Origin of the sequence: Proteus faecis (assembly GCF_003144395.1) — a bacterium.
Lineage (GTDB): Bacteria > Pseudomonadota > Gammaproteobacteria > Enterobacterales > Enterobacteriaceae > Proteus > Proteus faecis.
Genome location: NZ_PENZ01000011.1, coordinates 1 through 52,333, shown reverse-complemented (window position 1 = coordinate 52,333; position 52,333 = coordinate 1). Strand labels below are relative to the sequence as shown.

The 52,333-nt window shown below is 38.0% G+C and carries 47 protein-coding genes; 33 read left to right on the top strand and 14 right to left on the bottom strand.

From position 1 onward, the window contains the following. Positions 1-503 precede the first annotated feature (503 nt). Positions 504-2,153 (bottom strand): alpha-keto acid decarboxylase family protein, encoded by a 1,650-nt coding sequence (locus DK858_RS02935; protein ID WP_109396155.1) that lies wholly within the window; start codon positions 2,151-2,153, stop codon positions 504-506. Between the two features lie 148 nt (positions 2,154-2,301). On the opposite strand from DK858_RS02935, the gene DK858_RS02930 reads away from it, so the two are divergent. Beyond that, positions 2,302-3,189 carry a LysR family transcriptional regulator gene (locus tag DK858_RS02930; RefSeq protein WP_109396154.1) on the top strand — a complete coding sequence of 296 codons (888 nt, stop codon included), beginning with the start codon at positions 2,302-2,304 and terminating at the stop codon, positions 3,187-3,189. Between the two features lie 231 nt (positions 3,190-3,420). After that, a complete protein-coding gene (gene dld, locus DK858_RS02925; RefSeq protein WP_109396153.1) occupies positions 3,421-5,181 on the top strand; it encodes a D-lactate dehydrogenase in 1,761 nt (586 codons plus the stop codon). Positions 5,182-5,237: 56 nt separating this feature from the next. On the opposite strand, the gene sbcB is transcribed toward dld, so the two are convergent. Continuing rightward, complete coding sequence (sbcB, locus tag DK858_RS02920) at positions 5,238-6,668, bottom strand: exodeoxyribonuclease I (RefSeq protein ID WP_109396152.1); 1,431 nt, start codon at positions 6,666-6,668, stop codon at positions 5,238-5,240. 363 nt (positions 6,669-7,031) lie between these two features. On the opposite strand from sbcB, the gene DK858_RS02910 reads away from it, so the two are divergent. Both DK858_RS02910 and tmaR read left to right on the top strand, forming a co-directional pair. Beyond that, positions 7,032-8,294 (top strand): MFS transporter, encoded by a 1,263-nt coding sequence (locus tag DK858_RS02910; RefSeq protein WP_109396150.1) that lies wholly within the window; start codon positions 7,032-7,034, stop codon positions 8,292-8,294. Between the two features lie 255 nt (positions 8,295-8,549). Then, positions 8,550-8,888 carry a PTS system regulator TmaR gene (gene tmaR, locus DK858_RS02905; protein WP_006537261.1) on the top strand — a complete coding sequence of 113 codons (339 nt, stop codon included), beginning with the start codon at positions 8,550-8,552 and terminating at the stop codon, positions 8,886-8,888. A gap of 173 nt (positions 8,889-9,061) precedes the next feature. Here the strand turns inward: tmaR and rne are convergent, their stop codons facing one another. Continuing rightward, positions 9,062-12,502 carry a ribonuclease E gene (gene rne, locus DK858_RS02900; RefSeq protein WP_109396149.1) on the bottom strand — a complete coding sequence of 1,147 codons (3,441 nt, stop codon included), beginning with the start codon at positions 12,500-12,502 and terminating at the stop codon, positions 9,062-9,064. A 531-nt stretch (positions 12,503-13,033) separates the two neighbouring features. Here rne and rluC point away from each other — a divergent pair. Then, positions 13,034-13,987, top strand: coding sequence for a 23S rRNA pseudouridine(955/2504/2580) synthase RluC (rluC, locus tag DK858_RS02895; protein ID WP_109396148.1), 954 nt, complete (start codon positions 13,034-13,036; stop codon positions 13,985-13,987). Between the two features lie 103 nt (positions 13,988-14,090). Here rluC and DK858_RS02890 read toward each other — a convergent pair whose 3' ends face one another. Next, a complete protein-coding gene (locus tag DK858_RS02890) occupies positions 14,091-14,492 on the bottom strand; it encodes a hypothetical protein (protein WP_109396147.1) in 402 nt (133 codons plus the stop codon). A 46-nt stretch (positions 14,493-14,538) separates the two neighbouring features. Continuing rightward, positions 14,539-15,138: a Maf family protein gene (locus DK858_RS02885; RefSeq protein ID WP_109396146.1), complete on the bottom strand. Its 600-nt coding sequence runs from the start codon at positions 15,136-15,138 to the stop codon at positions 14,539-14,541. 141 nt (positions 15,139-15,279) lie between these two features. On the opposite strand from DK858_RS02885, the gene yceD reads away from it, so the two are divergent. From yceD to umoD, 21 genes are all read left to right on the top strand, one after another. Continuing rightward, positions 15,280-15,813, top strand: coding sequence for a 23S rRNA accumulation protein YceD (yceD, locus tag DK858_RS02880; RefSeq protein WP_006537253.1), 534 nt, complete (start codon positions 15,280-15,282; stop codon positions 15,811-15,813). A gap of 5 nt (positions 15,814-15,818) precedes the next feature. Next, the gene (gene rpmF / locus DK858_RS02875) at positions 15,819-15,989 is read left to right on the top strand and encodes a 50S ribosomal protein L32 (RefSeq protein ID WP_006537252.1); all 171 of its coding nucleotides are present in this window, start codon (positions 15,819-15,821) and stop codon (positions 15,987-15,989) included. 24 nt (positions 15,990-16,013) lie between these two features. Beyond that, complete coding sequence (gene plsX, locus DK858_RS02870) at positions 16,014-17,051, top strand: phosphate acyltransferase PlsX (RefSeq protein WP_109396145.1); 1,038 nt, start codon at positions 16,014-16,016, stop codon at positions 17,049-17,051. A gap of 4 nt (positions 17,052-17,055) precedes the next feature. Next, positions 17,056-18,009 (top strand): beta-ketoacyl-ACP synthase III, encoded by a 954-nt coding sequence (locus tag DK858_RS02865; protein ID WP_109396144.1) that lies wholly within the window; start codon positions 17,056-17,058, stop codon positions 18,007-18,009. 19 nt (positions 18,010-18,028) lie between these two features. Beyond that, the gene (gene fabD, locus DK858_RS02860; protein WP_109396143.1) at positions 18,029-18,961 is read left to right on the top strand and encodes an ACP S-malonyltransferase; all 933 of its coding nucleotides are present in this window, start codon (positions 18,029-18,031) and stop codon (positions 18,959-18,961) included. Between the two features lie 8 nt (positions 18,962-18,969). Beyond that, positions 18,970-19,704 carry a 3-oxoacyl-ACP reductase FabG gene (gene fabG / locus DK858_RS02855; protein WP_088493190.1) on the top strand — a complete coding sequence of 245 codons (735 nt, stop codon included), beginning with the start codon at positions 18,970-18,972 and terminating at the stop codon, positions 19,702-19,704. Positions 19,705-19,861: 157 nt separating this feature from the next. Next, on the top strand, positions 19,862-20,098 hold the full coding sequence (acpP, locus tag DK858_RS02850; RefSeq protein ID WP_004247087.1) for an acyl carrier protein: 237 nt from the start codon (positions 19,862-19,864) through the stop codon (positions 20,096-20,098). A 74-nt stretch (positions 20,099-20,172) separates the two neighbouring features. Beyond that, the gene (gene fabF, locus DK858_RS02845; protein ID WP_109396142.1) at positions 20,173-21,414 is read left to right on the top strand and encodes a beta-ketoacyl-ACP synthase II; all 1,242 of its coding nucleotides are present in this window, start codon (positions 20,173-20,175) and stop codon (positions 21,412-21,414) included. A 132-nt stretch (positions 21,415-21,546) separates the two neighbouring features. Further along, positions 21,547-22,374: an aminodeoxychorismate lyase gene (gene pabC / locus DK858_RS02840; RefSeq protein ID WP_109396141.1), complete on the top strand. Its 828-nt coding sequence runs from the start codon at positions 21,547-21,549 to the stop codon at positions 22,372-22,374. A 17-nt stretch (positions 22,375-22,391) separates the two neighbouring features. Next, positions 22,392-23,414 carry an endolytic transglycosylase MltG gene (gene mltG, locus DK858_RS02835; RefSeq protein ID WP_109396140.1) on the top strand — a complete coding sequence of 341 codons (1,023 nt, stop codon included), beginning with the start codon at positions 22,392-22,394 and terminating at the stop codon, positions 23,412-23,414. A gap of 2 nt (positions 23,415-23,416) precedes the next feature. Then, positions 23,417-24,064: a dTMP kinase gene (gene tmk, locus DK858_RS02830; protein WP_109396139.1), complete on the top strand. Its 648-nt coding sequence runs from the start codon at positions 23,417-23,419 to the stop codon at positions 24,062-24,064. Further along, the gene (holB, locus tag DK858_RS02825) at positions 24,061-25,044 is read left to right on the top strand and encodes a DNA polymerase III subunit delta' (protein ID WP_109396138.1); all 984 of its coding nucleotides are present in this window, start codon (positions 24,061-24,063) and stop codon (positions 25,042-25,044) included. The genes tmk and holB overlap by 4 nt, the downstream gene beginning before the upstream one ends. 201 nt (positions 25,045-25,245) lie before the next feature. Further along, positions 25,246-26,031 carry a metal-dependent hydrolase gene (locus DK858_RS02820; protein ID WP_109396137.1) on the top strand — a complete coding sequence of 262 codons (786 nt, stop codon included), beginning with the start codon at positions 25,246-25,248 and terminating at the stop codon, positions 26,029-26,031. A gap of 42 nt (positions 26,032-26,073) precedes the next feature. Continuing rightward, entirely contained in the window at positions 26,074-26,424 is a 351-nt protein-coding gene (gene hinT, locus DK858_RS02815; protein ID WP_109396136.1) for a purine nucleoside phosphoramidase, read from the top strand. Between the two features lie 39 nt (positions 26,425-26,463). Continuing rightward, the gene (locus DK858_RS02810; protein ID WP_109396135.1) at positions 26,464-26,865 is read left to right on the top strand and encodes a YcfL family protein; all 402 of its coding nucleotides are present in this window, start codon (positions 26,464-26,466) and stop codon (positions 26,863-26,865) included. A gap of 17 nt (positions 26,866-26,882) precedes the next feature. Then, positions 26,883-27,464, top strand: coding sequence for a penicillin-binding protein activator LpoB (locus DK858_RS02805; protein ID WP_109396134.1), 582 nt, complete (start codon positions 26,883-26,885; stop codon positions 27,462-27,464). Beyond that, the gene (locus DK858_RS02800) at positions 27,442-28,341 is read left to right on the top strand and encodes a phosphotransferase (RefSeq protein ID WP_109396133.1); all 900 of its coding nucleotides are present in this window, start codon (positions 27,442-27,444) and stop codon (positions 28,339-28,341) included. Before DK858_RS02805 ends, DK858_RS02800 begins: the two co-directional genes overlap by 23 nt. A gap of 38 nt (positions 28,342-28,379) precedes the next feature. Further along, positions 28,380-29,399: a beta-N-acetylhexosaminidase gene (nagZ, locus tag DK858_RS02795; RefSeq protein WP_109396132.1), complete on the top strand. Its 1,020-nt coding sequence runs from the start codon at positions 28,380-28,382 to the stop codon at positions 29,397-29,399. Next, positions 29,396-29,935 (top strand): alpha/beta hydrolase YcfP, encoded by a 540-nt coding sequence (gene ycfP, locus DK858_RS02790; protein WP_109396131.1) that lies wholly within the window; start codon positions 29,396-29,398, stop codon positions 29,933-29,935. The genes nagZ and ycfP overlap by 4 nt, the downstream gene beginning before the upstream one ends. A gap of 453 nt (positions 29,936-30,388) precedes the next feature. Then, the gene (locus DK858_RS02785) at positions 30,389-31,696 is read left to right on the top strand and encodes an NAD(P)/FAD-dependent oxidoreductase (RefSeq protein ID WP_109396130.1); all 1,308 of its coding nucleotides are present in this window, start codon (positions 30,389-30,391) and stop codon (positions 31,694-31,696) included. A gap of 852 nt (positions 31,697-32,548) precedes the next feature. Continuing rightward, positions 32,549-33,049, top strand: coding sequence for a flagellar biogenesis regulator UmoD (gene umoD / locus DK858_RS02780; protein WP_109396129.1), 501 nt, complete (start codon positions 32,549-32,551; stop codon positions 33,047-33,049). Between the two features lie 69 nt (positions 33,050-33,118). On the opposite strand, the gene mfd is transcribed toward umoD, so the two are convergent. Next, a complete protein-coding gene (gene mfd / locus DK858_RS02775; RefSeq protein ID WP_109396128.1) occupies positions 33,119-36,568 on the bottom strand; it encodes a transcription-repair coupling factor in 3,450 nt (1,149 codons plus the stop codon). Between the two features lie 194 nt (positions 36,569-36,762). Between mfd and lolC the strand changes: the two genes are divergently transcribed. From lolC to DK858_RS02745, 6 genes are all read left to right on the top strand, one after another. Next, entirely contained in the window at positions 36,763-37,965 is a 1,203-nt protein-coding gene (gene lolC, locus DK858_RS02770; RefSeq protein ID WP_109396127.1) for a lipoprotein-releasing ABC transporter permease subunit LolC, read from the top strand. 40 nt (positions 37,966-38,005) lie between these two features. Continuing rightward, the gene (lolD, locus tag DK858_RS02765; protein ID WP_410110858.1) at positions 38,006-38,716 is read left to right on the top strand and encodes a lipoprotein-releasing ABC transporter ATP-binding protein LolD; all 711 of its coding nucleotides are present in this window, start codon (positions 38,006-38,008) and stop codon (positions 38,714-38,716) included. Continuing rightward, positions 38,716-39,963, top strand: a complete 1,248-nt coding sequence (gene lolE, locus DK858_RS02760) for a lipoprotein-releasing ABC transporter permease subunit LolE (protein WP_109396126.1) — start codon at positions 38,716-38,718, stop codon at positions 39,961-39,963. The genes lolD and lolE overlap by 1 nt, the downstream gene beginning before the upstream one ends. Before the next feature lie 85 nt (positions 39,964-40,048). Then, positions 40,049-40,906: a Sir2 family NAD+-dependent deacetylase gene (cobB, locus tag DK858_RS02755; RefSeq protein ID WP_109396125.1), complete on the top strand. Its 858-nt coding sequence runs from the start codon at positions 40,049-40,051 to the stop codon at positions 40,904-40,906. 52 nt (positions 40,907-40,958) lie between these two features. Beyond that, positions 40,959-42,203: a peptidase T gene (gene pepT, locus DK858_RS02750; protein ID WP_109396124.1), complete on the top strand. Its 1,245-nt coding sequence runs from the start codon at positions 40,959-40,961 to the stop codon at positions 42,201-42,203. 482 nt (positions 42,204-42,685) lie between these two features. Next, positions 42,686-42,964, top strand: coding sequence for a hypothetical protein (locus tag DK858_RS02745; protein ID WP_109396123.1), 279 nt, complete (start codon positions 42,686-42,688; stop codon positions 42,962-42,964). Positions 42,965-43,058: 94 nt separating this feature from the next. On the opposite strand, the gene DK858_RS02740 is transcribed toward DK858_RS02745, so the two are convergent. The 8 genes from DK858_RS02740 to rluE all read right to left on the bottom strand — a co-directional run bounded on the left by DK858_RS02740 (position 43,059) and on the right by rluE (position 51,025). After that, positions 43,059-44,180 (bottom strand): ribosomal protein uL16 3-hydroxylase, encoded by a 1,122-nt coding sequence (locus DK858_RS02740; RefSeq protein ID WP_109396122.1) that lies wholly within the window; start codon positions 44,178-44,180, stop codon positions 43,059-43,061. A gap of 177 nt (positions 44,181-44,357) precedes the next feature. Further along, entirely contained in the window at positions 44,358-45,818 is a 1,461-nt protein-coding gene (gene phoQ / locus DK858_RS02735) for a two-component system sensor histidine kinase PhoQ (RefSeq protein ID WP_109396121.1), read from the bottom strand. Position 45,819: 1 nt separating this feature from the next. After that, a complete protein-coding gene (gene phoP / locus DK858_RS02730) occupies positions 45,820-46,494 on the bottom strand; it encodes a two-component system response regulator PhoP (RefSeq protein ID WP_109396120.1) in 675 nt (224 codons plus the stop codon). Positions 46,495-46,707: 213 nt separating this feature from the next. After that, positions 46,708-48,078: an adenylosuccinate lyase gene (purB, locus tag DK858_RS02725; protein ID WP_109396119.1), complete on the bottom strand. Its 1,371-nt coding sequence runs from the start codon at positions 48,076-48,078 to the stop codon at positions 46,708-46,710. Positions 48,079-48,109: 31 nt separating this feature from the next. After that, on the bottom strand, positions 48,110-48,739 hold the full coding sequence (gene hflD / locus DK858_RS02720; RefSeq protein ID WP_109396118.1) for a high frequency lysogenization protein HflD: 630 nt from the start codon (positions 48,737-48,739) through the stop codon (positions 48,110-48,112). Positions 48,740-48,741: 2 nt separating this feature from the next. Beyond that, positions 48,742-49,845: a tRNA 2-thiouridine(34) synthase MnmA gene (mnmA, locus tag DK858_RS02715; protein WP_109396117.1), complete on the bottom strand. Its 1,104-nt coding sequence runs from the start codon at positions 49,843-49,845 to the stop codon at positions 48,742-48,744. A 108-nt stretch (positions 49,846-49,953) separates the two neighbouring features. Further along, positions 49,954-50,403, bottom strand: a complete 450-nt coding sequence (locus DK858_RS02710; protein ID WP_109396116.1) for an NUDIX hydrolase — start codon at positions 50,401-50,403, stop codon at positions 49,954-49,956. Further along, a complete protein-coding gene (gene rluE / locus DK858_RS02705) occupies positions 50,396-51,025 on the bottom strand; it encodes a 23S rRNA pseudouridine(2457) synthase RluE (RefSeq protein WP_109396115.1) in 630 nt (209 codons plus the stop codon). The genes DK858_RS02710 and rluE overlap by 8 nt, the downstream gene beginning before the upstream one ends. A gap of 138 nt (positions 51,026-51,163) precedes the next feature. Here rluE and icd point away from each other — a divergent pair. Continuing rightward, the coding region (gene icd, locus DK858_RS02700; protein ID WP_109396114.1) for an NADP-dependent isocitrate dehydrogenase at positions 51,164-52,333 on the top strand (1,170 nt) is incomplete at its 3' end.

Genomic DNA, 52,333 nt, shown 5'->3' with positions numbered 1-52,333 from the left:
GGAGATTTTCTTTTTTCGATCGAGTTTTTAAAGAAAATTATTAAAGCAAGTCTATGGGCTGGGTTAGTCGTTGGAATAGGGACTTGGTTTGCAGAATATAAGTTACGTAGATGATATTAAGATCCGACCCTGTAAATAATTCTGTGTATTTAGCTTACAGTGTCACTGACAACCAGATAATCAACTATCCAGTTTAACCATGTTGGAAAACCGTATTCCCACATGGTTTTGTATTAAATTGTTATTTCATCAGGCTTATTTGCAGGTAATCAAGGTTTTGATCTGTTTAAGAATGTTTTTATTTTGCTTTAATAACAATGCGTAATCATTTAAATGCAATGTGAGCAATATAATGATAAAAAATGACATGGTCTGTATATTTAAAATAAAAATCAGACCATGCCCAATATTTAAGTCATGGCAAACTTAATAAATAAAAAAAGCTAAGATTTTATCTATTTTATTCTGCTTAAAGACTTTATTTATCACTTCATCCATTTATTTTAGAATGAATATAGCGAACTCTTCGATTCTTTTAATTTTTGTGCTAATTCAGATGCTTCATATCGTGCGGTTACTATTTCGATATAAGAGGCACTCTCTGTTGATCCGGCTACTTCAAGGGCTTTATTTAATTCATCTATGGTTGTGACTTTCTCACAATGCCAATCTGTTGCGCCAAAAGCTTTAGGTAATTGGTGATAATTCCATTGAGCAAGATCGTTATAATAAGCTTCGGGATAATCACATAATAATCGTTCAATTAAGTAACCATCATTATTTAAAATAAGGATGATCGGTTTTAATCCAAAGCGAACAAATTGGCTAATCTCTTGTACGGTTAATTGATGTGAACCTTCACCAGTAATTAAAATAACGCGTTTGTTAGGCGCTGCAAGTGCGGCACCAAATGATGCTGGTGTCGCCCAGCCAATAGAGCCCCATAATGTTTGGTTATGAAATTGTGCACCTTCTGGTAATAGGGCAAAACCTAATCCCATTGATGACGTACCAGTCTCTGCAATAATAATATCATTAGGTTTAAAAAACCGCTCTAATCGTGGATAGAGATATTGCGCTGTAATTTTACCATTATCTGATATAACAGGTTTACCTAATCCTCTGGCTTTTATCTGATGATAAGCTTTATTTGGTAGACGTTTTGTTAATTCAGAAAGAATATCTTCCATATAAACGGAAGGGTAGATAACAGAATCAATCTCAACATAGTCTGACATAATGTTGATAAATTGTTTTGGTTTAATATTTGCAGTGAAACTTCCTGTATTGAAGTCGGTCATCATTGCACCAATTCCTAATATGTACTCACTCTTTTCCACAAATTCTCTGACTTCAGGTGTCATTAATTTGCCATCATACATACCAACATATTGGGGATTAGATTCACTCAAAATACTTTTATCCATAAACATAGTGGCATAAGGCAAGCCAGTTTTATTAATAAGAGCTTGAACATTATCTGATAACCCTAAGCGTGTGGATAAAATACCAGGTAATACACAGACATTATTGCTGTGAGTTAGTCTCTCTATTATTGTTGATACTGCCTTTTCTAATGTTTTTTTATCACTTGTTGATTTTTTCGGTGTGGTAACAGGTAATGGCTCCGTCACTTGCATTACGGCATAATCAGCGGGTAAGCCAATATAAACAGGGCGGCGCTCTTTTAATGCAATGGCAATTAAACGTTCCATTTCAGAAATACAGTTTTCTGGTGTTAATATTGAATGAGCGCAAGCAAGACGTTGGCCTAATTGATAAAAAATATCAAAATCACCATTACCTAATGTGTGATGAACAAGGCGCTTACTTTTTTGTACACCGCTTGCAGGCATACCAACTAAATGGAAAATAGGTAGATTTTCTGCATAAGAGCCAGCAATAGCATTAATTGCACTTAATTCCCCAACACCAAATGTTGTTGATAATGCGGCCATACCTTTAATCCGGGCATAACCATCAGCAGCGTAAGCTGCATTGAGTTCGTTGCAACTCCCAATCCAACGCATGTGGTTACTATTACAAATGGTGTCTTCTATAGGAAATGCATAATCGCCAGCAACACCAAAGACATCACTTATTCCTAAGTCATATAAGCGGTTTAAAGTATATTCAACGACAGTTTTATTCATTGTATCTCCAAAAAAATAGAATAATAATCTGTAAAAGTATAGTAATACTTTTACATTATGCTTAATGTTTTATCTCGGATATTAACTAATATGAAATGGTTTATTATCATTGGGGGTATAACTAAAAGTAATAAGGTGAAAATAATTTATGGATATTCGTGTATTGCGCTATTTCGTTGAGGTTGTTCAATTAAATGGCTTTAGCCGAGCTGCGGATGTGTTATGTATTACTCAGCCTGCAATTAGTCGTAGCATTAAAAAATTAGAAGATGAATTAGGTGTTATTTTATTAGTAAGGGAAGTTAATGGTGTAAGGTTAACAGATGATGGTGCAATACTTTTTGAGTATGCAAAACAGATACTTGCACAATTTAATGATATGAATAAAGCATTACAGGACAAATCTGGACCATTAACAGGAACATTAAATGTGGGATTACCACCTGTAATAGCTTCGACGTATTTTGCTGACATTATTATGGCTTTTAGTTCTCGTCATCCTCAGGTTGAACTAAAAATATTTGAATTGGGCACTAAGCAAATGGCTGATGCTATGAGAGAAGGAATAGTTGAAACTGCAGCAGTTGTATTACCTTTTAATGAAGATACTGTTGAATTAACACCTTTTTCAGAAGATCACTTAATGCTATTAATGTCGCCATCCCATCCTTTAGCCATAAAAAAAGAAGTTCATTTTAATGAGTTGATTAATGAACCTTTTATCTTATTTTCTGAAAAATTTCGTATTAATGATTTAATTTATAGTGCTTGTGGTATTTACAATAAAGAGCCTATTATTGCAGGGCGTAGTAACCATTTAGATTTAATAATTGCAATGGTCAAAGCAGGGGTAGGAGTAACGCTTTTACCAAATAGTATGTGTAATAAAAATCCTATTGATGATTTGATTGTTCTTCCCGTTGTGGAGCCTACATTGTCATACCAAATAGCACTAGCCAATAATAAAGATGGCTATAAAAGCCGAAGTTGCCAAGCATGGGATCAGTTAGCAAGAGAAAAGCTAGTTATAGAATAAAATATTAAGCTAGTGATTATTTATATTTTATTTAAGAAATAAATATTGAAATTATCTTTAAATAATAAAAGTGATTAAAAATAAATATTATTTTTCAAGAAGTGCAGATAGAAGTATAAAAGTAGTTATATAAATGATAAGTTTATATTTTGCACATAGTCTTATGAGTAATAATAAAAATAGGTAAATAAAAGATTAATCTGAGAGTACAGGAATAGGATAGGGAAAATAATGAATGAGAGTAATAGTTCTGCAAATCAACATTTTATTCGCAAACTTGAAGGTATCGTAGGTAAAAAACAAGTATTAACTCAAGCACATAAAACAGAACGTTATCGAAAAGGTTTTCGTTCAGGGCAAGGCAAGGCACTAGCTGTTGTCTTTCCCGCTAATTTATTAGAACAATGGCGAGTTTTTAAAACCTGTGTTGAAGCTGATAAAATTATTATTATGCAAGCGGCGAATACGGGATTAACAGAGGGGTCGACACCTAATGGTGATGATTATGATAGAGATATCGTGATTATTAGTACATTACGTCAAGATAAAATACAGGTTCTCTCAGAACATAATCAAGTCATTGCTTTTCCCGGCAGTACGTTGTGGCACTTAGAAAAAGTATTAAAGCCCTTAGGGCGTGAACCACACTCTGTTATTGGCTCATCTTGTATTGGTGCTTCTGTTATTGGTGGAATTTGTAATAACTCTGGTGGTGCTTTAGTTCGCCGTGGACCTGCATATACTGAATTATCACTTTATGCTCGTGTTAATGAAAAAGGTGAGGCTGAATTAGTTAACCATTTAGGCATTGATTTAGGTGAAACGCCAGAAGAAATATTAACCAATTTAGATAATCGTCATTATCATGAGAAACAGATACAAACGACAGAAAAATTAGCCTCTGACCATGAATATCATGAGCGTATACGTGATGTTGATGCTAATACTCCTTCTCGTTTTAACAATGATGAACGACGTTTATATGAAGCTGCTGGGAGTGCAGGGAAATTATCTGTATTTGCTGTGAGATTAGATACTTTTCCCGCAGATCATCGTACTCAGGTTTTTTATATTGGTACTAATAATCCTGACGAGCTTGAAGAAATTCGTCGTCATATTTTAAGCCATTTTAAAAAGTTGCCTGTTGCTGGTGAATATATGCATAGAAGCTATTATAAAATGGCTGAAGTGTATGGAAAAGATACGTTTTTGGTGATTGATAAATTAGGCACAGATAAAATGCCAATATTATTTGCCGTAAAAGGGCGAGTAGATGCGGTATTAAATAAAGTGCCTTTTTTGCCTAAAAATATGGTGGATAGAACCATGCAGTTTATGAGCAAACTATGGCCAGCTCATTTACCAGCACGTATGACAGATTTTCGTGATAAATATGAACATCATCTCATGTTAAGAATGGCAGATGATGGAATTGAAGAAGCGGCAACTTATTTAAAAGAATACTTTAAGTTAGCATCAGGCGATTATTTCGAATGTACTGAAGAAGAGGGAAATAAAGCCTTTTTGCATCGTTTTGCCGCTGCAGGTGCAGCTGTGCGTTATCATGCCGTTCATGTTAATGACGTAGAAGATGTATTGCCATTAGATATTGCATTGCGCCGTAATGACAAAGATTGGTTTGAAAAATTACCACCTGAAATAGAGAGTAAATTACTTTATAAACTCTATTGTGGACATTTTATGTGTCATGTTATGCACCAAGATTATATTATTAAAAAAGGTGTTGATGCTAAGGCATTAAAAGCAGAAATGCTGGCATTATTAGATCAACGTGGTGCGGAATATCCCGCAGAGCATAATGTAGGTCATATGTATTATGCTAAGCCTCAATTAAAAGCATTTTATAAACATAACGATCCAACCAATAGTATGAACCCAGGTATTGGTAAAACCTCAAAACTAAAATATTGGGGAGAAGAGTGTGGTTGTGGACGTACACATAATGACACGAATACAGAGAATAAAGAATAACTGTTGTATATTGTGTGTATTAAAAGGCAGGATAAAACCTGCCTTTATTTTGTCAATTAACTCGCAATCTCTTGAGCATATAAATAAAGCGATTGTAGCTGTTTTAATTTTTCCTCGTTATCGGCATGTTCTTCAGCTAATAACTGAATGGTATTAATATATTCGGTTAGTTTTTCTGGCGATAATATCTCTTTTCTATGTGCCAACCAGCGTTGTTGTTCGTCATAGGTAAGTGTTGAAGGATAATTTCTTGCTCGATAACGGAAAAACAGCGGTTCCATTCTTGCATCTTCAAACGTTAAATCTAAAGCGGGTAAATTCTGTGGTTGTGTTGAGCGAATAATCTCCATCGCACTACGATCATTTTCACTAAAGAAACCATTATAAATTTGCGAATCAACATTATCAGAGACAATAAAAGGCGTTTGTTGTCCAAATATTTCCACGACTTTATTGCGTATTTCAGGATGAGAAAACAAGATTGCTTGGTTTTTTAAACAACTATCAACATCTAAACCAATTCTATCTGCATCTTGCTGTCTTAATGTATTTTGCGGTGCCACAATGGGACATTTATTAATATGCAGTAATTTAATTGGAACAGGTGGCTCATCAACGGATAATTCACTACGTGGTGTATATAAACGCTCACGCAATTGCTCTGAGTTAAGTGTTAATAAAGGAGAGATATCTGCGGCTAAGTCGCAGACAATCACTGCATTGCGATTATCAGGATGCCACGCTAATGGAGCAACAAGGCTTAAATTAGAACGCGCAGCACCAAACATACCTGAAACATGCACAATCGGTGTCATTGCCGGAATATCAATTAGTGCCTGAACTTTACGTTTATCGCGTAAATTAAAGAAATAATCAAACATACGCGGTTGAACTTGCTTTAATTTTTTTGCCATCGCAATGGTGGCATAAACATCAGACATTGCATCATGCGCGTTTTCATGAGAAATGCCATTTGCTTTAGTCAATAACTCTAAACGAAAGCTTGGAAAACCGTCTTCATTTTCAGGCCAAACAATACCTTCAGGGCGCAGTGCATAGCAGGCACGCAACACATCAAGTAAATCCCAACGTGAATTTCCTTTTTGCCAGCTATAAGCATAAGGATCATAAAAATTACGATAAAGGATATTACGAGTGACTTCATCATCAAATCGAAGGTTGTTATAGCCCATAATACAACTATTGGGTTGGCTGAAAGCGTGATGAATTTGACGAGTAAATTCCGCTTCAATCACCCCATTTTTTGCCGCAATTTGTGGTGTTATTCCTGTGATCATTACCGCTTCAGGGTGAGGTAGATAATCATCACTAGGCTTACAATAAATAACGAGAGGATCTTCAATAATATTGAAATCCATGTCAGTTCTTATGCCTGCAAATTGAGCAGGGCGATCTAAGGCTGGGTTTGTGCCAAAGGTTTCGTAGTCATGAACGTAAAATGTGGGCGTTTTTGCTGAATTAGACAAGGTTTTCTACCATAAATTTATTGATGATTTTTTCAATCATTACTCAATGAGTTGTATTGGATTTAATTAAGACCATGGTAAACCATAATGCAGTAAACGTGAAATATCCTATGCAAATGGTTTTATTTGAAAGTAATAGAATGTTATTTAAAATAAATGTAGGCCTTTTTCTAAAAGAGTACTTATTTGTATTTTTAGCACTAAGCCACTACGATAAAAGGAAAGTAGATCCAGAACACATAACTCAAATTGTTAACGTTAACTTGTGTGCTTTATATCACATTAAAGCAACATTATTGTTTGTGAATCTAAAAGTTAACGTTAACATTTAGAGGTGAAATGACTTTATAAGGCGCTCAACCAATGAACAAAGACTCAAAAAAATACTATGCGATTTTAAGTGCGCTACTATTTTTCTTCTTTTTTACCTGGTCTTCATCATTTTCATTAGTTTCTATTTGGTTAAATCAGTATGTAGGATTAAAAGCGACTGACACAGGATTAATATTCTCGGCAATTTCTTTGATTGCATTATGTGCCCAACCTTTATATGGCTTTATTCAAGATAAACTCGGGTTAAGAAAGAATTTATTATTAGTAATTGCAGTATTACTTATTCTTTCTGGCCCCTTTTTTCTAGGTTTCGCATCAATATTACGTTGGAATATTTTTGTAGGTTCCATTCTAGGGGGCTTATATGTTGGTATGACATTTAATGCGGGGATTGGCGTATTAGAATCATATACAGAGCGTGTTAGCCGTATTCGTGGTTTTGAATATGGTAGGGCAAGAATGTGGGGATCATTGGGTTGGGCTTCCGCAACATTTATTGCCGGACACAATATAAATATCGATCCTAATTACAATTTTGTGATGGCTTCTATTTCTGGTGTTGTGTTCTTAATTCTTTTAGCACTGTTAAAAACGGATAAATCAGACGCGTTTAATCAATTAGAGCATGGAAAAACATCAGCTATTACTATCAAAGATGCGTTGAATTTGCTTTCATTGCCTCGTTTTTGGGCACTTATTTTGTTTGTTATTGGCACTTGTGTTTATGGGGTTTATGACCAACAATTTCCCGTCTTTTTCTCATCGCAATTTGCGACCTTACAGCAGGGTAATGAGATGTACGGATATCTGAATTCATTGCAGGTATTCTTAGAAGCTGGTGGTATGTTTATTGCACCTTTCCTTGTAAATAAAATTGGTGCTAAAAACGGCTTATTACTGGCAAGTAGTGTTATGGCAGCTCGTATTATTGGTTCAGGATTAGTCGAAGGGCCTGTCTTGATCTCTTGTATGAAATTATTACATGCTGTTGAACTGCCTATTTTATTAATTTCAATTTTTAAATATAACAGTCAACACTTTGATAAACGTTTATCTTCAACGCTTTATTTGGTCGGTTTCCAATGTGTGAGTTCTATTGTCGCGACATTATTATCTCCATTGGCTGGTTATGGTTATGATCATTATGGTTTTGCACCAACTTATATGGTGATGGGATGTATTGTGATAGGAACGACACTTCTTTCAGCTGTGTTTTTACGTTCAGATGCGAAAGCATTACAGCCACTTGATGGCTTACAACATGAAGATAAAAATAAAGCACAACCTATTTAGTCGCTCATTAATTTATCCTTTGTAGTGTCGATTAGGCTACCAGTAAAAATGTGTAGCCATTTTTTATCATTAAATTAAGTGAACATTTACGAGTTAAAGAATGTTGACTATATTTATTAATATATATCATCCTAATTAATTGTTAATTAAGCAAAATCAATTAAATTTGTAAACTTTGCTTGTTTATTGACACGATTAAGCGATAATCTTAAACAGAACTATTTATCTTAAATATCAATTGTAAAGGTGTAGGAAATGGATAACGCAAACAAGCCGTCTTTCCAAAACGTACTGGAGTTTGTGCGTATGTATCGTCGTAAAAACAAAATCCGTCGTGAGATCACTGACAATGAGAAAAAGATCCGTGATAATCAAAAACGTGTTCTTTTGTTAGACAACTTAAGTGAATACATTAAACCAGGTATGTCGATTGAAGATGTACTGGGTATTATTGCTAATATGCGTAGTGACTATGACGATCGTGTTGATGATTACATTATTAAAAATGCCGATCTGTCTAAAGAGCGCCGTGAATTATCTAAGCAGTTAAAAGCGATGGGTGAAATTAAAAACATTCCTGATCTAAAAGACTGATTACTTTACTAAAAACAAGAAATTGAAGGCCTCTGAATCGAAAGTTCAGGGGCTTTTTTTATTTTATTAATTACTAAGTTAATTTGCTAATAGCTACCTAAAAAAAGAACCCACTAAAAAGTGGGTTCTCAGTTTAGTCGTATTATCAAGATATTCTTAATAATACCTTATTATCAGTTTTGACTTTCAGCTTTAGTCATTTTTGAAGAAGCGTGATTAGTAGAACAATGTCCACCTGCACCAGTTCGGCCTTTCTTATCAAAAGCTGGACGTGCTTCCCATGCTTTGATTTCAATTGCCACAGGCGCTTCATCAGAAGCAGGTGCTTTTGTCATTGGCGAGCTTGCATGCAGTTGGCGTGCAATTGCAACAGGCTCTTGACGAATAACGACTTCAGTTGGTTTGCTTTCAGTTACCGCTTCAATTTCCACAGCAGGGATTGCGTTTTCTTCTGCTTGACTTTCAACGATAGGATCAGCAACAGTTTCAACAGCAACTTCTTTGTGTGGTTCAATTGTTTCTTCAGTTGTTATTACAGCTTCAACAGGTTGAGGTTCAGGTGTTGATATTTTATTCTCTACTGTTGCAAGCGTATCTTGTACAACTTCTTCTGACTCAATGTTAGTTTCTGCTTGTTGTGAAGCTTCATGCATATAAGCTTCAGTGGTATTTAATACCGCTGAAATATTCTCTTTACGAGTAACGTGCTCTTCTGCATTTACTTCATTAATTACATCACTGATAACATTGTTTTCAATGCTGTTGTTTGTTTCAGCAGGCACAGCCTGAGGTTCTACCGCAATAATTTCAGCAACAGCCTCTGTGGTTGATTCAGTACTCACTGTGACAGAATAAGTTGATTCAGTAGATCCTGCCTGTGCTATATCAGTAGCAATGGCTTCTGAAACCGCTGGTGTGATAGCTACCATTTGTGGATCTTTATGAGTAATAATGTGGTTTCCAACAGAAACATCATTGTTGTTTTCAACATTATTTTCAATAAATGGCGCATCACTTACCGGTGTAATTGGGTAGTGAATGAAGACTTTACCTGAAGCAAGTTCAGGAGAAGCGACCGCCATTGCCAGAGGCATTGGTGATACTGTTAAAGTTCGTTCATCACGATAGCGACGACGACGTTGACCACTTACACGTAAATGACGAGGTGAGCGACGAGAACGGCGAGGCATAACATTATCTTGCCCGTTATTATCTTCGTTCTTATTGTCATCTTGTGATTTAGTTGCATCAGGTAATGCTTTTACAGCTTGAACTTCATTAGTTTCAACTTTTGCAACAGTGGCTGCTTTAGGTGCTGATTTTTCAGTTGGTGCAACTTTAGTTTGTGTTGTTGCAACTGGTGGTTCAGAAACTGCTTTTTCGGTCGCAGTTGGTACAACTGTTGATGCATTATCATTGTCAGTCACACGTACAGATTGTGTTAATTGACGACGATTACGGCGTTGCATAACAGGGCGACGAGGTTCTTCTTTCTTCTCATTAGCACTGTCTTTTGCAACGCTGTCATTTTCAGCAAGGGCAGCTTGAGCTTTAGCCGCTTCTTGTTGTTGACGTTTTTCTTCTTGACGGCGACGTTGTTCAGCACGCTGTTCACGACGTTGCTGACGACGAGCTTCGCGTTCTGCAATCTCTTGTTCACTGCTAACTTCAGTTGTTGGCGTTGTTTGTGGTTTTTGATTGCGATTTTTGCGATTGTCTTCGCTATTTGCGTTATCACGATTACGATCGTTATCACGGTCACGGCGATTATTGTTGTTACGTCGATTATTGTTATTACGACGTTCACGACGATTTTCGTTATTCTCTTTCTTATTTTCCTGCGGTTTCTCTTGTGTTACTACAGGCTCTGGTTCGCTACTAAATAAGTTAGAGAAGAATTTGGCAATAGAGCTAAAGAAACCTGTACCTTGAGCTTGTTCTGTTTTAACTGGTTTAGCTTGGGGCTGAGGTGCTTTTTTGCTTTTTGTTGCTTCAATCGTCTCTTCTTCTTGCAATCCAAAGGCTGAAATAGCGGGTTGTTCTGGGGTTTTACGCTCTGTAACAACATCGTCCTCAGCTTCATTTAGCTGACTTTCATGGAATTGCGCTAAGTTGTAGCTTAGAGAGGTAATTTCTTCACCCTTACGCACACGAATAACAGAGAAATGAGGCGTTTGCATTTGGTCATTAGGAACAATAACCACTTTGACATTAGATTGACGTAATTCAATATCAGTTACAGCTTTTCGTTTTTCGTTAAGCAAATAAGATGCGATTTGAACAGGCACAATCGCATGTACTTCATGTGTATTTTCTTTAAGTGCTTCTTCTTCGATAAGACGTAACACAGAAAGTGACAGTGATTCGTTATCACGAATAGTGCCGGTGCCTAAGCAACGTGGACAAACGTGATGGCTAGATTCACCTAATGAAGGGCTTAAACGTTGGCGAGACATCTCTAATAAGCCAAAGCGCGAGATACGTCCAATTTGAATGCGAGCACGATCTTGGCGAACCGCTTCACGCATTCTGTTTTCAACTTCACGTTGATGGCGTACAGGTGTCATGTCGATAAAGTCGATAACAATTAAACCACCCAAGTCGCGTAAACGTAATTGGCGTGCAATTTCGTCAGCTGCTTCTAAGTTAGTATTAAATGCAGTTTCTTCAATATCACCACCACGAGTTGAGCGTGAGGAGTTGATATCAATCGCCGTTAATGCTTCAGTTGTATCAATAACTAAAGCACCGCCAGAAGGAAGGCGAACTTCACGCTGAAATGCAGATTCAATCTGTGATTCAATTTGATAATGGCTGAATAGAGGTACTGCACCAGTGTAATGGCGAATTTTGCTAGCAAAATCACCACGACCAATCGCTTCAATATGGCTACGAGCCATTTCAACGACTTTTGCGTTATCAATTAAAATCTCACCAATATCAGGACGTAAATAGTCGCGGAATGCGCGAACAATTACATTACTTTCCTGATGGATTAAGAATGGAGCAGGGCGATTCTCAGCTGCTTTCTTAATAGCATCCCAGTGTCTTAGACGATAACTTAAGTCTTGTTGTAGCGCTTCGGCAGATTTGCCAACACCAGCTGTACGTACAATCAGACCCATACCATCAGGGATTTCAAGGCTTGATAAAGCTTCTTTGAGTTCAGTACGGTCTTCACCTTCAATACGGCGAGAAATACCACCTGCACGAGGATTATTTGGCATTAAGACCAAATAACTTCCTGCAAGGCTGATAAAAGTGGTTAATGCTGCACCTTTATTACCACGCTCCTCTTTATCAACTTGAACAATAACTTCTTGGCCTTCTTTTAAGACATCTTTGATGTTAGGACGACCATGAGAGTGATAATTACTAGGAAAGTATTCGCGGGCTATTTCTTTGATAGGAAGGAAACCGTGGCGTTCCGCACCATAATCAACAAAAGCGGCTTCTAGGCTGGGTTCAATTCTAGTAATTTTACCTTTATAGATATTCGCTTTTTTCTGTTCATGACCGGGGCTTTCGATATCCAGATCGTACAAACGTTGCCCATCGACAAGGGCAACACGCAACTCTTCCTGCTGAGTTGCGTTAATTAACATTCTTTTCATATTGTGACTTACTCGTTATTTTCACGTTTTATAATGTGCCACTAACATACGTAATTACACTATTGATAACCGATGACCTCGTGTCTTTTACAAATGCGTCAACCTCACGGTTGTCGATTGTATAGAGATGCAATATGTCGGTGAGTCTGATTTTTAGTTCAAAAATTCAGCACTGTTTAATTGAAAACGATGTTTCAACTCAATAAGCGATGTATTTATGGCATACTAAATTGTTTGATTTTCGACTATGTCTTACGCCATTGCTGCATTTTGAAAATCAAACAAACAAAATTTTCATAAATATACCTGATAAACATAATCAGGAGAGTCTGCATTATTCCATTGGTGTTAGGGTTATAGCAAGATGACTTTTCTGCTTTGGTGACTTTTTCTGTATAAATATGAGAGATTAGCTAATGTTTCGTCTTTTTCCCATTATTCAGGTTAAAATAGACGACAGATTTGATGTTATTTTGTACACCACAAAGTAGTTTGTTATTTTTATTTTAAGAGAGCCAAAGAATCGCCACTATGAAATCATTTAATCAAGTTCAGTTCGTCACCATTGATGGCGATGAAGCAGGCCAGCGTATCGACAATTTTTTACTGGCACGCTTAAAAGGTGTACCAAAAAGTATGATTTACCGAATTATCCGTAAAGGGGAAGTTAGAGTTAACAAAGGGCGAATTAAACCTGAATACAAACTCAATGCGGGTGATAGTATCCGTATTCCTCCTGTGCGAGTATCGGAAAAAGAAGAAATCGCTGTATCACCAAAACTTGATAAAGTCTCAGCGTTGGCAAATTGTATTCTATATGAAGATGACCACTTAATGCTTATTAATAAGCCGTCTGGTACGGCTGTACATGGGGGTAGTGGGTTAAGTTTTGGTGTGATTGAAGGCTTACGAGCATTGCGTCCAGAAGCCCGTTTTTTAGAGCTTGTACATCGTCTTGATAGAGATACATCAGGTGTGTTGTTAATTGCAAAAAAACGTTCAGCATTGCGTGCTTTGCATGAGCAATTACGCTTAAAACAGATGCAAAAAGATTATTTAGCCTTAGTTCGTGGCCAATGGCAATCTCACACTAAAGTTGTTCAGGCTCCGTTATTGAAAAATATTCTTCAAAGTGGTGAGCGAGTGGTTAAAGTGAGCAATGAAGGAAAACCTTCAGAGACACGTTTTAAGGTTGAAGAGCGTTTTGAATTTGCCACACTTGTGAAAGCAAGTCCTGTAACAGGCAGAACTCACCAAATTCGTGTGCATACATTACATGCAGGTCATCCTATTGCATTTGATGATCGTTATGGTGATCGTGATTTTGATTCACAACTGGCAGGAACAAAACTTAATCGTCTATTTTTACATGCAAGTTCTTTGACATTTACGCATCCTTCAACAGGTGAACAGATGCGTATTGAAGCACCGATGGATAATCAGTTACGCCATTGTTTGCAAGTATTACGTAGTCAAAAATCTTAAGTCTAAAATTTTTATTTTTACAAAAAATCCGGATACCCAATGCGCCCAGTTTTCTGGGCGTATTGCTTTTCTTAACTTACTAAAAAATGAATAGAAATAAGAGTTAACTTTCCACTTTTGTCATACATTGCTCAACAATTTTATCAATGTTCCACTCTTTAGGCATTGAGGTTGAACCGTTTTTACGCATTTCCATATCTACACGGATAAATTCTGTAATTCCATAATTTTTAATAATACCGTCGTAAGTGCATTCACACACTTCGGCAATTTGAGCAATTAGCGCATCATCAGTAATACCAGAACCTAAGATGCAGCTACTGACAAAATTCTTTTTAAATAAGGATGCGTTGTCATCTTTTTTGTCTGAAGTCACACTGTCTTGGATAGTATTTGTAGTGTTAGTTGTTTTTGTTGTTGAAATTTCAGTGTCTTTTTCATCAGAACAACCCACTAATGCTATTGCCACCACTAAAGCTGTTAAGACTGATGCTAATTTATTCATAATACGCTTTATCGCTACATAAGATTAAAAATGAAGATGATCAGGTTTATTTTTGATCATCAGAGAAAAATAATGGGTTTATTCTTTGTGAGAGTAACATTTTATTCAATCGGATAAGTGGTAAACCAATTAAAGAATTTGGATCATCACCGACAAACTTATCAAATAGAGTAATACCTAGCCCTTCAGATTTAAAACTTCCAGCACAATTGAAAGGCATTTCTTTATTTAAATAGCTAATAATTTCTTCGTCAGTTAAATGGCGAAAATAAACTTGAAATAATTCACAATGCGTTTGATGTTCTAAAGTTAAGCTATTATATACAGTTAATCCTGTGTAGAACGAGATACACTGTCCTGAAGCTTGCTTTAGTTGTGCAAAGGCATTATCAAAATTATGGGGTTTTCCCGTGATCTTTTCATTCAGCACACAAACTTGATCAGAACCAATTATAAGGTGTTGTGGAAATTTTGCTTGTAAAGCGCTAGCTTTTTCATAGGATAAGCGACTGACAAGATCTTGAGCGCACTCTGTGGGCATTGGGGTTTCGTCAATCTCTGGAGATGCCTGTATAAAGGGCATCCCAAGCTTTTTCAGCAACTGAGCTCGAAAGGGTGAAGTAGACGCAAGAACGAGTGGCAACATATTTTTTTTAAAATCCGTAGCAAAATGATGCCTGACATTCTAAACTATGCGCCGCTGATAAAGCGAATTTTGGTGGAAAGGTGTAGATAACCCGCCTTTTTCTTTGACTATATTCCATTACAAAGATAATATGCGCGCCTTATGCAAAAGGTAAAATTACCCCTGACCATTGATGCGCTGCGAGCAGCTCAAAAGAATTTAGACTATGACGGTCATTATTCTCCAGAGCAAGTAAGCCGCTTAGCTGAATCGGTGGTCAGTGTGGACAGTGATATTGATGTGGTTTTATCATTTGATATTGACCATCAACGTCTTGCCGTGATTAAAGGACATTCCGATGTGGATGTGACTTTAGAATGTCAACGTTGTGGTGGCCATTTTCCGTATCATGTTCACGCAACATATTGTTTTAGCCCTGTTGTCAGTGATGAACGGGCCGAGGCATTACCGGAAGAATATGAACCAGTCGATGTAAACGAATTTGGTGAAATAGATTTACTAGCGATGATTGAAGATGAAATAATCCTCAACTTGCCAGTAGTTCCGGTACATGATTTTGAACACTGTGAAGTGTCCGACGCGGATATGGTGTTTGGTGAACTCCCTGAAGAATTATCAGAGAAACCAAATCCATTTGCCGTATTAGCCAGTTTAAAGAAAAGTACTAAGGAGTAAGGTCAATGGCCGTACAACAAAACAAACCAACTCGTTCTAAACGTGGTATGCGTCGCTCTCATGACGCACTGACAGTAACTCAGGTTTCTGTTGACAAAACTTCTGGTGAAACTCACCTGCGTCACCATGTAACTGCTGACGGTTACTACCGTGGCCGCAAGGTTATCAACAAGTAATTAGCTTTATAGCTCGTTGATACCTTGACAAATCTAACCATAGCGTTAGATGCGATGGGCGGGGACTTCGGTCCTCGCATCACAGTGCCTGCTTGTTTGCGGGCGCTGGCATCTAATCCTCATTTAAAAATATTGCTGGTAGGTCAACCAGACTCTATTACTCCTCTGCTTGCAAATCAAAATGCCGAGCTAATCACCCGTTTACACGTTATACCCGCAGAACATATTGTCGCCAATGATGCCAAACCTTCACAAGCTATCAGAGCAAGTAAAGGTACATCAATGCGAGTGGCACTTGATCTGGTGAAAACAGGGGAAGCACAGGCTTGTGTCAGTGCAGGGAATACTGGCGTATTGATGGGATTAGCAAAACTTCGACTTAATGCTATCGATGGAATTGAACGTCCTGCACTGGTTTCGGTATTACCCAACCAGAAAAAAGGCAAGACGGTTGTTCTGGATTTAGGCGCTAACGTAAATTGTGATAGCAAAATGCTAGTGCAGTTTGCGGTAATGGGCGCAGTTATGGCCGAAGAGATAGCAGGGATTGATTCACCGAAAGTGGCGCTTTTAAATATTGGTGAAGAAGAGAGTAAGGGATTAGATAATATCCGCGAAGCTGCTACGGTATTAAAATCGACGCCGAATATTAATTATATTGGTTATGTTGAAGGTAATGAATTACTGACAGGCAAAACTGATGTATTGGTGTGTGACGGCTTCGCAGGTAATGTCTCTCTTAAAACGATGGAAGGGGTTATCAGAGTTTTTCTTTCATTGATTAAATCTTCTACTACCGAAAATAAAAAAACGCCGTGGTGGATGAAAATATTGAAGAAGTGGTTGCAAAAACGGCTAATTAAGCGTTTTGGACATATGAACCCCGACCAGTATAACGGTGCTTCTCTGTTAGGATTACGCGGTATCGTCATTAAAAGCCATGGTGGCGCAAATGAAAGCGCGTTTACAGCAGCAATAGAACAGGCTGTTCATGCCGTTGAGCGAAAAATTCCAGAGCGAATTGCTTCACGACTGGCAACAGTATTACCCAAGAGCGATTGATAGAATGTATACAAAAATCTTAGGTACTGGTAGTTACTTGCCTGTACAAGTGCGAACTAATGCCGATTTAGAAAAAATGGTTGAAACATCTGACGAGTGGATTGTTACCAGAACGGGTATTCATGAACGTCGAATTGCAACGGAAGAAGAAACGGTTGCCGTAATGGGGGCAGGTGCTGGCAAAAAAGCACTAGAAATGTCAGGTATTGATAAACAAGATATTGGGTTGATTATCGTTGCAACTACATCTGGCTCACATGCATTTCCAAGTGCGGCTTGCCAAATTCAAAATGCATTAGGTATTAATGACTGTATTGCTTTTGATGTTGCGGCAGCATGTTCAGGTTTTGTTTATGCATTAAGTATTGCGGATCAATTTATTAAAGCGGGTTCTGTTAAAAAAGCGTTGGTTATTGGTGCTGACAGATTATCTCACGCTTTAGATCCAGAAGATCGTGGCACAATTATTCTGTTTGGTGATGCGGCAGGTGCTGTGGTTGTTGGCGCATCAGAAGAAGAAGGTATTATCTCTACCCATTTACATTCTGATGGACGTTTTGGTGATCTCTTAGCATTACCTTATCAGAGTAGAGAAAATGACGATTTATCTGCTTACGTTACTATGGCAGGAAATGAAGTCTTTAAAGTCGCAGTTCGTGAGCTTGCCCACATTGTGGATGAGACTCTTGAAGCTAACAAAATTGATAAATCTGAACTGGACTGGCTTGTGCCTCATCAGGCAAATTTAAGAATTATTTCAGCGACAGCGAAAAAGCTGGATATGACAATGGATAAAGTAGTGGTGACATTAGATCGCCACGGCAATACGTCAGCAGCATCAGTCCCAACAGCATTAGATGAAGCTGTAAGAGATAATCGCATTAAACGTGGTCAGTTAATCTTACTGGAAGCGTTTGGCGGCGGTTTTACTTGGGGTTCTGCACTTATCCGTTTTTAATATTATCAGGAAAATAAACATGACTGATTTTGCAATGGTTTTTCCCGGACAGGGATCACAATCTATTGGAATGCTTGCAGAACTTGCAGAGCAATATCCAATTGTGACTGAAACATTCGCTCAAGCATCTGATGTATTGGGTTACTCTCTTTGGGACTTAGTTCAAAATGGTCCAGAAGAAGAGTTAAACAAAACATGGAAAACACAGCCAGCATTATTAGCTGCTTCTGTCGCTATCTGGCGTGTATGGCAAGAAAAACAAGGCAAAATGCCACAAATGATGGCAGGTCATAGTCTTGGCGAGTATTCTGCTTTAGTGTGTGCGGGCGTTATTGATTTCGCTGCTGCAATTAAATTAGTAGAATTACGTGGTCAATTGATGCAAGAAGCCGTGCCAGCAGGTACTGGTGCAATGTATGCGATTATCGGTTTAGATAATGACGCTATTGCAAAAGCTTGTGAAGAAGCAGCGCAAGGACAAGTTGTCTCGCCTGTAAACTTTAATTCACCAGGGCAAGTCGTTATTGCGGGTAACAAAGAAGCCGTAGAACGTGCTGGTGTGTTATGTAAAGAAGCTGGTGCTAAACGAGCTTTACCATTAGCAGTAAGTGTGCCTTCACACTGTGCTTTAATGAAACCTGCCGCTGATAAGCTTGCGGTTGCATTACAAGAAATCGAATTTAAACAACCTAAAATTCAGGTTGTTAATAACGTTGATGTGATAGCGCAAACTGATGCAAATGCAATCCGTGATGCGTTAGTTCGCCAGCTTTATAATCCAGTTCGCTGGACCGAAACGGTTGAACTTATTGCCGAAAAAGGTATTACACAACTGTTAGAAATCGGGCCAGGAAAAGTATTAACTGGCTTAACTAAACGTATTTCTAAAGAAATGAACGCAGCAGCAGTTAATGATATTGCATCATTAGATGTTGCATTAGGAAATGACTGAGGGATCTCATGGGATTTGACGGAAAAATAGCGCTAGTTACTGGTGCAAGCCGTGGTATTGGCCGTGCGATTGCAGAAGATTTAGTTGCACGCGGTGCAACAGTAATTGGTACAGCAACGAGTGAAAACGGTGCACAAGCTATTAGCGAATATTTAGACGGTAAGGGTAAGGGTTTTGTGTTAAACGTCACAGAAAACGACTCTATCGAAAAATTTTTAGCAGATGTGCGTGCTGAATTTGGCGAAATTGATATTTTGGTCAATAATGCAGGTATTACTCGTGATAACCTGTTGATGCGCATGAAAGATGATGAATGGCAAGATATCATTGACACTAATCTTTCATCAGTCTTCCGTCTGTCTAAAGCAGTTATGCGTGCTATGATGAAAAAACGTCATGGTCGTATAATTACCATTGGTTCTGTTGTTGGAACCATGGGTAACGCAGGACAGGCAAACTACGCGGCGGCAAAAGCGGGTGTGATTGGTTTTAGTAAATCATTAGCACGCGAAGTTGCTTCCCGTGGCATTACGGTGAATGTTGTTGCTCCAGGTTTTATTGAAACTGATATGACTAGAGCATTAACAGACGACCAAAGAGCAGGTATTTTATCTCAAGTCCCTGCTAACCGTTTAGGTGATGCCAAAGAGATTGCCAGTGCTGTAGCTTTCTTAGCTTCTGATGAAGCGAGCTATATCACGGGTGAAACATTGCATGTCAATGGTGGCATGTACATGATCTAATTATGGGGACGTCTTTATATTTGCTTTTTGCGTACAATATAATGCAAAATATAGCGAATAAAGTAGTCCACACAGTCGGGATTGGTTAGATCTTTTCCTGTATTTATAAACTAAGAAAATCATCGCGCAAGCGAGTTTTGATAGGAAATTTAATAGTATGAGCACTATCGACGAACGCGTTAAGAAAATCATTGTTGAACAACTGGGTGTTAAAGAGGAAGAAGTTGTAAATTCAGCTTCATTTGTTGATGACTTAGGCGCTGATTCTCTTGACACAGTTGAGCTGGTAATGGCTCTGGAAGAAGAATTCGATATCGAAATCCCAGACGAAGAAGCAGAAAAAATTACTACAGTTCAAGCTGCTATTGATTACGTTGAAAACGCAGGTAAATAAGCTTGCTAATCTAGGCGGTCACTCGACCGCCTATATTTTTAATCCTAAACTTTTTCCCTCCTTGGAGGATAAGCGTGTCTAAGCGTCGTGTAGTTGTGACCGGACTAGGCATGTTATCTCCTGTCGGTAATAACGCAGAAGCTTCTTGGAAAGCTGTGTGTGCCGGACAGAGTGGTATCGGCCTTATCGAAGATTTTGACACCAGTCATCATGCGACTAAATTCGCTGGATTGGTAAAAGATTTCAATCATGAAGATTATAATCTTTCGCGTAAAGATGCGCGTAAGATGGATCTTTTCATCCAATATGGTATTGCAGCTGGTGTGCAGGCCATTGCGGACTCAGGTCTTGAAGTAACAGAAGCCAATGCAAGTCGTATCGGAGCTGCTATTGGTTCTGGTATTGGTGGCTTAGGCCTTATCGAAGAAAACCATACATCTATGATGAATGGTGGTCCTCGTAAAATTAGCCCATTCTTTGTACCTTCAACCATTATTAATATGGTTGCAGGGCATTTAAGCATTATGTATGGTCTTCGTGGCCCTACAATCTCTATCGCAACAGCGTGTACTTCAGGTGTTCATAATATTGGACATGCTGCACGTATTATCGCTTATGGTGATGCAGATGCAATGCTGGCAGGCGGTGCTGAAAAAGCTACCACACCATTAGGTTTAGGTGGCTTTGGTGCTGTTCGTGCATTATCAACACGTAACGACAATCCTCAAGCGGCTAGCCGCCCATGGGATAAAGATCGTGATGGTTTTGTATTAGGTGATGGTGCGGGTGTTCTTGTTCTTGAAGAGTACGAACACGCTAAAAACCGTGGCGCTAAAATTTATGCTGAAGTGGTTGGTTTTGGTATGAGCAGCGATGCTTATCACATGACTTCACCAGCAGAAAATGGCGAAGGTGGCGCGCTAGCAATGACAAATGCACTGAAAGATGCAGGTATTGCCTCATCAGAAGTGGGTTATATCAACGCACACGGTACATCAACGAATGCAGGCGATGTTGCTGAAGCACAAGCGGTAGAAAACGTATTTGGTAAAGGCACTGATGTATTAGTTAGCTCAACAAAATCTATGACAGGTCACTTATTAGGTGCTGCGGGTGCTATTGAGTCTATCTTTACTATCCTTTCATTACGTGATCAAATTGTACCTCCAACAATTAACCTAGATAATCAAGACGAAAATTGTCATCTTGATTTTGTTCCTCATAAAGCCCGTAAAGTTGAGAACATGGAGTATGCTCTGTGTAACTCATTTGGCTTTGGTGGTACTAACGGTTCAATTCTCTTTAAACGCGTATAAGCCGTTTTTGTAGAAAGCTGAAAAATACCTAAAGACCCAGGATTATTCTGGGTCTTTTATTTTGTCCTTTTACTGCCAGTTGTTTTATCATGTGCAGATTGATATCAATAACATAGATGTAAGGTGTGTTAGATGTATTGGGTAAATGGACAACAGCAACAAAATGTAGATGCCAGTGATCGAGCGGTACAGTTTGGCGATGGCTGTTTCACAACACTTGCTGTTGAGCAAGGTGATCCCATTTTATTATCTGCACATATAAATCGCTTAAAACAAGGCTGTAACGCTCTCTTTATACCGCATCCAAATTGGTTTGAACTTAAACAGCAGATCATAGATATCGCTTCACGAGTTCAAATAAAAAGTGTGATTAAAATTATTATTAGTCGTGGTTATGGTGGACGCGGATACTCTTCCAATGGATTTGTAACACCGACGGTAATCATATCTCTGTCATCTTATCCTACTCATTATCTCCACCAGCAAAGTGAAGGTGTATCGCTTGGTATAAGTCCTGTTGCCTTAGGGCAAAATCCTTTATTGGCTGGGATCAAACATCTCAATCGTCTAGAACAAGTCCTTATTAAATATCATTTAGAAAAAACAGAATTTGATGATGTTTTAGTGTGTGATAATGAAGGATATTTAGTTGAAGCTAATGCGGCGAATCTTTTTTGGCGTAAAGGAGATAGGCTTTTTACACCAGATCTGACTAATTCAGGAGTAAATGGCATTATGCGTCAATCCATTTTTCAATTAGCTCAGAAAAATCGTTGGCAAATTGATATTGTGAGAGAAAAAACAGAAACACTTTATCAGGCTGATGAAATATGGTTAACAAATGCGTTGATGCCAGTGATCCCCGTTTCACAAATCACTTTTTCAGATGATAAGTGCTATCAATATCCTAGTAGGGATTATTATCATGTTGTTTTGCAACACAGTTTGTCACTTAAATAGAATTTAATGAGTCATAAATGAAGATAAAAAAAATAGTATGGATAGTTTTTTTTGCCTTATTAATTAGCCTTGGTGCAGTTGCATTGTATATGATGCAACATATTCGAGGCCTAGAGGAAAACATTGTTGTAAAACAAGATGAAATGTTACTGACTGTGCCAGCAGGAACAGGGCGTGTTGCCATGGAGCAACTATTAATAAAAAATAATCTGCTTAATGAAGGGGATTATTTTCAGGTTTTATTAAAAGTCAAACCAGAACTAAGTCAATTTAAAGCAGGAACTTATCGCTTAACAAAAGGAATGACACTGCGAGATGTTTTACTGCTTATTAAAAGTGGTAAAGAAGCTCAGTTTTCTATCCGCTTTATTGAGGGTAGTCGTTTAAAAGATTGGCAGGCGATTTTTGAGCAAGCGCCTCAGCTTACTGCTATCGCACACACGATGGATAGCGATAAATTACGTCAAGAAATAGGAATAAAACCGGAGATCAGCAATCTGGAAGGTTGGTTTGCACCAGATACATACCATTACACGGCGGGGACGACCGACGTCGCAATTTTAAAACGCGCCTACCAGCAAATGGAAAAAACATTAGAAGAAGAATGGATTAAACGCGATAGTGATCTACCGTATAAATCGGCTTATGAAATGCTGATTATGGCATCCATTATTGAAAAAGAGACAGGTATTGATGCTGAAAGAACAAAAGTGGCGTCTGTGTTTGTCAATCGATTAAAAACTAATATGCGATTACAGACTGATCCAACGGTTATTTATGGTTTAGGTGATAAATATAGAGGCACGATTTATCGTAGTGATTTAAATGGCTATACGCCTTATAACACGTATCAAATTGATGGCCTACCACCTACACCAATAGCAATGCCAAGTGTTGCTTCAATTAGAGCAGCTGCACATCCAGCAGATACTCGTTATTTCTATTTTGTTGCGGATGGAACGGGTGGCCATAAGTTTTCAACCACACTCAATGAACATAATAAAGCCGTCGCGCAATATCGACGCTTACAACAAAGATAATTATGAACAACAGTAAATTTATTGTAATTGAAGGACTTGAAGGTGCTGGAAAAACCAGCGCGATCCAAACGGTTATCGATACACTTAAAGATAAAGGTATCACCAATCTGGCATTTACTCGAGAACCCGGTGGCACCCCCCTTGCCGAAAAATTACGTGAGCTTATCAAGCAAGGTATTGAAGGTGAAAAAGTTACGGATAAAGCCGAATTGTTGATGCTATATGCAGCGCGTGTTCAGCTGATAGAAAATGTGATAAAACCTGCACTTGCTGAAGGTAAATGGGTTATTGGGGATAGACATGATCTCTCTTCACAAGCTTATCAAGGTGGCGGGCGTGGCTTAGATAAAGATCTTATGTTGTCACTTCGTAATACGGTGCTTGGTAATTTTCGCCCTGATTTAACTTTATATCTTGATTTAGATCCGGTTATTGGGCTTACCAGAGCGCGTGCTAGAGGCGAGTTAGACCGGATTGAAAAAGAATCAATGGATTTCTTTTATCGTACTCGTGAACGTTATCAAGCATTGGCTAAAGAGGATGATTCTATTATCACGATAGATGCATCTCAAACCATGGATAAAGTACAAGCAGATATCCGTCAAATCTTAACAGCGTGGCTAGCTCAGCAGGAAAATAAATCACTATGAATTGGTATCCTTGGCTAAATCAGGCATATCGACAACTTATTAGCATGTATCAAGAAGGGCGAGGTCATCATGCTTTGCTTTTGCATGCGATAGATGGCATGGGAGGAGAAGCGCTCTCTTATGGGCTAAGTCGTTGGTTAATGTGCCAGAATAAACAGGGATTAAAAAGTTGTAATGAATGCCATAGTTGTCGTTTGATGCTTGCTGAAACACACCCCGATTGGCATATTTTGCAGAGTGAAAAGGGGAAATCCACAATTGGTATTGAAGCAGTAAGAAAAATCACTGAAAAGCTGGAGCATCATGCTCAGCAAAGTGGTTTTAGAGTTGTTTGGATAAAAGACGTTGAAGCATTAACAGAAGCAGCGGCAAATGCATTGCTTAAAACGTTAGAAGAACCGCCTAAAAATACCTATTTTTTACTGAATTGTCAGCATCCAGAGGTTTTATTAGCGACATTGCGTAGTCGTTGTTTTTATTACCATTTAGCAACGCCTGATCTTCAACACGCAACGCACTGGTTACAGCAACAATTACCAAACATACCTTATGCAAATAGTGTAACGGCATTAAATTTATCGCAGAACGCTCCAGTTTTAGCGCTTTCCTTATTGAAAGATGAGTGGAAAGAAAGAGAGATTTTTTGCCAAGCTTTATATGCAAGTATACAACAACATGATTTATATGCATTTTTGCCACAATTAAATCAAGATAATGCCGAGCGTCGCTTATACTGGTTATTATCATTACTGCTTGATGCATTAAAATACCAAACCAATGCACAAGTGTATTGTGTGAATCAAGACCAGCAAGCATTGATTATGGCGTTATCACAATGGCCTTCGGATATTTTATTATCCACTATTGATGGATGGAAACAGTGTCGTTATCAGTTAATGACCATCCCAGCATTAAATAGAGAATTATTACTAGTAGAACAGCTACTAGATTGGGAAAATCAGCTAACCACAAAAAATTAATTAGCTATACATTAATTATGATTTAGCTGTAATAAAAAACACCTATACTCTAACTCATTCGAGTTGCAGGTAGGTGGCAAGCAAAGTTATCCGGATGAGCATACTCATGTATGTGATCCGGGTAGCTGAGCGTAGCCAACACCCCCTGTAACTTGAAGGATGATGAGTATATAAGTCGTACCAGATAAATGAGAGTAAGTTATGTTTTTAGTTGATTCACACTGCCATCTCGACTGCTTAGATTATGAAAAATTACATGAAAATATTGATGATGTTGTCGAAAAAGCACAGCAGCGTGATGTTCAATATATGTTAGCAGTGGCAACCACATTACCGGGTTTTAATAGAATGCGTGAGTTAATCGGTAAACGTGACAACATCGCCTTTTCTTGTGGGATCCATCCTTTAAATTTAGATGAAGGTCATGATGTTGAAGCGTTAGCACGTTTAGCTACCGCACCTGATGTTGTGGCTTTAGGTGAAACAGGGCTAGATTACTATTACCAACAAGAAAATGCGGCTCTGCAACGTGAAATTTTTCGTGAGCATATACGCATTGGACGCCAAGTTAATAAACCCGTTATTGTGCATACACGCAGTGCTCGCGAAGATACATTATCTATTTTAAAAGAAGAGAAAGTTCAAGATTGTGGTGGTGTTCTGCATTGCTTTACTGAAGATAAAGAGACAGCAACAACACTACTTGATCTTGGAATGTATATCTCTTTTTCTGGTATTGTGACATTTAGAAATGCCGAACAAATTAGAGAGGCCGCTCGTATTGTTCCTCTTGATCGAATTTTAATTGAAACAGACTCCCCTTATCTAGCGCCAGTACCTCATCGCGGAAAAGAAAACCAACCAGCTTATGTCCGTGATGTTGCAGAGTATATGGCTGTCTTAAAAGGGGTGAGTGTTGAAGAGCTAGCGCAACAAACAACACGTAATTTTGCTAAGCTTTTTCATATTCAAAACTTGCCTGCTTAATAGAATTAATCAGGAATTAAAATAAATAATAAGGTGATGGAAATGGCAGAAGAAACAATTTTCAGTAAAATTATTCGTGGTGAAATTCCAGCCAATATCGTTTTTCAAGATGATTTAGTGACGGCATTTCGTGATATTTCACCTCAAGCACCCACTCATATCTTGATTATTCCTAATAAACTTATTCCTACTGTAAATGATGTTACTGCAGAAGATGAGCAAGTATTAGGACACCTTTTTGTTGTTGCGGCAAAAATTGCACAACAAGAAGGTATTGCTGAAGATGGCTATCGCTTAGTGATGAACTGTAATAAACATGGAGGACAAGAAGTTTTCCATATTCATATGCATTTGCTTGGCGGAAAACCATTAGGGCCATTATTAAGCCTGTAATGGATATGATGCTAACAGCAGGATAATAGGAAATAATAGATGATAAGACAAGGTAAGGCGGTTTGTTCATTACTTATTGCTGTATTTATGACGATATTACTCTCAGGATGTTTTTCATCTCATTCAGATAATAAACTCTATTTCAATCGTCAGCAGGCTATTATTATGGAGCCTTCGGTATTAGCTGTAGGTGTTGTTGCTGGTCAGCCAGCCATTGAACATTATGTTAATGGCACAAAAGCGACAGTTATGTTATCAAATACACAATCTTACCCTGTCTCTATTCGCTATCGTTTTTATTGGTATAACGAACAAGGACTTGAAGTTTCTCCTGCTGGGAATGTACATGATGTGACTATTCTTGGTGATGGTGATATCGAAATTAGCGGTGATATACCAGATAAAACCATTAGTTATGTCAGAGTTTATCTCTTTACTTAGGATAAGGTAACACGAGCATGAAAAGAGTTTTATTTGTGGCGATGTCTGTGTTTTTATTAGCAGGTTGTCCATCAATGTTGCCACAACAACCGCCTGTGCCTGTAGAGCCAGTGACACCTACAGAGCCAGTAGAGCCGCCTAAACCGATAGAGCCACCAATTGAAATTGTGCCGACGCCACCTAAAATTACAAGCATTAATTGGAATGCGGCCGTCACCCCTTTAATTAGAGAAATGGCAGTGACTGGTGATTTAGAAGTGGGTAAGCTTATCGTTGTTGATAATGTTAAAAATAATTCAGGTGGGAATATCCAAGCAGTAAATGCAACCAATACTATCATCGAATCAGTTAATAGTATTAGTGCATTGCAAACTGTGCCTTATACGCAAATGATGTCTGCACGAAAAGCCCTTGGTTTATCTGGTGAAGATAGCTTAGGGCTTCGTAGTGCCGCGATTGGCTTAGCTCGCTATTTGAAAGCCGATTATATTTTATTCTCAACTGTTGATGGTAAAAAAGATAATCGTGTGATCAGTATGCAGTTAATGTCGGTTTCTTCTGGTGAAATTCTTTGGAATGGGCGCCATAAGGTTGAGTGATCCGCATTACTCAAGTTTGCTTAATGCCTTGCAAGCACTTTTCCCTGCAACGGCATTAAGCAAATGGAATATTATTGCATTAGAAGGATCGGGCGGTGGTGCTTTTCGCGTGCAATGTGCAGATATTGACTGGGTTGCTCGCTATTATGGTGATGAAAAAAAAGCGCTTTATGTACATGGAAGAAAAGAATACGCCATTTTAAAACAGTTATCAGGCTCTAATTTATCGCCAAAAGTTGCTACACGTTATAAAGAGTGGTTTTTTCTTTATTGGTTACAGGGTGAACATCTTACTCATCAATCACTTTTTAGTACTTATTTAAAGCCATTGGCTGAAAAAATAGCAATACTTCATCAATACACACCGTTAGGGTTCCCTCTTAACTTAAATCATGAATTATTAATCTATTGGCAGTGTATTGATAGAAAACGTTTATCTGCTAAATGGTTACGTTTACAACAACATTTTTTACGCCAACCGCGATGCAATCTCATAAAATACGCGCCTGCTCACATGGATTTACATGTTGAGAATATTCTTCTTAGTGATTCCGGTATAAAATTTATTGATTGGGAATATGCGGCCGATATCGATACAGCGGATTCGTTGATGACGTTTTTTGCGACAAACCAACTTAATGAAGCGCAACAAAATATGTTTTTGGATTATTACTGTTCGTATCATAGTCATTATACTCAATCCAAAGAGACAGACATTTATTCAGTGAAGGAGTTGAGAGAGCGTATTTTTTCAAGAGAGCCATTCATTTTTTATATGATGCTAATGTGGTATGAAGTCCGTTGGCAACAAACAAAAGATGGATCATTTTTAGTAATGTCTGAACCTTTACGTCACTATTTTAGTCTGACGAATTAAAGATATTATCTTGTCACAATTACAAAGAGAGGAATGTTATGGGTCCGGTAATGCTTGATGTTGAAGGATATGAACTCGATAGTGAAGAACGTGAAATTTTAAAACATCCTCTTGTCGGTGGATTAATCCTTTTTACCCGCAACTTCCACGATGCTGAACAATTAAATGAATTAGTTCGCCAAATTCGTGATGCATCTCATGAGCGCCTTGTGATTGCAGTAGACCAAGAAGGGGGACGAGTACAGCGTTTCCATAATGGCTTTACACGCATACCGGCAGCTCAATCTTATGCGGCATTAAATGAAGGTTATCAAGCGAGCCATTTAGCACAAGAAGCTGGATGGTTAATGGCATCAGAAATGATTGCTATGGATATTGATATCAGTTTTGCACCTGTCCTCGACTTAGGTCATAACTGTATTGCCATTGGTGAGCGTTCTTTCCATGATTCGCCAGAGATTGCCATGGCAATGGCAGAGAGCTTTATTAAAGGTATGCGCTCTGCGGGTATGAAAACAACAGGTAAACACTTCCCAGGACATGGTGCTGTTAGGACTGACTCTCATAAAGAAACACCTCGTGATGACCGCTCTTTAAATGATATTCGCCAACGTGATATGTCTATTTTTAAAGATTTTATTCAACGTCAGCTATTAGATGCCATTATGCCAGCTCATGTTATTTATTCTCAGGTTGATGAGCGTCCGGCAAGTGGTTCATCATATTGGCTGAAATCGATCTTACGTGAACAACTAGGCTTCCAAGGTGTTATCTTTTCTGATGATTTATCGATGGAAGGTGCTGCCATTATGGGAAGTTATGCAGAAAGAGCACAACGTTCACTAGATGCTGGTTGTGATATGATTTTAGTGTGTAATAACCGAAAAGGGGCAGTGAGTGTGTTAGATAACCTGTCCTCTGTCAAAGCAGAACGCATTTCCGCATTGTACCATCACCGAGGTCGTTATACATTGAGTGAGCTACAAACCTCTGATCGTTGGAAAAAAGCGAATCAGTTGCTGACTCAATTACAGGAGCAATGGCAGGAGCGAGCATGATTATATATTTACATGGTTTTGATTCCACAAGTCCTGGAAATCATGAGAAAGTTTTACAGCTACAGTTTATTGATCCTGATGTCCGTTTTTTAAGCTACAGTACGTTGCATCCTCGTCATGACATGCAACACTTACTGAAAGAAACGGATAAAGTGATTAAATCCACGAAAGAGCCCGTATTAATTTGTGGTGTAGGATTAGGTGGATATTGGGCAGAGCGTATTGGTTTCTTATGTAATATTCGTCAGGTAATGATTAATCCTAATCTTTTCCCTTACGAAAACATGACAGACAAAATCGACAGACCTGAAGAATATTTAGATATTGCAACGAAATGTATTAAAGATTTTCGTTCTAAAAACAAAGATAACGCTTTAGTGATTTTATCTCGTAATGATGAGGCTTTAGATAACCAGCGTTCTGCTGATGAGTTATCGCCTTATTACTCTGTCATTTGGGATGAAGTGCAAACGCATAAATTTAAGAGCCTGTCTGAGCATCTATTTAAAATTAAAGCGTTTTATAGTAAAGATTAAGACTAAAGTAATGTGTTTAAAATGGATGGTGTTTGTTCCATCCATTTTTCTATCTAACATAGCGAAAATGCGTATACTCTTCTGCTATCTATCTCTTTTCAACATTTGTTTTGCTCCTTTATTTTTTATCATCTCAATTATCACGACTGATTTTAATCATTCTCTATATGCTTGTTTTCTAGTTCGTTGTATTAATTGATAAAAAAATATCCTTATGTTTTTTAATGGTGATTGATTTATCACTGAATGGCAAAAAACGACTATTTTCTTCAAAAAATAGATATGAATATTCAAATATTTTTGATATAAATCAACTTTGGTATGACCATCTTCCCAGCTAACTTGTTTAAGAACAAAAATAACAGCCGAAACGATTTAACTGTCGTTATTTAAGTAGATTTCACTAAGGTTATTTAAATAACAACAGTAAATATCTTTATGGAGTGACGTTAAATGTCATTAAAAAAAATTGTTATTGTCGGTGGTGGCGCTGGTGGATTAGAACTGGCGACTAAGTTAGGCAATAAATTAGGGCGCAGCAAAAAAGCAGAAATCACCTTAGTGGATCGCAACAATAGTCATCTTTGGAAGCCCCTTCTACATGAAGTGGCAACAGGCTCTTTAGATGACGGTGTTGATGCTTTAAGTTATCTCGCACATGGTTATAACCATCACTTCAATTTCCAATTAGGTTCATTAATAGGGCTTGATCGTGAGCAAAAAAATATCACACTGGCTGCTATTTATAATGAAGAGCAAGAACTACTCGTACCTGAACGCATATTAGACTACGACATTTTAGTGATGGCGTTAGGCAGTAAATCAAACGATTTTGGCACACCGGGTATTAAAGAGAACTGTATTTTCTTGGACAGTCCTCAACAAGCACATCGTTTCCATAATGAAATGTTGAATTTATTTTTAAAATATTCAGCAGATACCAATGCACAAGAAGAAAATCGTAAGGTAAATATTGCGATTGTAGGTGGGGGAGCGACAGGCGTTGAACTTTCCGCTGAATTGCATAATGCAGTACGTCAGCTTAATAGTTATGGATTAAAAAAATTAGCACCTTCAGCATTAAATATCACTTTGGTTGAAGCTGGAGAACGCATTTTACCTGCATTACCGGTACGAATTTCGAGTGCAGCACATCAAGAATTAACAAAATTAGGTGTGCGAGTAATGACTAAAACTATGGTCACAAGCGCAGATGAAGGTGGATTAAACACCAAAGAAGGCGAGCATATTGATGCCGACTTAATGGTGTGGGCCGCAGGTATTAAAGCACCTGATTTTATGAAAGAGATTGCTGGCCTGGAGACGAACCGTATTAATCAGCTGGTTGTTAAACCTACCTTACAAACAACCTTAGATGAATCTATCTTTGCGATTGGTGACTGTTCTTCTTGCCCAAGAAAAGATGGCGGTTTTGTTCCACCAAGAGCACAATCTGCACATCAAATGGCAAGTCGTTGTTATGGCAATATTTTAGCCATGTTAAAAGACAAACCGCTTAAAGATTATGTGTTTACCGATCATGGCTCATTAGTTTCACTCTCAAAATTTAGTACTGTGGGGAGTTTGATGGGGAATTTAATGAAGGGGGATATGATGATCGAAGGGCGTATAGCGCGGATTGTTTATATCTCTTTATATCGAATGCACCAAATAGCTTTGCATGGTTATATCAAAACAGGGCTTATGATGTTAGTCGGATCAATCAACCGAGTGATTAGACCAAAACTAAAACTCCATTAATTTATCTTTTGCTTTACCGAGAAGACAAAAGTCACCTTTTAAAACCCTCATATTGTATGAGGGTTTTTTATCTATTTTTTCTTTTAAATTAAATAATTAAATGAGAATATCTAAATAAGATAAATAATCTCAGCATAAAGCACTAGGCGATTTATCTGTCGATATCAAAAATAACCAATAACTCTAAAACTAAATATCACAATGATAAATATAATTTTATTATTAAGGTCAAGCTGTAATATCAAAGATAACGTTAACTTTATTTATTACGCTAAATTATTTAAGACTTTTCTTAAATAAAAAATGATGTTTAATTCATTAATTCATCAAATAAAATGTTATGGTATTTCATAAATTTGTATTAGAAAAATAATAAGTGAAAATTATTAAAGTTAAGCTTAACTTGTTATTTTTACTCGTATTTAATTAGGTTAAATAGTTTTACAAATCTTAAAAGTAAACTTTATAATATAAGTTAAATATGAAAGAGTCCCTATTTTTAGGCAACATTTGTTAATCTGGTGTTATCATAATGATGTATTATAAATAGCATAACGATTTCTATTTTTTCAGTTTAATAAATTAAGATCTATCTTAATTTAATGTATAAGTATTAAGAATGTCGTCATTATTTATTTAATTAAGTAATTAAAACAGAAATAAGTGGTGTATTTAACATGTCATAAATACGTAGTTTACTTATTATGTTAATCAGCATGGATGTTGAATTAAGCTATCAGATTAGAGAATTCATTTATTGAATACTAAATATATTAGCCAGTTAGAGTGAAACAGTGGCTTTTATTCTATATCTGTAGCAATTAAGGATAAAACGAATAAAAAGGGGTAAAAGTGGGTGTTAATGTCAGAAAGTACACACTAATAGGGCTAATCATAGCATTAGCTATTCTTTCATTTATTGTATGGAGGTGGGTATTTCCCCAACCTCAATATGCTCATGTCGTTTCGGCTACACCTATTAAATCAACCGTTTTTGTGACAGAAGAGTATTGTCATCGAATCGGCTTACCAACACCTTTTACACCAGAAAACTTGTCACGATTTCATCCCGCAGAGCAAGAGTGTCGAGTGTTCTATATGATTGAAGCACTCAATAACAGTAATATTGCTAATTTCCCTTATCCTCAATTTAAAGAGTGTATCCCGATTTATCGTCAAGAGCGTAGAATTGTTGGTTATGATGTGCTTTATACTATTGATGGAACACCAGGCAAAGTACGCACCACGTTTAAACCCGGTGAAGTTATCGCATTAGATTCTGATGGTAGGCTGATTTTAGAACAAGATCCTTATTGTTCTATGAATGAAAAAGTACCTTGTCGCAAAGAGTAAACCTAACAATATACAAGAGAGGCGTAATGAAATTATTTCAATTACGCCTTTTTGTTGATTCAATAACTGCTAAAGCTCGGTTGTTTTGTGCTCATTAAATGCACTTAACATATCATCGATAAAAGTGAGTCGTTTTTCACGCTCAGCTAAGTCTGTAATAAACTTCAGTTTTGATGGGCCATCTAAACGGAAAATAGCAGGTTGCTCTTGAAGTAAGCTGATTAAATATCCCGGATCAACCTTGTTCTTTTCACCAAACTCAACAAATCCACCTTTGTCATGGGCTTCAATTCGAGTAATGCCCAAGTTTACTGCACTTAAGCGAATAGCTGCATTACGTAGTAGATAACGCCCTGCATCAGGTAATTTACCAAATCTATCGATTAACTCTGCTCTTAGATCATTAAGCTCAGTTAAATCGATTGCACTGGCAATTCGTTTATAGAATGAAAGTCTGACATTTACATCAGGAATGTAATCATCAGGCAATAAGACAGGCATTCTTAATTCAATTTCAGTTTGTTGATTGGTGAGATCTTCAAGTGATGGCTCTCTACCTTCTTTTAGCGCTTCTACTGCACTTTCCAGCAATTCCATATAAAGCGAGAAACCGACGGTATTCATTTGACCGCTCTGTTCTTCACCTAATAATTCACCAGCGCCTCGAATTTCTAGATCATGAGTCGCTAATGCAAAACCTGCACCCAGATCTTCCAGTGAAGCAATCGCTTCTAAACGTTTATGAGCATCCTTTGTCATTGCTTTAGGATGTGGTGTCAACAAATAAGCATAAGCTTGATGATGAGAACGACCGACACGACCGCGTAATTGATGTAATTGGGCTAAACCAAAGTGATCTGCACGTTCAATAATAATGGTGTTTGCGCTCGGTATATCGATACCTGTTTCAATAATTGTGGTGCAAAGTAACACATTAAAACGTTGGTGATGGAAATCATTCATCACACGCTCAAGTTCACGTTCACGCATTTGTCCGTGACCAATACCAATACGTGCTTCAGGGACGAGTGCGGCCAGTCTCTCACGAGCTTTTTCGATATTCTCAACATCGTTATACAAGTAATAAACTTGTCCACCACGCAATGTTTCACGCAAGATAGCTTCACGCACTACTAAGTCATCATATTCCCGCACAAAAGTTTTTACGGATAAGCGACGTGCTGGTGGTGTTGCAATGATAGAAAGATCACGCATACCACTCATTGCCATATTTAACGTACGAGGAATAGGTGTTGCCGTTAGCGTTAAAATATCGACATTTGCACGCATGGCTTTTATTCGTTCTTTGTGACGAACACCAAAGCGGTGCTCTTCATCGACAATGAGTAGCCCTAAATCTTTCCATTGAATATTAGGCTGAAGGAGTTTATGTGTACCAATGACAATATCAATCGTTCCTTCAGCCAGTTTTTCTGTGATTTGCTGTTGCTCTTTAGTGCTACGAAAGCGCGAGATCATCTCAATGTTAACGGGCCAATTAGCAAAACGATCACGGAAATTATCAAAATGTTGCTGAGCCAATAAGGTGGTCGGCACTAAAATGGCGACTTGCTTATTGTTGTTAACGGCAAGAAATGCAGCGCGCATTGCAACTTCTGTTTTACCAAATCCCACATCACCACAGACGAGTCTATCCATTGAAATGGCTTGGCACATATCGCTAAGGACAGCATTTATCGCCATTTCTTGATCAGGTGTTGTTTCAAAAGGAAAGCTTTGGCGGAATGCTTGGTACTGCTCTTTATCCATTTTAAACGCAAAGCCCGTTTTTACTTCACGTTGAGCATAAACATCTAATAACTCTGCTGCGACATCACGTACTTTTTCGGCGGCTTTTTGGCGCGCTCTTACCCATGCATCGCCACCTAATTTATGCAGTGGGGCATTTTCATCTGCGCCACCAGAATAACGACTGATTAAATGAAGTGATGAAACAGGCACATAAAGTTTGTCATTACCTGCGTAACTTAACATCAAGTATTCAGCTTTAACGCCACCGGCTTCTAGTGTTGTCATTCCTTGATAGCGACCAACACCATGCTGAAGGTGAACAACAGGTTGTCCTATGCTTAATTCAGCAAGGTTGCGAATTAAGGTATCTGTATTGATAGCGCGACGATTGTCTTGGCGACGGCGATTAATGCGTTCACCTAACATATCACTTTCACAGATCATGGCTAATTGACGATGATTATCAATAAATCCATGTTCAGCAGCACCAATAATAAAATAAAAACCTTTCTCTTGAGCGTCAGATAATTCAATGATCTGCTTGGGTGCTATTTTTATCCGTGATAAAAGCTCTTGTACGGTTTCGCGTCGACCTTCACTTTCAACAGAGAAAATAATACTGCCTGAGAATTGTTCTTGGAATCGACGTAAGTTATCTAAAGGTGATTTGCTTTGAGCGTTAATCGATAAATCAGGGAGTGGTTGATAGCCTAAATTGGTCTGCCCAGCTTTTTCTGGTAGCGTTTCTGTTTTAAGTTGAATACGAGGCCACTGTTTTAACTCTTTATTAAATTTATCAACATTTAGCCAAATATCATCAGGTGGTAACAGAGGGCGCATAGGATCAACGCGACGGCTTTCAAAACGTTGATTAATGTCTTGCCAAAACTTTTCTGCAAAATCTTGTAGATCTTGCGTTACTATCAATGTGTTTTTAGGGAAATAAGCAAATAAGTTAGATAAAGGTTGTTCAAAAAACAGGGATTGCCAATATTCAATTCCCGTTGGCAATATGTGTTTACTGACTTGCTGATAAATATGTTCAGGATCACGTCTTACATCAAACCGTTCACGCCATTGACTACGGAAAATTTCTATCGCATTTGCATCGGTTGGAAATTCATGGGCTGGCAGTAAATTAATTTGCTCAACCTCAGCTAGTGTCCGTTGTGTATCGACATCAAAAGTGCGCAGGCTATCTATTTCGTCATCGAAAAAATCAATACGATAAGGAAATTCACTTCCCATAGGAAATAAGTCTAATAATGCACCACGCGTTGCGTATTCCCCATGTTCTAATACTTGTTCTACATGGCGATATCCTGCTTCATCTAATGTTTTACGTAAATTATCACGAGAAAGTACCTCTCCTTTTTGCATTACCAGCGCATGACTTGCGAGATAATCAGTCGGGCAGACTTTCTGCATTAACGTATTGACTGGTAAGATTAAAATTCCCTTGAGAAGTGATGGAATACGGTATAGCGTAGAAAGGCGGTTTGAGATAATTTCTTGGTGAGGTGAAAAACTGTCATATGGCAGAGTTTCCCAATCCGATAATGTCTCTACTGGATAATCACAAAACTGGCGGATTTCATCTTGTAAACGTAATGCATTTTGCATATCGCGAGTAACAAGAACGACTAATCCAGAGTGACGTTTGATGATCTCTGCACATTCTAGAGCACAAGCGGCACCAGTCAGTTGACCTAGCTGACGAGTATCCCCTTGTTTTATAGGAAGTTGATAACGATATTCTGAGGACATAAGCGTGTAATGTGAACTCTTTGTTGTAGTTAACTCCCAACACATCTTTAGCTTAATGGCTAAAGCTTAAACTGGCGGGCAGGTTAAGATAAAAGAAAAAACCACAGTTTGGGAATAGAGTGGTTCCATTCAGTAAGACTACCCTTTATTATCCCTGAACACTTCGCATTAGCAACAGGAACAGCACAGATTTCATGTACAATTCTGTCTCATTTTATATAGGGCTCCGTTATATGCGGGGTCGTGCGGTCGATAAATTCGGTCGCTTCGTCTCATGGCTATCCGCTTTAGGGATTATGTTAGGTGTAGCAGCACTGATCACAGTGACTTCTGTCATGAATGGCTTTGAACGTTCATTGCAAGAAAGCATTCTTGCTTATATTCCACAAGCAATCGTGACATCACCTAACGGACAAGTACCCCGAGATTCAAATATAGCTGAAAGATTACTGACGCGTGAAGGTATCATAAACGTTACCCCTTTAGTAGAAGGCGATGTTGTTTTACAGAGTAAAGACAATATCAGCGTTGGTGTCATGCTAGGTATAGAAAAAGAGCAAGATGAACCTTTAACGAAACATATTCGTTATGGAGATTTTTCTATGCTAAAAGCAGGTGACTATGGTGTGATCCTCGGAAGTGGCCTTGCTAAACAGTTAAAAGCAAAAGAGGGGGATAATATTCGCCTTATTGTGCCAAGTGTAAGCCAATTAACACCAATGGGAAGATTACCTAGTCAACGTTTATTTACAGTTAAAGGTATTTTTCAAAGTGGTGGTGATGCAGATGTCTCACAAATCTTAGTTAATCAGCAAGATGCAGCACGTTTAATGCGTTATCAGCCGGGCAATATCACAGGATGGCGTCTTTTCTTTACTGATCCTCTCAATATCGAAAAATACAGTGAACAATCTTTAGATAAAAATCTTAGTTGGAGAGATTGGCGCGAACGTAAAGGTGAGTTTTTCCAGGCTGTTAAAATGGAAAAAAACATGATGGGCTTATTATTAAGCTTAATTATAGCTGTGGCAGCTTTTAATATTATTACCTCACTTTCTTTGTTGGTGATGGAAAAACAAGGTGAAGTTGCTATTTTGCAAACAATGGGGCTAAAACGCTCTCAGATTATGTCCATCTTTATGCTACAAGGTGCTGGTGCTGGTATTTTAGGTGCGGTAGCGGGAGGTCTATTAGGGGCATTACTCTCAAGTCAATTAAACGTCATTATGCCAGCGGTAGGACTTATTCCTCAAGGTGTCGAATTGCCTGCAACACTTGATTGGGGGCGCGTCTTTATGATTGGTTTCGCCGCTATTATTATTTCTCTTTTATCCACTTTATACCCGTCTTGGCGGGCCGCGGCTATTCAGCCAGCAGAGGCGCTACGTTATGAGTAATTCTTCTTTGAATAAACGAACAATGGCATCAGAAAAACAAATGCAAATTAACAAAGGGGGTTTATTGGATTGTCACGCCCTATGTAAACAATACCAAGATGGTTCTATTTCCACTCAAGTGCTGAAATCCGTCTCTTTTAAAATGGATAAGGGGGATTTTCTTGCCATAGTAGGCAGTTCCGGCTCAGGAAAAAGTACTTTATTACATTTATTGGGGGGATTGGATTCTCCAACTTCAGGTGAAGTCTTTTTTAAAGGTCAATCACTTAATAAATTATCTTCGTCTGAAAAGGCTGACTTACGTAATAGCCAATTGGGATTTATTTATCAATTTCATCATCTATTACCTGATTTTACAGCACTTGAAAATGTTGCTATGCCGCTGATGATTGGTGGTACGACTGCTTCAGTTGCGAAAGAAAAAGCGATGTCTTTACTCGAAGCGGTTGGGCTAAAAGATCGCGCTCATCATCGTCCTTCAGAGCTTTCTGGTGGTGAGAGACAACGTGTTGCGATTGCGAGAGCATTAGTGAACGATCCTTCATTAGTCCTTGCTGATGAACCAACGGGTAATCTTGATCAGAAAAATGCAGAAGGGATTTTCGAATTGTTGATTAAGTTAAACAAAGAAAAACAAACTGCTTTTCTAGTCGTAACGCATGATTTGTCATTAGCTGCTCGTTTTCAGCGCCAACTTGAAATGAAAGATGGTCAACTACAGTCACAAAACGCAATTTCAGGAGTGAAATAATGGCGCAATTGCCACTTGCATTAGTGACCGCATTACGTTTTTCTAGAGGGCGAAAACGTGCGGGAATGGTTTCTTTAATTTCAGTTATTTCAACACTGGGCATTATGCTTGGTGTTGCTGTCTTAATTATTGGTCTAAGTGCCATGAATGGGTTCGAACGTGAATTAAAAAATCGCATTTTATCAGTGGTGCCTCACGGACAAATTTATTCAGTAGAACAGCCATTTGTACAATGGCAATCAGCATTACCTCGTATTGAAAATACCCAAGGTGTTGTCGCCGCGGCTCCTTATATTTTACTCACAGGATTGTTAGAAAAAGGAACAGAATTAAAGGCCGTACAAGTTATGGGGGTTTCACCTGAAAAACAGAGTGAGATCAGTTTATTACCTCGATATGTAGAAAATAATGCATGGCAAGAATTTAAAGCCGGTAAACAACAAATTATTATTGGGCAAGGTGTTGCTGATGCATTAAAGATCAAACAAGGTGATTGGCTCACCGTATTAATTCCTAATAATGATGATCCAACGAAGCTTTTACAGCCTAAGCGTATTCGCTTACAAGTAAGTGGTATTTTTAAACTTAGTGGTATGCTCGATCATCAATTGGCGTTAATTCCTTTAGCTGATGCTCAACAATATATGGATTATGGGCAAGGAATAACGGGGATTGAAGTGAAAACGATAGATCCTTTTTTAGCGAATGAAATTATTCATAATGCAGGTTTAAACAGTAAAGAATATGTTTATGCCAAAAGTTGGATAAGCGATTATGGCTATATGTATAGTGATATTCAGATGATCCGTAGCATTATGTATTTATCGATGATCTTAGTGATTGGTGTCGCTTGTTTTAATATTGTCTCAACGCTGATTATGGCGGTAAGAGATAAAAGTAGTGATATTGCTATCTTACGAACGTTAGGCGCACGAGATAGTCATATTCGCAATATCTTTTTATGGTACGGCTTATTATCAGGCATGATTGGCTGTGTTGCTGGTGTGATATTGGGTGTATTGATTGCTTATAATTTAACGCCATTAGTGTCTGTTATTGAATCATTAACGGGACATAGTGTGTTGTCTGGTGATGTTTATTTCGTCGACTTTCTACCTTCGGAAGTTCATTTAATTGACGTTTTTTCTGTATTTATTACCACTGTGATCTTAAGCCTGATTGCAAGTTGGTATCCTGCACGTCGAGCCACTAAACTAGATCCTGCTAGAATTTTAAGTGGACAATAAGATTATTGACAGACAAAGAAGAAAAAACGCTTAAACTAGTAAAGATAAGAAACGCGCTATTTAAACTTGAAAACCAAGGATTGTCATGATGAAACTTAAACTTCGTCATCGTCGGCTTAGGAAGTTTCGTAAAATTAAGAGTTTACGCAGACAACATTCACGTTGTCGCTATTTTCATCTAACCCATAAAACGGAACATGAAATGAATTTACCCAAAGTTGTCGTATTAACAGGGGCTGGCATTTCGGCTGAATCAGGAATTAAAACATTCCGATCAGAAGATGGATTGTGGGAAGAACATCGTGTTGAAGATGTTGCAACACCTGAAGGTTATCAACGCAATCCCCAGTTAGTTCAGCAGTTTTACAATGAACGCCGCCGCCAATTGCAACATCCCTCTATTCAACCTAATGAAGCGCATTATGCATTAGCAAAACTAGAGCAACGTTTAGGTAAAGAAAATTTTTTACTCGTTACGCAAAATATTGATAACTTGCATGAAAAAGCAGGTAGTAAACATATTTTGCATATGCATGGTGAATTGCTAAAAGTGCGTTGCCCTCAATCTCGTCAAGTATTTGAGTGGAAAGGGGACTTAGAAACAACTGATCGTTGCCATTGTTGCCAATTCCCATCGCCACTACGACCACATATTGTCTGGTTTGGTGAAATGCCCATTGGTATGGAAGAGATTTATCGCGCTTTGGCTGAGGCTGATATTTTTATCTCTATCGGTACATCTGGAAATGTTTATCCAGCGGCTGGTTTTGTCCATGAAGCTCGGTTAACAGGTGCTCATACTGTCGAGTTAAATCTTGAACCAAGTTTGGTTGAAAGCCAGTTTGAAGAGAAACATTATGGCCCAGCAAGTCAGGTAGTTGATGAATATGTTCATAAATTGTTTGAATTAATTAATGATCCTAAAGCTGATTTGACGCAATAATTATTTTATAGAGTTCCCTATTATTGTTCTTAGAGAGATCTTAGGGGGCAACATGGATAAATTATTAGAACGTTTTTTTGAATATATTAATTTTGATACACAATCAAAACCATCTTCAAAAATGTCACCGAGTAGTGATGGACAATTAAAACTTGCCAAAGCATTGACTCACGAATTAAAAAAACTGGGTTTTTCCGATGTAACACTCAGTGACAAGGGATGTGTAATGGCAAGTTTACCATCCAATGTATCTTGGTCTGTACCTGTTATTGGCTTTATTTCGCATCTTGATACATCTCCTGACTTTTCAGGAAAACATGTAAAACCACAAGTTCTTGAAGATTATCGTGGTGGTGATATTGCGTTGGGTATTGGTGATGAAGTGTTATCGCCGGTTATGTTCCCAATCTTACATTCAATGATTGGTAAAACATTAATCACCACAGACGGTAAAACTTTATTAGGTGCGGATGATAAAGCCGGTATCGCTGAAATCATTACTGCGATGGTGCGCTTAAAAGAAACCAATCGGCCTCATGGGGATATTCGTATTGCTTTCACTCCTGATGAAGAAATCGGGCGTGGCGCACATTATGTCGATTTAAAAGCATTCGGTGCTAGCTGGGCTTATACCGTTGATGGTGGTGGTGTTGGTGAGCTAGAGTATGAAAACTTCAATGCTGCATCTGTAAATATCAAAATTGTCGGTAACAATGTTCACCCAGGTAGTGCAAAAGGGGTGATGGTTAATGCGTTAGGATTAGCAACACGTATTCATCAAGAATTACCTATTGATGAAACACCAGAAAATACCGATGGTTATGAAGGTTTTTACCATCTGCAAAGTATTAAAGGCTCGGTAGAAAGAGCGGAAATGCATTATATTATCCGTGATTTTAATCGTAACCTATTTGAAAAACGCAAACAGAATATGATTGCGATTGCAGAGAAAGTGGGTAAAGGCCTGCATCCTGACTGCTATATTGAGCTAACGATTGATGATAGCTATTACAATATGCATGATAAAGTTGTTCAATTCCCTCATATCATTGAAATAGCCAAACAAGCAATGATTGATTGTGACATTGAGCCAAATATCAAGCCTATTCGTGGTGGTACAGACGGAGCCCAACTTTCTTACCGTGGATTACCTTGCCCTAATATTTTTACAGGGGGATATAATTTCCATGGTAAGCATGAGTTTATCTCTTTAGAAGGTATGGAAGCGGCGGTGAGTGTGATTATGCGTATCGCTGAAATTACGGCTGAAAGAGAGAAGGCTAATGTAATTAGCTAATCACTTAGTGAACTTCTAAAATAAAAATAATAGCCGATATTTCGGCTATTATTTTTTTAGTAAATTTACTTCTGCTAAGAAATTCATGATTTCACTTTTTCTAGCTTTATCTAACATAAAATGATATTCGTTTTGCTGGTGGTGTTTTCACATTTGCTATTTTATTATTTCTGCAAATATCATGGTTGATAAAATAAAAGCAACGATTAAAACAATAAATTTTTTATAGACGACTTTATTGTAAAAAAACAAGTAAAATCTAATTTTCTCCTAAGATAAAATAGGAGAAGCGGTAAGGTATAGAGAGTATTAATAGGGAAGTTTAGTTAATTAAAAATAGAATGATTTTATAATAATTGGCTTACATATTATTTGCAATTAAACTTTTAATATAGGCCTAATATTAATCACTCTTTAATAAATTGAGTTCACTGAATTTATCTTATAATGACAGCAAACTGAATATAATATAAGGATATTAAATGGAAAACATCACAGGGAAATCATTAAAACCTGCAATAGAACAGCAACTAAGCTTTCATAAAAAGAAAGTAATTAAAAAATCTGAGCAACAATCGTTTATTATTATTTTGAGCTATTTTTTGATAACTTATTTTATCTCCTTTTCTCTTTATGCAACAAATAGCAAACATACATTATTGCTTTTTTTCTTACAAAGTACCTTTTTTGTTGTTATTCCTTTTTTCTTTCATAATACGAGAGTGCTCTTAAAAGAATCAATAAATTATTTAATTCGTTAGGTTTTTAAATAATATTTATTAAATATTTAATGATAAAAAGCCCTGCAAATAATATGACAGGGCTTTATAACTAATAATTGAAAATTAGTGATGATTAATCTTCAAAATACCAATAACCTTGGTTAACTAAATGTGTTAATAAACGTATAAACTTTGGATCAGCTAACGCATCACCTAAGTGTTGTTTATCAATATAATCATATTGGCAAAGTGCATCCACAGCTTCTATATGATCAGTATCCATCAACTCACCATTTACAAAACAATTATCGCCGACACGTAGTGCGCGAAGACCATTTAAACGATGGAGTTGCTCGCCTTGTTGTAGCAGATCATGAATTTCTGCATTTTCATATAAAGGTTCAGGAACGGCGAGATCAAGCTCATGACGAGATTGAGAAATAAATTCACCAAACCAGTGTCGGAATACTTCTGGTTGAGCAAGTAAATCCTCCATCATGGCATGAAGTTTATTTAACTCTTGGTGTTGCACTAATGCTGGGTTTTCACGCTGTGTTAGATCAGGATCGCTATAACGATAGCTACCTAAATCATTTGCTAATACATAGTCAGCGAACCCACTGAAAAGTTCACGAGCATTAGGCGATCTGAAACCAACAGAGTAGTTTAGTGATTCTTCAATCGCATAACCTTCATGTGGGAATCCAGGTGGGATATAAAGAATATCGCCCGGCTCTAACTCTTCATCAATAATTGCTTCAAAAGGATCAACTTGAAGCAGATCAGGGTGAGGGCAATGTTGTTTCATTGGGATTTTTTCACCCACACGCCAACGACGACGACCTTGTCCCTGAATGATAAAGACATCATATTGATCAAGATGTGGGCCTACACCACCACCGGGAACAGAATAAGAGATCATTAAATCATCAATGCGCCAATCAGGTAACACACGAAATGGCTTCATTAATGCCGCACTAGGAAAATGCCAGTGATCGACGGCTTGTACAAGTAAAGACCAATCTTTATCACCAAGTCCTTCAAAGTGCTCAAAAGGCCCATGTTTGACTCCCCACTGTCCGTCTTGACAGCTAACAAGACGGCTATCAACTTCATCTTCCATTGCAAGACCAGCAAGTTCGTCAGGAGATAAAGGATCAACAAAACGAGAGAAGCCGTTTTTAATTAATAAAGGGCGTTTTTGCCAATGGCTTTCAAGGAATGATTGCCAATCTAAATTAAGTTTATAGTCCATTGTGTATATCCTGAATTCGGGAAGCCTAGAGCCATAGTATAATGAATTCTAACTTCCTGCTAAACATTCCTTTGAGCAATGTGAGTAACACGATAATAAGTGAACAGATATGATACTTAACATCGTAGATTTGGCGGTAATTTAAAAAAGAAAGAAGTGCCCCTTAATCGACAATGATTATTCACGCTCAGCCGTCAGTTGCTGCTCAGCAAAAATTACGGTAATACGAGCACCACCTAAAGGGCTATCGGTAATAGTAATTTCACCACGGTATTGTTCAATAATATCTACTGCGATAGATAATCCTAAACCTTGTCCTGGACGAAGCGTATCTGCTCTTGTTCCTCGCTGAAAAATAGCTTCTCTTTTTTCCGGGCTGACGCCTGGTCCGTCATCATCAATAATAATAATTACACTACTTTCATTATTGCTAACATTGATTTCAACAAATTCTAAGCAGTATTTGCAGGCGTTATCAATAATATTACCCATCACTTCCATAAAATCATTTTTTTCACCTAACCACATGATTTCAGGTGAAACATTGAGTGTTAGATCAACGCCTTTTGACTGATAAACCTTACTTAATGCACTACAAAGATTATCGAGTAATCCTGACAGTGAATGGAGTTTTCGCGTGGTAATATTGTGATCACCATGGATGGATGCTCTGTGCAGATAATAACCGACTTGCTGTGAAATTCGTTCTATTTGTTCGAGCATGATAGGTTCAGCTTGCTCTATAGTCATTTGTTTACCCGAACGTAAAGAGCGTAATGTCGATTGCAATACAGCAAGTGGTGTTTTTAAGCTATGGGTAAGATCAGATAAACTTGTACGATATTTACTGTAACGACTGCGTTCATTACGCAATAACACATTTAAATTTCGGACTAAGCCTTTTAATTCAGTTGGTGGGTTTTCATCCAAATCATTGCGAGTTCCTTTTTCTAATGCACTGATCTGTTCAATAACTTGTTTTATGGGTCTTAAACTCCAATGTGCAGCCAACCAAATTAAGGGGACAACCAAAAATAGATTTGCAACAATGATATATAAGAACCAATCCCAAACTTGACTGGCTTTTTGCATCCGCTGAGGGATAGGATCGATAACCGCGATCGCCATATAAGGCATATTATCAGCTGCAGGATAATGGTTAATTACAACTGAGTGAGTTAAAAATTCATTACTGGAATATTCCTCAAGGCGTTTGAGATAAACACGATATTGCGGTAATTGCTCTAGCATTAAACGTGTTGTTTTAATATCAACTGAGATCTCGAATAAGCCTTCTTCATGGCGCCATTTATGTTTAATGCTATCTGGAATAGCTTTAGGTAAATCAGGCGTTGTCCATAATACGCTACCTTTATCATCAAAAATGATCACCAAAGAGGTGTTATTATTGAGACTTGTAGGAAATTCAATATTCAGCTTGCCCTTATCCCACTGCGCTAAGCTGTAGTAAAGATTGCTTTGACTACGCATTAGCATAAAAGTGGTTTTATCCACACTGACAATTGAACCGACAATGGCAACTAACCCATAAGAAAGCACAAGCGCTAAAATTATGGCACTAGTTGCAAGTAAAAAACGAGTTCGTAATGAGAGTGGAGAGCGCTGTTTTTTTTGCATATTAAGGTTTCATATCAAAACGATAGCCTTGTCCGCGTACTGTAACTATTAAGTCATTTGGATATCTTTCTAAGATTTTTTTACGCAGCCGGCCCATTAGCACATCAATAGTGTGGCTCTCTTTTAATTCAGCATCTGGATACAACTGACGCATTAATGCATCTTTGCTGACAACTTTATTTTGATTACGCATCAAGGTTTCTAAAATTGTATATTCAAATGCAGTTAACTTAATTTGTTCTCCCGAAATCATGAACTCTTTACGTGACAAATCCAATTCAAAAGGTTCGATTGCGAGGGTTTGCGATGCAATTCCCATGTTTCTTCGCATTAATGCCTGAATACGTGCAACAATTTCTTCGAAATGAAAGGGCTTTGTCACATAGTCATCAGCGCCTGCATTTAACGCTGAAACTTTTTCTTGCCAGCTTTCTCGAGCCGTTAACACCATTATTGGTAAGGTAATATTATTTTCTCGCCATCTACGAATAAGGCTAATGCCATCTTCATCCGGCAATCCTAAGTCTACAATGGCAACATCAGGAGTACCTTCCGCAATGAGACTATCTGCTTCTTTGGCATCTTCTGCAGCATCAACTTGATGTCCTGCGTCACGAAATTGCACAGATAAGTGATGGCGAAGTAAGATATTATCTTCAATAATTAAGATCCGCATTATTCCACCTTGAGTACAATCAGCAAAAATTCACTGTTGCAAAATAAATATAGGAAATGATAGTCAATCTATCAGATAAAATATGGGTTCATCATAGACAATCTATCGCTTAAAAAACACTGTATCCAGCAAAGTGTTTAAGTTACAGATAGTTTTCGTTGTGTTTTGATTATAAAAAAAGGCAGAAATTATCTGCCTTTTTAGAGAGGTAAATTAGTTTAATTTATCAACAAGTTGAGTTGCAAAACCAATATAGCTTTCAGGTTTCATTGCTTTTAAGCGTGTTTTTTCATCTTCTGGTAGTTCTAAACCATCAATGAAAACGACCATATCTTGTTCTGTGATGCGTTTACCACGAGTAAGCTCTTTTAGTCTTTCGTAAGGTTTTTCAATACCATAACGACGCATTACAGTTTGAATTGGTTCAGCTAATACTTCCCAATTACAGTCTAATTCTTCACGAAGGTGATTTTCATTTACTTCAAGTTTATTAAGACCTTTCATGGTTGATTGATAAGCAATCAGCGCATAACCCATACCCACACCTAAATTACGCAGTACAGTTGAGTCTGTTAAATCACGTTGCCAGCGAGAAACAGGTAATTTACTAGAAAGATGTCCCATAACGGCATTTGCTAACCCTAGGTTTCCTTCAGAGTTTTCAAAATCAATAGGGTTTACTTTATGAGGCATGGTTGATGAACCAATTTCACCTGCAATGGTTTTTTGTTTAAAGTGGTTCAGTGCAATGTAACCCCAAATATCACGGTCAAAATCAATCAAGATAGTATTGAATCGACTAATACAATCAAAAAGCTCCGCAATATAATCATGTGGTTCAATTTGAGTTGTGTATGGGTTCCATGTAATACCAAGTGAAGTGACAAATTCTTCACTAAATTGATGCCAGTTTACCTCTGGGTATGCAGCTAAGTGAGCATTGTAGTTACCTACTGCACCATTGATTTTACCTAAGATTTCAACTTGTATTAGTTGACGATATTGGCGCTCCATACGGTAAGCAACGTTAGCAAACTCTTTGCCTATTGTAGATGGTGTTGCAGGTTGACCATGAGTACGAGAAAGCAATGGTAAATCACGGTATTCTTGAGCCATTTTGCTAATGGTATCAATAATTTCACGCCATGCAGGTAATAAGATCTCTTGGCGTGCCGTTTCTAGCATAATGGCATGAGACAGGTTATTAATATCTTCAGAAGTACAAGCAAAGTGAATAAATTCAGAAACCTGATGTAAAGCAGGGATGGTCGCCACTTTTTCTTTTAAGAAATATTCTACGGCTTTTACATCATGGTTAGTGGTGCGTTCGATTGTTTTAATGCGAGCAGCATCTTCTTCATTGAAGTTAGCAACAATTGCATCAAGGTAATCGATTGCGTTTTTTTCAAAGGCTGGAACTTCTTTAATGTCGGCGCAAGATGCCAGCTTTTGTAGCCAGCGAACTTCTACCTGTACACGGAATTTCAGAAGACCGAATTCACTAAAAATAGAACGTAACGACGAAGTTTTACTACCGTAACGACCGTCAATCGGTGAAATCGCTGTCAGCGAAGATAATTCCATTGTTGGCAACTCCCAGGTTGAATTTAAAGTATTAACATTGAGCGAGAAAATCATCAGCTTGTCGCAGGATAGTCTTTTGATGCAGTAAAAAATCAAAACGACGACCACCTACTTGACGCCAGAGCACTGCACTACGAATGCCAGTTAATAATAGCGCTCTAACTTTAGCTTGAATAATAGGATTCTTTAGCAGATCAATTGCGCCGTGAACTTGAATGCGTGGACCAACAGGACTAACCGCATCAACATAAACGCCTGCAAGTGCATTAAATACACCTTCAGACATGGGTTCAAAGTAACTTTTTTGGCGCTCTAATTGAGAAATTTTTTGCGATAAACGAGAACTGTAATCATCATTTCTATTAATAAGACGTTCTAGATTGATTAAGCCTTGTTGGTAAGTCATCAATTCAAGCGTTAATTTTTCTCTTCTTACCGCCTGATGAATGGCTTTCAGTGTTTGAAAGCCTAATTTTAAGTGACCGACTTGATTGCCATAAACATCTAATGTTGAAGTTGGGTTGAGATTAAAAACACTGTTAACCATTACTTCAATATCGCTCTCGTTTGCACTACCTTGGTAAGCTATTTGCTGAACGAGACGACTTGCTTGGCAGATGCCTGCCAATGCAAGTGTTATATCACGAAAATCTTTAGCCACATCTACTCCTGAATTCGGGTTTCAATGATACCGCCACCTAAACAGACTTCGTCTTGATAAAAGACGGCTGATTGTCCCGGAGTCACTGCTGCGACGGGATAATCAAAGCGGACTTCAATTTTGTCTTCACCTAATGGTGTTACTGTACACGCAATATCAGGTTGGCGATATCGTGTTTTAACAGTACAGCGGAAAGCTTCAGTAATAGGTTCTCTTGATACCCAATGTAATTGCTGAGCAATTAGACCGACAGACATTAATCTTGGATGCTCATGGCCTTGAGCAACAACAAGAATATTGTTCTCAACATCTTTATCTACTACATACCAAGGATCTTCTCCGCCATCTTTTGTGCCGCCGATACCTAAGCCTTTACGCTGACCTAATGTGTGATACATCAAGCCTTGGTGTTCACCAATAGTTTCTCCATCAACAGTCACGATGGCACCAGGTTTTGCAGGCAAATAACGCGATAAGAAATCGGTAAATTTACGCTCGCCGATAAAACAAATACCCGTTGAATCTTTTTTCTTGGCTGTTGCTAATTCAAGTTTTTCAGCAATTTTTCTGACTTCAGGTTTTTCCATTTCACCAACAGGGAAAAGGCTTTTTGCAATTTGCTCATGACTTAATGTATATAAGAAATAGCTTTGGTCTTTGTTATTATCAACACCACGAAGTAATTGACTTTTACCATCAATATCACGACGGCGAACATAGTGACCTGTTGCAATGTAATCAGCACCTAAATCTTCAGCTGCATATTCTAAAAATGCTTTAAATTTTATTTCTTTATTGCACAGAATATCTGGGTTTGGCGTGCGGCCTGCTTTATATTCGGATAAAAAGTGTTCAAAAACATTATCCCAATACTCAGCAGCAAAATTGATGGTATAAAGCTCAATGCCAAGTTTATCGCATACAGCTTGCGCATCGGCAAGATCGGTAGAGGCTGAGCAATATTCTGTATCGTCATCTTCTTCCCAGTTCTTCATAAACAGACCAACGACCTGATATCCCTGTTCCTTAAGAAGATAGGCTGAGACGGATGAATCTACGCCACCGGACATTCCTACGATGACTTTTTTTTGGCTGTTATCTGACATGACTGGATCTCACTGCGGAAAAATAAGCGCCATACTTTACCATATCACTGACACAGGTGCATCAAGTCTTACTCTGTTTTTGATGCTTTGTTTTTCCTTTTCTATTATTTAGTTAAAAGGTGTTCCAAAACTACCTAATAAAGAAAGAGGATAGCGTTCACCTTGTTGATAACATAGCAGGCTTTCTCTTACTAATGGTGAGCGTAATTGCTGGCTATGAATAATTTCATCGGCGCTAACCCAGTGACAACAATCAATATCGCTATCTTGAGGCTGAGTTTCAAATTGCTCTTGTGCTTCAATAAGAAAAAGAAAACGTAGAAATGGTGTTTTATCTGGAGCAATCCATTGATGTAATTTAAGAAAATATTGAACGGGAAGTATTAATCCCGTTTCTTCCCATAATTCACGCTGAACAGCCTGAATTAGTGTTTCATTGGCTTCAAGGTGCCCAGCCGGCTGATTCCACGTCGCTTTTCCATTGACCGTTTCTTCAACGACGAGAAACTTATTTTTTGCATGAACGATACACGCGACAGTCACATTAGGTTTAAACAAAATCAATCTCCTTCCATTCACCGGGTAATAAATTATCCAATGTAATATTTCCCATACTAAAGCGGATCAAGCGCAATGTTGGATAACCGATATGAGCCGTCATTCGTCTCACTTGACGGTTTTTACCTTCAAATAACGTTATTTTCAACCAAGTTGTCGGGATAGTTTGACGTTCTCTAATTGGAGGATTTCTCGGCCATAGCCATTCGGGTTGTTCAACTATTTCGACTTGTGCAGGTAATGTTTTGCCATCTTTAAGCTCTAATCCATTGCTAAATTGTTGTAATGAGACAGCGCTTGGGATGCCTTCAACTTGAGCATAGTAGATTTTTCCCGTTTTTTTACTTGGTTGTGTTAATTTTGCTTGTAGCTTGCCATCATTTGTTAAGACTAAAAGTCCTTCACTGTCTCTATCTAAACGTCCAGCTGCATAAATATCACGAATAGGAATAAAGTCTTTTAGTGTTTTTCTGCCATTTTCATCCGTAAATTGCACAAGAACATCAAAGGGTTTATTGAAGATAACGACTTTTCGCTCACCTCTTGGGCGAGCTGATTTTCTTTGTGCTGATGGAGTGTGATGTTTTCTCGATTTAGCGCTATTTTTAAGTTGATTTGCCATAGTGAGTTTTTGTAAAAAATGGGAGATTGATTATACCTTAAAAGAGAAGCGATTGGCGTTAGCTGAATAATCAAGTAGTATTGACAGGTCTCTTACAAAAAATTAACAAAGCGTGCGCTTACATGAAAGGAGAGGTAAATGGAAAGCAAAGTAGTTGTTCCGGCTAATGGCGCTAAAATTACACTAGATGCTAAAGGTAAGCTTGTTGTTCCAAATAATCCGGTTATCCCTTATATCGAAGGGGACGGTATCGGTATTGATGTTACGCCAGCAATGTTAAAAGTTGTTGATGCAGCAGTTGAGAAAGCTTACGGCAAAGAACGTAAGATTGAGTGGATGGAAGTCTACACAGGCGAAAAATCAACGCAGGTTTATGGTAAAGATGTTTGGCTACCAGAAGAAACCTTAGATCTTATCCGTGAATACCGTGTTTCTATTAAAGGTCCTCTTACTACCCCAGTTGGCGGTGGTATCCGTTCATTAAACGTTGCATTACGTCAACAACTAGACCTCTATATTTGCCTACGTCCAGTACGTTATTATAAAGGTACTCCAAGCCCAGTTAAACAACCTGAACTAACTGATATGGTTATCTTCCGTGAAAACTCAGAAGATATCTATGCAGGTATTGAGTGGAAAGCGGGTTCAGCAGAAGCAGATAAAGTAATTAAGTTCTTACAAACTGAAATGGGTGTTACCAAAATCCGCTTCCCACAAGATTGCGGTATTGGTATCAAACCTTGTTCAGAAGAAGGAACTAAACGTTTAGTTCGCGCTGCAATTGAATACGCTATCGATAACGATCGTGATTCAGTTACATTGGTACACAAAGGTAATATTATGAAATTTACCGAAGGTGCCTTTAAAGACTGGGGTTATGAGTTAGCTCGTGAAGAGTTTGGTGGTGAATTATTAGATGGTGGTCCTTGGGTTAAAATCAAGAATCCGAAATCAGGTAAAGAGATCATCGTTAAAGACGTTATCGCCGATGCTTTCTTGCAACAAATCCTGTTACGCCCAGCAGAGTATGATGTAATCGCATGTATGAACCTCAATGGTGACTATATTTCTGATGCATTAGCAGCTCAAGTGGGGGGGATTGGTATCGCTCCTGGCGCAAATATTGGTGATGAGTGTGCTCTATTTGAAGCAACACACGGCACAGCACCAAAATATGCAGGCCAAGATAAAGTTAACCCTGGTTCTATTATTCTTTCTGCGGAGATGATGCTACGCCACATGGGTTGGACAGAAGCTGCTGACTTAATCATTAAAGGTATGGAAGGTGCGATTGCCGCTAAGACCGTA

Coding starts and splice junctions, on each gene's coding strand:
- nagZ (WP_109396132.1), top strand. CDS start 28,380: ATGGGTCCGGTAATGCTTGATGTTGAAGGATATGAACTCGATAGTGAA.
- hinT (WP_109396136.1), top strand. CDS start 26,074: ATGGCAGAAGAAACAATTTTCAGTAAAATTATTCGTGGTGAAATTCCA.
- holB (WP_109396138.1), top strand. CDS start 24,061: ATGAATTGGTATCCTTGGCTAAATCAGGCATATCGACAACTTATTAGC.
- ycfP (WP_109396131.1), top strand. CDS start 29,396: ATGATTATATATTTACATGGTTTTGATTCCACAAGTCCTGGAAATCAT.
- lolC (WP_109396127.1), top strand. CDS start 36,763: ATGTACAATTCTGTCTCATTTTATATAGGGCTCCGTTATATGCGGGGT.
- DK858_RS02805 (WP_109396134.1), top strand. CDS start 26,883: ATGAAAAGAGTTTTATTTGTGGCGATGTCTGTGTTTTTATTAGCAGGT.
- DK858_RS02865 (WP_109396144.1), top strand. CDS start 17,056: ATGTATACAAAAATCTTAGGTACTGGTAGTTACTTGCCTGTACAAGTG.
- rluC (WP_109396148.1), top strand. CDS start 13,034: ATGAAATCATTTAATCAAGTTCAGTTCGTCACCATTGATGGCGATGAA.
- rluE (WP_109396115.1), bottom strand. CDS start 51,025: ATGGCAAATCAACTTAAAAATAGCGCTAAATCGAGAAAACATCACACT.
- mfd (WP_109396128.1), bottom strand. CDS start 36,568: ATGTCCTCAGAATATCGTTATCAACTTCCTATAAAACAAGGGGATACT.
- DK858_RS02885 (WP_109396146.1), bottom strand. CDS start 15,138: ATGTTGCCACTCGTTCTTGCGTCTACTTCACCCTTTCGAGCTCAGTTG.
- tmaR (WP_006537261.1), top strand. CDS start 8,550: ATGGATAACGCAAACAAGCCGTCTTTCCAAAACGTACTGGAGTTTGTG.
- DK858_RS02930 (WP_109396154.1), top strand. CDS start 2,302: ATGGATATTCGTGTATTGCGCTATTTCGTTGAGGTTGTTCAATTAAAT.
- DK858_RS02810 (WP_109396135.1), top strand. CDS start 26,464: ATGATAAGACAAGGTAAGGCGGTTTGTTCATTACTTATTGCTGTATTT.
- DK858_RS02890 (WP_109396147.1), bottom strand. CDS start 14,492: ATGAATAAATTAGCATCAGTCTTAACAGCTTTAGTGGTGGCAATAGCA.
- tmk (WP_109396139.1), top strand. CDS start 23,417: ATGAACAACAGTAAATTTATTGTAATTGAAGGACTTGAAGGTGCTGGA.
- lolE (WP_109396126.1), top strand. CDS start 38,716: ATGGCGCAATTGCCACTTGCATTAGTGACCGCATTACGTTTTTCTAGA.
- DK858_RS02935 (WP_109396155.1), bottom strand. CDS start 2,153: ATGAATAAAACTGTCGTTGAATATACTTTAAACCGCTTATATGACTTA.
- rne (WP_109396149.1), bottom strand. CDS start 12,502: ATGAAAAGAATGTTAATTAACGCAACTCAGCAGGAAGAGTTGCGTGTT.
- fabD (WP_109396143.1), top strand. CDS start 18,029: ATGACTGATTTTGCAATGGTTTTTCCCGGACAGGGATCACAATCTATT.
- pepT (WP_109396124.1), top strand. CDS start 40,959: ATGGATAAATTATTAGAACGTTTTTTTGAATATATTAATTTTGATACA.
- DK858_RS02745 (WP_109396123.1), top strand. CDS start 42,686: ATGGAAAACATCACAGGGAAATCATTAAAACCTGCAATAGAACAGCAA.
- pabC (WP_109396141.1), top strand. CDS start 21,547: ATGTATTGGGTAAATGGACAACAGCAACAAAATGTAGATGCCAGTGAT.
- dld (WP_109396153.1), top strand. CDS start 3,421: ATGAATGAGAGTAATAGTTCTGCAAATCAACATTTTATTCGCAAACTT.
- acpP (WP_004247087.1), top strand. CDS start 19,862: ATGAGCACTATCGACGAACGCGTTAAGAAAATCATTGTTGAACAACTG.
- fabG (WP_088493190.1), top strand. CDS start 18,970: ATGGGATTTGACGGAAAAATAGCGCTAGTTACTGGTGCAAGCCGTGGT.
- mltG (WP_109396140.1), top strand. CDS start 22,392: ATGAAGATAAAAAAAATAGTATGGATAGTTTTTTTTGCCTTATTAATT.
- purB (WP_109396119.1), bottom strand. CDS start 48,078: ATGGAATTATCTTCGCTGACAGCGATTTCACCGATTGACGGTCGTTAC.
- phoP (WP_109396120.1), bottom strand. CDS start 46,494: ATGCGGATCTTAATTATTGAAGATAATATCTTACTTCGCCATCACTTA.
- lolD (WP_410110858.1), top strand. CDS start 38,006: ATGCAAATTAACAAAGGGGGTTTATTGGATTGTCACGCCCTATGTAAA.
- cobB (WP_109396125.1), top strand. CDS start 40,049: ATGATGAAACTTAAACTTCGTCATCGTCGGCTTAGGAAGTTTCGTAAA.
- DK858_RS02785 (WP_109396130.1), top strand. CDS start 30,389: ATGTCATTAAAAAAAATTGTTATTGTCGGTGGTGGCGCTGGTGGATTA.
- mnmA (WP_109396117.1), bottom strand. CDS start 49,845: ATGTCAGATAACAGCCAAAAAAAAGTCATCGTAGGAATGTCCGGTGGC.
- DK858_RS02910 (WP_109396150.1), top strand. CDS start 7,032: ATGAACAAAGACTCAAAAAAATACTATGCGATTTTAAGTGCGCTACTA.
- phoQ (WP_109396121.1), bottom strand. CDS start 45,818: ATGCAAAAAAAACAGCGCTCTCCACTCTCATTACGAACTCGTTTTTTA.
- DK858_RS02800 (WP_109396133.1), top strand. CDS start 27,442: ATGGGCGCCATAAGGTTGAGTGATCCGCATTACTCAAGTTTGCTTAAT.
- DK858_RS02740 (WP_109396122.1), bottom strand. CDS start 44,180: ATGGACTATAAACTTAATTTAGATTGGCAATCATTCCTTGAAAGCCAT.
- yceD (WP_006537253.1), top strand. CDS start 15,280: ATGCAAAAGGTAAAATTACCCCTGACCATTGATGCGCTGCGAGCAGCT.
- rpmF (WP_006537252.1), top strand. CDS start 15,819: ATGGCCGTACAACAAAACAAACCAACTCGTTCTAAACGTGGTATGCGT.
- DK858_RS02820 (WP_109396137.1), top strand. CDS start 25,246: ATGTTTTTAGTTGATTCACACTGCCATCTCGACTGCTTAGATTATGAA.